General features: G+C 54.3%; 47 protein-coding genes and 1 tRNA gene (2 of these 48 cut by a window edge). 33 read left to right on the top strand and 15 right to left on the bottom strand.

The features are described from left to right. Positions 1 to 339, bottom strand: partial view of a DUF6478 family protein gene (locus ACRZ91_RS16665; RefSeq protein WP_480907207.1) — the start only. 423 nt of this gene lie to the left of the window's left edge; only the first 339 of its 762 coding nucleotides appear in the window; its start codon is at positions 337 to 339; its stop codon lies beyond the left edge, outside the window. Between the two features lie 228 nt (positions 340 to 567). On the opposite strand from ACRZ91_RS16665, the gene ACRZ91_RS16660 reads away from it, so the two are divergent. From ACRZ91_RS16660 to ACRZ91_RS16645, 4 genes are read left to right on the top strand one after another with little or no spacing between them, the layout of a single operon-like run. Next, positions 568 to 3,663 (top strand): ABC transporter transmembrane domain-containing protein, encoded by a 3,096-nt coding sequence (locus ACRZ91_RS16660; protein ID WP_480907206.1) that lies wholly within the window; start codon positions 568 to 570, stop codon positions 3,661 to 3,663. Then, entirely contained in the window at positions 3,653 to 4,552 is a 900-nt protein-coding gene (locus tag ACRZ91_RS16655) for a CPBP family intramembrane glutamic endopeptidase (protein WP_480607829.1), read from the top strand. The genes ACRZ91_RS16660 and ACRZ91_RS16655 overlap by 11 nt, the downstream gene beginning before the upstream one ends. Before the next feature lie 59 nt (positions 4,553 to 4,611). Beyond that, positions 4,612 to 5,544: an acetyl-CoA carboxylase, carboxyltransferase subunit beta gene (gene accD, locus ACRZ91_RS16650; RefSeq protein WP_170474877.1), complete on the top strand. Its 933-nt coding sequence runs from the start codon at positions 4,612 to 4,614 to the stop codon at positions 5,542 to 5,544. After that, positions 5,541 to 6,815, top strand: coding sequence for a bifunctional folylpolyglutamate synthase/dihydrofolate synthase (locus ACRZ91_RS16645; RefSeq protein WP_170545914.1), 1,275 nt, complete (start codon positions 5,541 to 5,543; stop codon positions 6,813 to 6,815). The genes accD and ACRZ91_RS16645 overlap by 4 nt, the downstream gene beginning before the upstream one ends. Before the next feature lie 65 nt (positions 6,816 to 6,880). Here ACRZ91_RS16645 and zapE read toward each other — a convergent pair whose 3' ends face one another. Next, the gene (zapE, locus tag ACRZ91_RS16640) at positions 6,881 to 7,939 is read right to left on the bottom strand and encodes a cell division protein ZapE (RefSeq protein ID WP_480907203.1); all 1,059 of its coding nucleotides are present in this window, start codon (positions 7,937 to 7,939) and stop codon (positions 6,881 to 6,883) included. Between the two features lie 147 nt (positions 7,940 to 8,086). On the opposite strand from zapE, the gene ACRZ91_RS16635 reads away from it, so the two are divergent. After that, a complete protein-coding gene (locus ACRZ91_RS16635) occupies positions 8,087 to 9,328 on the top strand; it encodes an MFS transporter (RefSeq protein ID WP_480907201.1) in 1,242 nt (413 codons plus the stop codon). Position 9,329: 1 nt separating this feature from the next. Here the strand turns inward: ACRZ91_RS16635 and ACRZ91_RS16630 are convergent, their stop codons facing one another. The 5 genes from ACRZ91_RS16630 to ACRZ91_RS16610 all read right to left on the bottom strand — a co-directional run bounded on the left by ACRZ91_RS16630 (position 9,330) and on the right by ACRZ91_RS16610 (position 13,875). Continuing rightward, a complete protein-coding gene (locus tag ACRZ91_RS16630; protein WP_480907199.1) occupies positions 9,330 to 9,950 on the bottom strand; it encodes an HAD family hydrolase in 621 nt (206 codons plus the stop codon). 142 nt (positions 9,951 to 10,092) lie between these two features. After that, positions 10,093 to 10,548: a YaiI/YqxD family protein gene (locus ACRZ91_RS16625; protein WP_480715723.1), complete on the bottom strand. Its 456-nt coding sequence runs from the start codon at positions 10,546 to 10,548 to the stop codon at positions 10,093 to 10,095. Then, the gene (gene sthA / locus ACRZ91_RS16620; protein ID WP_480907197.1) at positions 10,545 to 12,005 is read right to left on the bottom strand and encodes a Si-specific NAD(P)(+) transhydrogenase; all 1,461 of its coding nucleotides are present in this window, start codon (positions 12,003 to 12,005) and stop codon (positions 10,545 to 10,547) included. Before sthA ends, ACRZ91_RS16625 begins: the two co-directional genes overlap by 4 nt. 3 nt (positions 12,006 to 12,008) lie before the next feature. After that, positions 12,009 to 12,842, bottom strand: coding sequence for an S-formylglutathione hydrolase (gene fghA, locus ACRZ91_RS16615; RefSeq protein ID WP_170772388.1), 834 nt, complete (start codon positions 12,840 to 12,842; stop codon positions 12,009 to 12,011). A gap of 103 nt (positions 12,843 to 12,945) precedes the next feature. Further along, positions 12,946 to 13,875, bottom strand: a complete 930-nt coding sequence (locus ACRZ91_RS16610; protein WP_480907195.1) for an AEC family transporter — start codon at positions 13,873 to 13,875, stop codon at positions 12,946 to 12,948. A gap of 161 nt (positions 13,876 to 14,036) precedes the next feature. Between ACRZ91_RS16610 and ACRZ91_RS16605 the strand changes: the two genes are divergently transcribed. After that, entirely contained in the window at positions 14,037 to 14,654 is a 618-nt protein-coding gene (locus tag ACRZ91_RS16605) for a TetR/AcrR family transcriptional regulator (RefSeq protein WP_480907193.1), read from the top strand. 48 nt (positions 14,655 to 14,702) lie between these two features. Here ACRZ91_RS16605 and ACRZ91_RS16600 read toward each other — a convergent pair. After that, positions 14,703 to 14,787 (bottom strand) — tRNA-Leu (locus ACRZ91_RS16600). Between the two features lie 764 nt (positions 14,788 to 15,551). On the opposite strand from ACRZ91_RS16600, the gene ACRZ91_RS16595 reads away from it, so the two are divergent. The 12 genes from ACRZ91_RS16595 to ACRZ91_RS16540 all read left to right on the top strand — a co-directional run bounded on the left by ACRZ91_RS16595 (position 15,552) and on the right by ACRZ91_RS16540 (position 31,236). Continuing rightward, a complete protein-coding gene (locus tag ACRZ91_RS16595; protein WP_170474967.1) occupies positions 15,552 to 15,965 on the top strand; it encodes a hypothetical protein in 414 nt (137 codons plus the stop codon). A 2-nt stretch (positions 15,966 to 15,967) separates the two neighbouring features. Then, entirely contained in the window at positions 15,968 to 17,968 is a 2,001-nt protein-coding gene (locus tag ACRZ91_RS16590; RefSeq protein ID WP_010441391.1) for a dynamin family protein, read from the top strand. 8 nt (positions 17,969 to 17,976) lie between these two features. Further along, a complete protein-coding gene (locus ACRZ91_RS16585) occupies positions 17,977 to 19,620 on the top strand; it encodes a dynamin family protein (protein ID WP_480907190.1) in 1,644 nt (547 codons plus the stop codon). A 25-nt stretch (positions 19,621 to 19,645) separates the two neighbouring features. Then, positions 19,646 to 20,047 (top strand): hypothetical protein, encoded by a 402-nt coding sequence (locus tag ACRZ91_RS16580; RefSeq protein ID WP_010441394.1) that lies wholly within the window; start codon positions 19,646 to 19,648, stop codon positions 20,045 to 20,047. A gap of 24 nt (positions 20,048 to 20,071) precedes the next feature. Beyond that, the gene (locus ACRZ91_RS16575) at positions 20,072 to 20,920 is read left to right on the top strand and encodes a hypothetical protein (protein WP_480907188.1); all 849 of its coding nucleotides are present in this window, start codon (positions 20,072 to 20,074) and stop codon (positions 20,918 to 20,920) included. Between the two features lie 70 nt (positions 20,921 to 20,990). Continuing rightward, on the top strand, positions 20,991 to 23,033 hold the full coding sequence (locus ACRZ91_RS16570) for a dynamin family protein (protein ID WP_480907186.1): 2,043 nt from the start codon (positions 20,991 to 20,993) through the stop codon (positions 23,031 to 23,033). Then, positions 23,030 to 24,319 (top strand): dynamin family protein, encoded by a 1,290-nt coding sequence (locus ACRZ91_RS16565; RefSeq protein WP_480907184.1) that lies wholly within the window; start codon positions 23,030 to 23,032, stop codon positions 24,317 to 24,319. Before ACRZ91_RS16570 ends, ACRZ91_RS16565 begins: the two co-directional genes overlap by 4 nt. A 340-nt stretch (positions 24,320 to 24,659) precedes the next feature. Then, positions 24,660 to 26,855 (top strand): serine/threonine protein kinase, encoded by a 2,196-nt coding sequence (locus tag ACRZ91_RS16560; RefSeq protein ID WP_480907182.1) that lies wholly within the window; start codon positions 24,660 to 24,662, stop codon positions 26,853 to 26,855. A 199-nt stretch (positions 26,856 to 27,054) separates the two neighbouring features. Further along, positions 27,055 to 28,020: an FHA domain-containing protein gene (locus ACRZ91_RS16555; RefSeq protein ID WP_480907180.1), complete on the top strand. Its 966-nt coding sequence runs from the start codon at positions 27,055 to 27,057 to the stop codon at positions 28,018 to 28,020. Continuing rightward, a complete protein-coding gene (locus tag ACRZ91_RS16550) occupies positions 28,020 to 28,799 on the top strand; it encodes a PP2C family protein-serine/threonine phosphatase (RefSeq protein ID WP_480907178.1) in 780 nt (259 codons plus the stop codon). Before ACRZ91_RS16555 ends, ACRZ91_RS16550 begins: the two co-directional genes overlap by 1 nt. Positions 28,800 to 28,822: 23 nt before the next feature. Next, positions 28,823 to 30,085, top strand: coding sequence for a type 2 periplasmic-binding domain-containing protein (locus ACRZ91_RS16545; RefSeq protein WP_480907176.1), 1,263 nt, complete (start codon positions 28,823 to 28,825; stop codon positions 30,083 to 30,085). 44 nt (positions 30,086 to 30,129) lie between these two features. After that, positions 30,130 to 31,236, top strand: coding sequence for a peptidoglycan-binding protein LysM (locus tag ACRZ91_RS16540; RefSeq protein WP_480907174.1), 1,107 nt, complete (start codon positions 30,130 to 30,132; stop codon positions 31,234 to 31,236). A gap of 389 nt (positions 31,237 to 31,625) precedes the next feature. Here the strand turns inward: ACRZ91_RS16540 and ACRZ91_RS16535 are convergent, their stop codons facing one another. The 4 genes from ACRZ91_RS16535 to ACRZ91_RS16520 form a co-directional block, all read right to left on the bottom strand. Further along, positions 31,626 to 33,839 carry an NADP-dependent isocitrate dehydrogenase gene (locus ACRZ91_RS16535; RefSeq protein WP_480907172.1) on the bottom strand — a complete coding sequence of 738 codons (2,214 nt, stop codon included), beginning with the start codon at positions 33,837 to 33,839 and terminating at the stop codon, positions 31,626 to 31,628. Between the two features lie 211 nt (positions 33,840 to 34,050). Then, positions 34,051 to 35,016 (bottom strand): sensor histidine kinase, encoded by a 966-nt coding sequence (locus ACRZ91_RS16530; protein ID WP_480907170.1) that lies wholly within the window; start codon positions 35,014 to 35,016, stop codon positions 34,051 to 34,053. Continuing rightward, entirely contained in the window at positions 35,004 to 35,681 is a 678-nt protein-coding gene (locus ACRZ91_RS16525; RefSeq protein WP_480907168.1) for a response regulator transcription factor, read from the bottom strand. Before ACRZ91_RS16525 ends, ACRZ91_RS16530 begins: the two co-directional genes overlap by 13 nt. Next, positions 35,659 to 37,125 (bottom strand): DUF4153 domain-containing protein, encoded by a 1,467-nt coding sequence (locus ACRZ91_RS16520; RefSeq protein WP_480907166.1) that lies wholly within the window; start codon positions 37,123 to 37,125, stop codon positions 35,659 to 35,661. The genes ACRZ91_RS16525 and ACRZ91_RS16520 overlap by 23 nt, the downstream gene beginning before the upstream one ends. Before the next feature lie 169 nt (positions 37,126 to 37,294). Between ACRZ91_RS16520 and ACRZ91_RS16515 the strand changes: the two genes are divergently transcribed. The 7 genes from ACRZ91_RS16515 (at position 37,295) to ACRZ91_RS16485 (ending at position 47,715) form a co-directional block, all read left to right on the top strand. Then, positions 37,295 to 39,601, top strand: coding sequence for a Tex family protein (locus ACRZ91_RS16515; RefSeq protein WP_480907164.1), 2,307 nt, complete (start codon positions 37,295 to 37,297; stop codon positions 39,599 to 39,601). A gap of 209 nt (positions 39,602 to 39,810) precedes the next feature. Next, positions 39,811 to 41,391 carry an ABC transporter substrate-binding protein gene (locus tag ACRZ91_RS16510; protein WP_480907162.1) on the top strand — a complete coding sequence of 527 codons (1,581 nt, stop codon included), beginning with the start codon at positions 39,811 to 39,813 and terminating at the stop codon, positions 41,389 to 41,391. A 149-nt stretch (positions 41,392 to 41,540) separates the two neighbouring features. Beyond that, on the top strand, positions 41,541 to 43,106 hold the full coding sequence (locus ACRZ91_RS16505; RefSeq protein WP_480907160.1) for an ABC transporter substrate-binding protein: 1,566 nt from the start codon (positions 41,541 to 41,543) through the stop codon (positions 43,104 to 43,106). A 3-nt stretch (positions 43,107 to 43,109) separates the two neighbouring features. Beyond that, positions 43,110 to 44,054, top strand: a complete 945-nt coding sequence (locus ACRZ91_RS16500) for a glutathione S-transferase family protein (protein ID WP_480907158.1) — start codon at positions 43,110 to 43,112, stop codon at positions 44,052 to 44,054. 25 nt (positions 44,055 to 44,079) lie between these two features. Beyond that, complete coding sequence (locus ACRZ91_RS16495) at positions 44,080 to 45,057, top strand: ABC transporter permease (protein WP_010441429.1); 978 nt, start codon at positions 44,080 to 44,082, stop codon at positions 45,055 to 45,057. A 41-nt stretch (positions 45,058 to 45,098) separates the two neighbouring features. Further along, positions 45,099 to 46,004 (top strand): ABC transporter permease, encoded by a 906-nt coding sequence (locus tag ACRZ91_RS16490; RefSeq protein ID WP_375543917.1) that lies wholly within the window; start codon positions 45,099 to 45,101, stop codon positions 46,002 to 46,004. A 4-nt stretch (positions 46,005 to 46,008) separates the two neighbouring features. Then, positions 46,009 to 47,715, top strand: coding sequence for an ABC transporter ATP-binding protein (locus ACRZ91_RS16485; protein ID WP_480907156.1), 1,707 nt, complete (start codon positions 46,009 to 46,011; stop codon positions 47,713 to 47,715). A gap of 34 nt (positions 47,716 to 47,749) precedes the next feature. Here the strand turns inward: ACRZ91_RS16485 and ACRZ91_RS16480 are convergent, their stop codons facing one another. Together ACRZ91_RS16480 and ACRZ91_RS16475 are read right to left on the bottom strand one after the other, a co-directional pair. Further along, positions 47,750 to 48,487 (bottom strand): creatininase family protein, encoded by a 738-nt coding sequence (locus ACRZ91_RS16480; RefSeq protein ID WP_480907154.1) that lies wholly within the window; start codon positions 48,485 to 48,487, stop codon positions 47,750 to 47,752. Positions 48,488 to 48,532: 45 nt separating this feature from the next. Beyond that, positions 48,533 to 49,303, bottom strand: coding sequence for a transporter substrate-binding domain-containing protein (locus ACRZ91_RS16475; protein WP_170544166.1), 771 nt, complete (start codon positions 49,301 to 49,303; stop codon positions 48,533 to 48,535). Between the two features lie 119 nt (positions 49,304 to 49,422). Here ACRZ91_RS16475 and ACRZ91_RS16470 point away from each other — a divergent pair, with 119 nt between their 5' ends. From ACRZ91_RS16470 to ACRZ91_RS16450, 5 genes are all read left to right on the top strand, one after another. Continuing rightward, a complete protein-coding gene (locus ACRZ91_RS16470) occupies positions 49,423 to 50,163 on the top strand; it encodes an amino acid ABC transporter ATP-binding protein (RefSeq protein ID WP_480907153.1) in 741 nt (246 codons plus the stop codon). A 10-nt stretch (positions 50,164 to 50,173) separates the two neighbouring features. Then, positions 50,174 to 50,935 (top strand): amino acid ABC transporter permease, encoded by a 762-nt coding sequence (locus ACRZ91_RS16465; RefSeq protein ID WP_029621928.1) that lies wholly within the window; start codon positions 50,174 to 50,176, stop codon positions 50,933 to 50,935. Between the two features lie 11 nt (positions 50,936 to 50,946). Next, entirely contained in the window at positions 50,947 to 51,297 is a 351-nt protein-coding gene (locus tag ACRZ91_RS16460; protein ID WP_480653658.1) for a carboxymuconolactone decarboxylase family protein, read from the top strand. Positions 51,298 to 51,352: 55 nt separating this feature from the next. Beyond that, entirely contained in the window at positions 51,353 to 52,801 is a 1,449-nt protein-coding gene (gene phnY, locus ACRZ91_RS16455; RefSeq protein ID WP_480907151.1) for a phosphonoacetaldehyde dehydrogenase, read from the top strand. A 127-nt stretch (positions 52,802 to 52,928) separates the two neighbouring features. Then, the gene (locus tag ACRZ91_RS16450; RefSeq protein ID WP_480907149.1) at positions 52,929 to 53,942 is read left to right on the top strand and encodes an NAD-dependent epimerase/dehydratase family protein; all 1,014 of its coding nucleotides are present in this window, start codon (positions 52,929 to 52,931) and stop codon (positions 53,940 to 53,942) included. A 366-nt stretch (positions 53,943 to 54,308) separates the two neighbouring features. Here ACRZ91_RS16450 and ACRZ91_RS16445 read toward each other — a convergent pair whose 3' ends face one another. Further along, on the bottom strand, positions 54,309 to 54,728 hold the full coding sequence (locus ACRZ91_RS16445) for a DegT/DnrJ/EryC1/StrS family aminotransferase (protein WP_480907147.1): 420 nt from the start codon (positions 54,726 to 54,728) through the stop codon (positions 54,309 to 54,311). A gap of 129 nt (positions 54,729 to 54,857) precedes the next feature. Here ACRZ91_RS16445 and ACRZ91_RS16440 point away from each other — a divergent pair, with 129 nt between their 5' ends. From ACRZ91_RS16440 to ACRZ91_RS16430, 3 genes are all read left to right on the top strand, one after another. Beyond that, positions 54,858 to 54,986 (top strand): hypothetical protein, encoded by a 129-nt coding sequence (locus ACRZ91_RS16440; protein ID WP_260027356.1) that lies wholly within the window; start codon positions 54,858 to 54,860, stop codon positions 54,984 to 54,986. A gap of 324 nt (positions 54,987 to 55,310) precedes the next feature. Next, entirely contained in the window at positions 55,311 to 57,050 is a 1,740-nt protein-coding gene (locus ACRZ91_RS16435) for a type I secretion system permease/ATPase (RefSeq protein ID WP_170780423.1), read from the top strand. Then, positions 57,050 to 57,671 carry the start of an HlyD family type I secretion periplasmic adaptor subunit gene (locus tag ACRZ91_RS16430; protein ID WP_170544156.1) on the top strand. 686 nt of this gene lie beyond the right edge of the window, so 622 of the gene's 1,308 nt are visible here — the first part of the coding sequence; it begins with the start codon at positions 57,050 to 57,052; its stop codon lies off the right edge, out of view. The genes ACRZ91_RS16435 and ACRZ91_RS16430 overlap by 1 nt, the downstream gene beginning before the upstream one ends.

The following is a 57,671-nucleotide window of genomic DNA, read 5'->3' as shown; positions in this document are numbered from 1 at the left end:
GCTCAAAGAGCAGTCGTGAAACAAGGTTACTTGCCCATCTATCTTTGCCTTACGCGGTGCGGATGCCAGTCCCTTGCGCGATGCAGGTAAACGCCAAAAATCTGGGCGCCATGACCAGTCGGTTCCCAGTGGTTTCGGAAATTGATCGGAGCCAAGCCGCGGCTGTATCAATCGATTATCAGCAATTTGGATGACCCGTTCCAGCTGCCCCCTCAATTGCCGCGCCTCATCGCGTTGACGTCTAAGCTTAGGCAAAGCCAACTGGTCGGCCAACTGCTCTGTCCGCTGAAACCGCCGGATTGTCTTGCGCAGAATATAGCGATCCAGAAATTCCCTCATCGTCCTCTCATCCAAACCTGTCTCTCTTTAGTCAAAAGCCGTGCAATGGACAAACCTGTCCTGATTAATAACGAGTGATATTTTCTGAGATCTGAACAAGACACGCAGATCAACTGGAATTTACGGCGGCGGTACTTCACAATTCTTGCAATGGACTGGGCTGCAGCTTACCGTCGGCGTTCTGGCGAAATGGCCCCAGATCAATTAAAGTCACGACGAGGCAGGGGCATGGAACCCACCCTATTTTCATTCATCTGGAAGTATTCGAAGAAACAGCAACTGGTGTTGCTGTGTTTGACGGTTTTGTCATTTCCGTTTCTCTATGCCTCATTGGAGCTTCCAAAGCAGATTATCAACGATGCTATTGGTGCACCAACGGACTCTGTGACTGTGCTTGGTATCACTGTGAGCCAGGTGCAGTATCTGATGATTCTGTGTTTTGCCTTCCTGGCGACGGTGATCGCCAGCGGTGTCATGAAAATGCGCATCAACACTATGAAAGGCATTTTGGCCGAACGGATGTTGCGGCGTCTTCGCTTTACTCTGATCAGTCGCTCTATGCGTTTTCCCAAATCCTATTTTGCGACAACCAGTCAGGGTGAGCTGGTGTCGATGATTACTTCCGAGGCCGAGCCAATGGGCGGGCTGATGGGCGATGCGATTGCGCAGCCGGTGTTTCAGTTCGGTCAAATGATGACCATCGTCACCTTTTTGTTCATGCAAAGCGTCTGGTTCGGACTTGCCAGTATCGCGCTGATCCCGCTGCAGGCCTGGCTGATCCCCAAGCTGCAGCGCCAGATCAACCTGTTGAACAAAGACCGCATTCAGGAGGTTAGGCGGCTGAGCTCTGAAATCGGGGAAAGCGCTGCCGGTATTGGCGACCTGCGCACCAACGGTGGCTGGCGCTATAGATTGGCGCAGTTCAGCCATCGTTTGGGAACCTTGTTCGAGATCCGTTTCAAGATTTACAACAAAAAGTTCTTTATGAAATTCCTCAATAACCTGATCACTCAGATTACGCCCTTTTTGTTTTACTCGGTGGGCGGGTATCTGGCGATCACCGGCGAGGTGACAGTGGGCGCGCTGGTTGCCGCGCTTGGTGCCTACAAGGACCTCAGCGGCCCGTGGAAAGACCTGTTGACCTACTACAATCAGGTGCAGGATATGTCGCTGCGCTGGGAGATCGTGATCGAGCGTTTTGCGCCTTCAAACATGATACCTGAGCGGTTGTTTGATGGCGTTCCAGATACAATCCCGCATCTCACTGGGGATATCGAGTTGCGAAACGTGACGGTTCGTGACGATGACGGCAAGACGATCCTCGAAGATATCGATCTGATAATTCCGAAAGGGGCCCGGATCGCCATTCAGTCCAAACACGCCTCTGAGCGTAGTGCGCTTGCGCAGCTATTGACGCGCGAGTTGCTTCCGGTTCAGGGAGAGGTCTTGATGGCCGGTCATAACCTGAGCGATCTTCATCAAGCGGTAATTGCCGCCAGGATCGGCTATGCTTACTCGCGACCGTATTTGTTTGACGGAACGCTGGGGGACAACCTCTTGATGCCATTGCGCACGCATCCTCAGCACGAACAAGATGCGCTCAGAGTGCCCTCGCGCCGTCAAATCGAGGCGGTTCGGGCAGGGAACCCTCCGGATTCCTTGTCTGATGAATGGATCGACCCAGGTCTAGCGGGTCTCGACGACATCGAAGACATTCGCGACTGGTGGTTCCAGCTTGTCGAAGCTATGGGCATCGATGAATTTATGTTTCGCCGAACGTTGCGTTCTCAATTCGATCCGAAAGTGCATCCGGCGCTGGCAGAGGAAATCGTCAATCTGCGTGATACTGTTGCGACCCGACTGCAGGAGCGAGGGTTGGACAAATATGTTTACCGGTTCGATCCGGACCAGTTCAATCCAGCTGTTCCTTTGGGTGGTAACCTGCTTTTTGCCTCTCCAACGCAGGACATAGCGCCTGACATCCTTGCAGGTGATGACCGGTTCCTATCGCTGCTCAGGGCCAATGATCTTGATGGTGATGCGCTCGGGATTGCCGAGGCTGTACTGGAAACCTTGAACCAGACTTTCGGGCGTGACGGCGCTGATCACCCGCTGTTTCTAAGGCTCGGCATGACGAAGGACATGTATCACCGTCTGCTGGATATCGAAGAGCGCCGCAAGACCAAAGGAGATGACTCTATCGGTGATCAGGAACGCGCACTTCTGCTGACCGTGCCGTTCATGCTGACAGCCGAGCAAATCGGCCCCAGCTTCCCAGAGGAATACAAGGAAAAGATCCTTTCCATCCGTCGCACTCAGGCCGAACGGTTGCGGGCTGCCATGGGGTCAATGTTTATCCCGGTGTCGCCGGACACCTATGTTCCGCGCCTGACAGCCATGGAGAATGCTCTCTATGGTCGCGTCTCGATCATGGCCGGGGCTCAGACCGAAGAGATCGAAGATCTTGTGGCCGAAGTGCTGAACGAGGCTGGGCTACGCCGCAGGGCTGCCGCAATCATATATGACCTGCCGTCCGGACTGGGCGGGAACAACCTGCCAACTGTGTTTCAGGAACGCGCTGCGTTTTCACGAGCGGGAATAAAGCGACCGGATATATTGATCCTAGACAAAGCGCTGGCCAGCCATGATTCAGAGAGCCGTTTGAGAACCCGCCTGAAATTACGCGAATTGTTGCCCGATTCAGTTATGATTTTCATGGAGGATCACTTCGCCCATCCTGAAGCCTATGATTTGTTTGTGGAAATCAAAGATGGTCGAATTGACGGTGTGTCGCGTGTTGCCACAACGGGTGAGGAGGACACGTCGGATGATCTGAGCCGAAAGCTGAAGATCATTTCTTCTACCGAATTGTTTGCACGCTTGGACGGGCGCAACCAACGCCTTCTTGCCTTTTCGGCCCAATGGTACGAGGCGGCGGCAGGTCAAACCATATTTGCGCGTGGTCAGGCACCGGATGCAGCCTATTTGTGTATCTCTGGTAAGGCCAGCGTGAACTGGATCAATGAGCACGGTGAAAAACGCTCAATCTCGACGGTAGAGCCAGGGCGTCTGATCGGTGATTTGGCGATCATTACCAATGAGCCCCGCCAATTGGATCTGGTGGCTCTCACGGATTGTTCCTTCCTACGAATTGGTGCCGAAGAATTACGGGCAGTAATCGAAAGTGATGCAGGTGTGGCGGTTAGGCTCCTTGAAACGGTGGCCGGCTATCTGACCACCGTTTCTGAACGGCTGCGTAACGGTAGCACGCTGATTGGTGAAGAACCGCCTGTGACAGATGTTGAGCGAAACGATGAACACTAGAGAACAGCCCGGCGCTTATAAGAGCCATCAACACCTGATTGAGGACGCCAGCAGGCATCCAGAGATCTGGCGTCTTTTTGCAGGCTTAGCGCTGGTAGCAGTGGTTGTGGTGACGCTCAACGCAATTTTATTTGCTACTGTCGTCAGCCTGGGCCCGCCCGGATCAGCGGCTGCCTTTCTCACGGGGTCTTCCCCATTCGCACTGCTTATCGTGCTAGCCAGTTTTATTTTTGCCACGCTGGGGGTCGCGCTGGGTGCAAGATTGTTTCAGCATCGTTCGCTGTCTTCCATCGTCGGAAATCAGTCGATCGCCCTGCGGCAGTTCTGGCGCGTCCTTCGCGCGCTGCTCATACTTAGTTTCGTAATATTGGCGTTACCGCCCTACGATCTGGGTGAATCATTGTTAGTTAACCTTGGCTGGTCCAAATGGCTTCTATTGTTACCTTTGTCGTTGGGTGCGGTTTTCATTCAGACGAGCGCCGAAGAAATTCTGTTTCGCGGCTACCTTCAACAAAGTCTCGCTGCGCGGTTCCGGTCTCCAGTTATCTGGATGGGGCTGCCGTCGATCTTGTTCGCTGCAGGTCATTATAGTCCTGCCACCGTTGGTGATAATGCGATCCTGATTTCCATTTGGGCTCTTACCTTCGGATTGCTGACCGCTGATCTGACTGCGCGGGCAGGGACACTTGGACCTGCCATTGCGCTGCATTTTTTTAACAACTTTGCCGCACTTCTGGTCATTTCTCTGCCCGACAACCTTGGGGGCTTGGCCTTGTTTCACCTGCCTTACGAGGCATCCGATGCGGATGCGCTCAGACCCTGGTTGTTTGTAGACTTCGCGCTGATGGTCGTTGGGTGGCTCACCGCGCGATTGGTCCTCAGGCGCTGATTGCATTTCCGGGCATTGCGTCTTATTTGACGTCAACGCCGCAATATCAAGGTTCCCACATGAACTGGATCACAAACTACGTACGCCCCCGGATCAACTCGATCTTTTCGCGCCGCGAGGTGCCTGAAAATCTTTGGCACAAGTGCGGCGAATGTGGAACCATGCTGTTTCATCGCGAGCTGGCGGAGAACCAGAATGTCTGCACCCAGTGCGGCCATCATATGGCGATCACACCACGGGACCGATTCACGCATCTGTTTGACGGTGGTATTTTCTCGGAAGTCGAGGTTCCGGCCCCAAAAGATGATCCGCTGCAGTTCCGCGATCAGAAAAAATATCCCGACCGGATGAAGGCTGCCCAGAAAAAGACCGGCGAAAAAGAGGCGATGCTGGTTGCCCTTGGCGAGATCGGCCGTACACCGATTGTAGCTGCCGCGCAGGATTTCTCGTTCATGGGCGGATCAATGGGCATGTATGTCGGCAACGCCATCATCGCCGCCGCACAAGAAGCTGTGAAGCTGAAACGCCCTTTGATCCTGTTCTCGGCTGCGGGCGGTGCGCGGATGCAGGAAGGTATTCTGAGCCTTATGCAAATGCCCCGCACAACGGTGGCAGTTGAAATGCTCAAAGAGGCAAACCTGCCCTATATCGTTGTCCTGACCCACCCGACCACAGGCGGCGTCACCGCATCTTATGCCATGCTGGGTGACGTTCACATTTCGGAGCCCAATGCATTGATCTGTTTCGCCGGACCACGCGTTATCGAACAGACGATCCGCGAAAAACTGCCCGAAGGATTCCAGCGCGCCGAATATCTGTTGGATCACGGCATGCTTGATCGCGTGACGAAACGTACCGAGATGCGGGAAGAATTGATCACGATCACCCGCATGCTTATGAATCAGCCCCCAGCGATCAAAGGCGACTTACCCGCGCCTGAACCCGAAGAGGCCACTTCAGAGGCGCCTGCCGAGGAAGCGGTCAAAAAATGACCGCCCAATCCTCGGATGTCATCCTCGACCGGATGATGGCGCTGCACCCCAAGATCATTGATCTGACCTTGGACCGGGTTTGGCGTTTACTGGCTGCGCTCGACAATCCGCAAACAAAACTGCCGCCTGTCATCCATATCGCTGGAACCAACGGCAAAGGCTCGACCCAAGCCATGATCCGGGCAGGTCTTGAGGGGGCAGGGCGCGCGGTCCATGCCTATACGTCTCCACATCTGGCCCGGTTTCACGAACGAATCCGGTTGGGTGGTGAGTTGATTTCCGAAGCCGACCTCACCGCCGTTCTGGATGAGTGTTATGCCGCCAATGGTGGTGAAAAAATCACCTATTTTGAAATCACAACCAGCGCTGCACTGCTCGCGTTTTCTCGTTCAAAAGCCGATTATACATTGCTTGAGGTTGGATTGGGCGGGCGACTGGACGCCACGAATGTGATTGATCAACCTGCGTTGACGGTAATCACGCCCGTCTCAATCGACCATGAGCAGTTTCTTGGCGATACACTTGGCAAGATCGCCGCTGAAAAGGCGGGAATCATCAAACCAGGGGTTCCCTGTATTGTCGGCCCGCAACAGGATGAGGCACTGGAAGTCATCGAATACACTGCGGCTCGTCTCGGCGCTCCGCTGTTCATGCACGGGCAGCACTGGCATGTGCACACGGAGAATGGTCGCCTAATTTATCAGGATGAAACCGGTTTGCGCGATCTGCCCATGCCCAACCTGTTGGGGGGGCATCAAATTCAGAATGCCGGTGCCGCCCTGGCTGCATTGCGTCACCTACAAATGGGTGATGATGCCTACGAGGCTGCGGTCACCAAAGCCGAATGGCCTGCCCGAATGCAGCGGCTGAAAACCGGCCCTCTGGTCGAGCAAGCCCCTCAAGCCGAGCTGTGGCTTGATGGCGGTCACAATGCAGCTGCAGGGGCGGCGTTGGCTGATGTTTTATTGTCATTGCCAGAACGACCGACGCATATGATTTGCGGTATGCTAAACACCAAGGATGTCACTGGCTATCTCGCACCTTTGGCCACAAAAGCTGCCAGCCTGACCGCTGTCTCCATTCCCGGCGAACAGAATACGCTGAGCGCTGAAGACACAGCCGCTGCAGCCGCCAAAGTGAATCTTACCGCAACAACCGCTGACAGCGTTGCAGACGCGCTTGCGGCAATCACTGCCCAAACCCCTTACGCGCGGGTTTTGATTTGCGGGTCCCTTTATCTCGCAGGGAACATTCTCCGAGAAAACGCCTGATCCGGTACTCAGTCAAAAATACTCCGGGGAACCCGCGCATTTAGCTTGGGCGGGGGCGAGGTACCCTATTTCCCCCAATCCTTATCCTGCATCTCACGCAGCCGTGACGCTGTACGTTCGAACTCGAATGTACCTTCCCCTTCGACATACAGCATCTCGGGCTCAGCAGCGGCAGAACAGATTAGCCGGACTTTTCCCTCATACAGAGCGTCAATCAGGGTCACGAAGCGCTTGGCCTCGTTAAAATTGTTGCGTGACAATCGCGGGATGTCTTCCAACACCAGCAGCTTCAGCGCTTCTGCTATTGCCAAATAGTCACCGGGGCCCAGCATCCGTCCGCAAAGATCATAAAACGATGCTCGCGCCACTCCGTTTCGGAAGGCGGGGAGAACAACTTCGCGTCCCTTGACCTGCAAAGCCAAAGGCTCCGCCGGCCCACCTGACAAATCATTCCACACAGCACGAATCTTCTCTCGCGCCTCGGGTCCGATAGGTGTGAAATAGACCGGAGAACCTTCAAGCCGGTTCTGCCTGTAGTCGGTGGGTGAAACCAGCTCCCATACTTCCAGTTGTTCTTTGATGTGCTGGATGAAAGGCAGAAACAGTTGCCGGTTCAGCCCATCCTTGTACAGATCATCCGGATGGCGGTTTGATGTCGTGACAACAACAACCCCACCATTATGAAGCAAATCAAACAGCCGTCCGACGATCATTGCATCTGTGATATCGGTGATCTGCATCTCATCAAAAGCCAGAACACGCACAGACTTGACCACGGCATCGGCGACCGGCACCAGCGCATCTTCGACACCGTCTTCACGTGCCTTGTGCAAGCCTGCGTGAATTTCCTGCATGAATGCGTGGAAATGGACCCGACGAACCGGGATATCGCCCAGTGTATCAACAAACATGTCCATCAGCATTGACTTGCCGCGCCCGACGCCACCCCAAAGATACAAGCCTTTGGGCGGCGGAGGGGCCTTGCGAAAAAAACTACGCTTAACCGGTTCAGCTAGTGCCGCCCGAATGCGATCAAACCGGGGTAACACCGCTTCCTGGGCGTCATCCCGTGTCAGAGAACCATCGGCGATGCGATCTTCGTAGAGCGAAGTTAAATCCGTCATGTCTTGAGCCATACCGCCCGGTTCACGTATTGAAAAGAAACCTTTTTCCCGACACATCAATTTTGCTGAACTGGCGTCGCAAAACTCCTGAATTGACGTGTGTGGTCGCGCCGCTAACGTCTTTACGAACCACTCCCTGGAGGCCCAATGCCGCAATCTACCCGCCTGATGAATCCGATCCTGATCGTCGGTTGCATCGTCATTACCGTCGGATTTGCGGTTCGCGCTTCTTTTGGCGTGTTTCAAATCCCAATAGCAGATGAGTTCGGCTGGCTGCGTAGCGACTTTTCTATGGCCATAGCGATTCAGAACCTTGCCTGGGGAATCGGTCAGCCGATCTTTGGTGCTATCGCGGAAAAGATCGGTGATCGGCGCGCCATTGTTCTGGGTGCTTTGACCTATGCGGCGGGAATGGTGCTGACGGCTTGGTCAGTGACACCATTTGAACATCAAATCTATGCGTGGCTTGTGGGCTTCGGGATTGCCGGTACAGGATTTGGCGTTGTGCTAGCGGTTGTTGGTCGTGCCTCATCCGACTCGAACCGGTCAATGTCACTGGCGATTGTCACGGCGGCGGGCAGCTTCGGGCAGGTTATCGGTGCTCCGACGGCCGAATGGTTGCTGACTTTTCTACCCTGGCAGCAGGTATTCCTTGTCTTTGCCGCAGCAATTCTCGCTTTGATCCTAACCTTGCCGTTTATGCGGGCGCCTCTACCGATCAGCAAAACTGAGCTCGAAGAAAGCATGGGGCAAATCCTTGCCAAAGCCTTCCGCGACCCTTCTTATTCACTGATTGCAATTGGTTTTTTCAGCTGTGGCTATCAACTGGGCTTTGTCACTGCGCATTTTCCCGCCTTTGTTACCGAGATGTGTGGCCCGATCCAGCCCGGGGGCCTGTTGTATTCAATGGGCATCACCACGACATCGGCCCTGGGTGCAATAGCCATTTCGTTGATTGGGTTGGCCAATATCGGTGGAACGCTTCTGGCAGGCTGGGCGGGAAACCACTTTCCGAAGAAATATCTGCTAGCTGCCGTGTATACTGGCCGTACGATTGCGGCAGGGGCTTTCATCGTGTTCCCAATCACGCCCTTGTCGGTGATCGCGTTCTCACTGGTGATGGGATCGCTTTGGTTGGCAACAGTGCCGCTGACGTCTGGACTTGTCGCGCATCTTTATGGCCTGCGATACATGGGAACGCTCTACGGCATCGTATTCCTGAGTCATCAAATCGGTAGCTTCCTGGGCATCTGGCTGGGCGGACGCATGTACGATCAATTTGGTGATTACACCATGGTTTGGTGGATCGGAGTCGCCATCGGGGCCTTCAGCGCCATCATTCACCTGCCCATCCGGGAAAACCGCGAACCAGCTAGCGTGGCAGTCTGACCTAATTGGCCTCCTCCGTGGTCAACAGTCCCTCCGACACCAACCGATCCGCCCAACCTTTTGGGCCGATGAAGTGATGGGTCTGCCACCCTCGCGCCTTGGCTGTTTCGAGGTTTTCGATCCTGTCATCAGCAAACAAAAGAGCAGCAGGGTCGATGCCGCTATCGGCCTCTACCATCTCATAAATAGGGGTATGAGGCTTAACCGCTTTCATCCGGCCCGAGACATACTGGCGATCAAATTCGTTCAGAAACGGATAAACGGTGGTGGCATAGTCGAAGTTCTGAACCCCAAAATTGGTCAGCGCAAAAACAGGTATTTTCTTGGTTCGCAGCGCTCGCAACAGTCGTGCTGAATGCGGGATTTCAGGCGCGGCCAGTTCGATCCAGTTGTCGTGCCACATCCGAATTTCGTCTCGCCAATCCGGGTACTTGTCCGCCCAGCTGTAAATCGTATCGGTGAAGTGATGGCCCTGATCCACCAGATCATTCATTCCATGCAGATCGACCTCGGCAAACATGGCACGCCGACGTTCCTCACCAATCACGCGATCATAGTAGCGCTCGGGTTGCCATTCGATCAGTACGTTTCCGATGTCAAATATGACGGCTTCGATGGTCATACGGTAATCCCATACCTAATCAATTGCCGCCGACTGAACCAAGCACCGGACGAAGATGCAAGCACCATCCACAGCGCGGTAAGCGCTGCCCGGCCCAACGGGACGTTGCGCATCTTTGATGCGCCACGGACCGGCGGGAGCGCTACCCGCGCAATGCGGCGCGAATCTCTCGCTCAAGCACGTCAAGAAAACGAGATCGATCTGCTTTGCCGAACGATTTGCCGCCGCCACCAGTTCCCAGAGGATTTGCAGCACGAAGATCCGCCATCAGATCGCGCATCGCCAGTTGCTGGCCGATATTGGCTGCCGTAAAGGCCTCACCGTTCGGGCGCAACGCACGAGCATCGGCTTCGATGCACTTCGCGGCAAGCGGGATGTCTGACGTCACCACGATATCGCCTGCACCGCAGCGCTCTGCGATCCATTTATCCGCCTCATCCGCACCGGCCGCGACAATCACCACCTGTACCAGCGGGTTGGCCGAGGGGCGCAGCCCGCCATTGGAGACCAGGACCATTGGCACTTTGTGTCGGGTTGCGACGCGTTCGGCCTCGGCCTTCACAGGGCAAGCGTCGCCATCGATGTAAAGCGTCGTCACGCGTCCTTGGCCTTTGTCGACACTTTCGCCTTCGAGGTGGATTTGCGTACCTTGAACTCCTCGGGAATAGGCATCCGGTTAAAAGCGTCCAATCCCGCAATTTTGTAAGCTTCGGCCAAAGTCGGATAGTTGAACGTATTTTGCACGAAGTAATCCACCGTGCCTTTCAGGTTCAGCACCGCCTGCGCAATATGGATTAGCTCTGTCGCCCCTTCACCTACAATCTGCACTCCCAATACGCGGCGGGTCTTGAGCGAGAACAGCATCTTCAGCACCCCATGTTCCAACCCCATGATATGCCCGCGCGAGGTTTCGCGGAACCGAGCCACGCCGACCTCGTAGGGGATGCCACGTACCTGCAGTTCTTCTTCAGACATGCCGCAAGTAGAGATTTCGGGAACCGAGTAGATCCCATATGGATACCAAGGGCTTTCCGGCAAGGTCGGTGTCTCAAGCGCATGACAGGCGGCGACTCGCCCTTGCTGCAAAGACGTTGAGGCCAGCGAGGGATGCCCGATGACATCTCCGGTGGCATAGATATGAGGCACCGAGGTTTGATAACTCTTTCGGTCCACGCTGATCCGATTGCGATGATCGGTTTCAATCCCAACAGCGTCTAGGTTCAGGGCCGAGGTTGCACCCATGCGCCCCGCGGCAAACAACAACATCTCAGCCCGGACATGGCGCCCGTTGTCCAGTGTAATCTCGACATGACTGCCCGCATCTTCGATCTTTTCGACGGCCGATCCCAACCGCAGATCAACACCATTTTCACGAACTTGGTGTGTGAAGTCGTGGATGAGCGTCTTGTCGATGAAATCTAGAAATGTCTCGCGTGGTTCAATCAGCGTAACGCGAACATCCAGCGCCGAGAACATGGTCGCGTATTCAACACCGATCACACCGGCACCGATCACACAAAGCGAACGCGGTATTTCTTCCATCTCTAGGAAGTCATCTCCGTCGACGACGGTTTTGCCGTTGAAGGGAACGTAATCGGGGCGATATGTTTTGGTGCCGGTCGCGATCAGGAATTTTGCAGCTGTCAAACGCGTTGTTTCGCCTGCGTCGGTTGCGACCTCAACCTCATGCGGTCCGATGAACTTGGCTAGCCCGCTCAGCGTTTCCACATGGTTTCGGTTGAATTGGTGTTCCAGCACGTCGACCTCATGGTCGAGCGTCATGTGTAGCCGTGCCTTCAGATCTTCCGCACTGATCTGATCCTTAACCCGGTAGGAGCGCCCATAAAAACTGCGTTCACGCCAGCCTGACAGGTTCAGCACCGTTTCCCGTAAAGTTTTGGACGGGATTGTCCCAGTATGCACTGAAACGCCTCCCAAACGGTCTTTACGGTCAATCACCAGCACCCTGCGCTGCAGTTTTCCGGCCTGAATAGCCGCCGCGCGCCCCGAAGGACCTGAGCCAATGATGATCAAGTCGTAATCATATTTGCTCATGCCTTATTCCCCATACAATGCTTCGGCGTGGAAGGTGATGTGGTCCTCCATAAAGGTAGACACGAAATAGTAGGAATGATCATATCCCGGCTGCAGACGATAGGTGGCTTGTTGGCGACGTTCGGCGATTGCCTGCGCCAATGCTTCTGGGCGCAACAGGTCCATGAATTGGTCATTTGCACCAGTATCGATCAGGATGGGACCGTTGAAGCCGGTGCTTTTCATCATCGCTGACGCGTCATGCTTAGCCCATGCCGCTTCATCATCGCCTAGATAGGCGCTGAGTTGCTTGCGACCCCAATCCGCCCCTATCGGGTTTGAAATCGGCGAGAAGGCTGAAACCGACCGATACCGCCCAGGCAGATTCATCGCCAGCGTCAATGCACCATGTCCGCCCATCGAATGCCCAGTGATTGCCTGGCGGTCGGCATCAATTGCAAAGCTCTCTACCAACAGCGCAGGTAGTTCCTCGGCGACATAGTCCCACATGTTGAAGTGAGGGGCCCAAGGTTTTTGAGTGGCGTTGACGTAGAATCCCGCGCCCTGACCAAGGTCATAGTCTTCATGATCCGCGACCCCATCTCCGCGAGGTGACGTATCGGGGAACACTAGAGCAATACCTTGTTCTGCAGCCCAGCCTTGCGCTCCGGCTTTGGTCATTGCGTTTTCATGTGTGCAGGTCAGGCCTGATAGATACCACAAAATCGGAACCGGGCCGTCCTTTGCCTCGGCCGGAAGGAAAAGACCAAATGTCATATCACATTTGCAAGCCGAGGAGGCATGGCGATAGACGCCTTGCACACCGCCAAAACAGGCATTTTCCGAAAGGGTTTCCATCGCTCTGATCCTTACGTTGTGTCGGCGTCATGGCTATCGCTCTGTCGCGTCCGCGTAAAGTGCGAGTGCTACCGGCGGGTGGATTATTAGAAAAGTTTGAAGATCAGAGGGTGCTGACCCAACCAATTACCAGCGGGACAGTCAGGATGCTGGCCAAGGTTGACAATAAGATTGCCGCAGATGCGCGCTGTGGGGCCACTCTGTAATGCGCGGCCAGCATGTAGACATTGCCCGCAACGGGTAAAGACGCCGCCGCGATGGCGACCATGGCTGGAAAGGATGCAACCGGAATCAGCCAGATCACCATAAGTGCGACAAAAAAGGGATGCAGAACCAGTTTGCAAAAACTCAGCCAACCCGCAATCTGTATGCGTTCCGCCGATTTGTCGGCAAGTGACGCGCCAATGGCAAACAACGCACCCGGTGTCGCCGCACCCCCCAGGATTGTTAGAAAGTCGTTCAAAGGGGCCGGGACGGACACATTGAATGCCGACCAGATCAACCCGGCAGAGATTGACAAGATCATTGGGTTTCTCAGCAAGCCAACCCCAATCAAGCGCACCGTCGCAAGACCGAGCCGGCCATCTCGACCACCGTTGATCAAAATTACGATCAAAGAGGAAAACACAACAAGATCAACGGTTAGAACCAGCATCACGGGTCCTATGGCCGCTTCAGAAAACAAGAGCGCCAGCATTGGCAAGCCCAGGAACCCCACATTGCCGATCGCGGCGCATTGGGCTTCAACAGCAGCCGTCGGAATATCCAATCCGCGCAGATAGGCGACAACAGTTGCCAGTGTGTAGACGCCCGCTGTTCCAATCAAATATCCGATTACAAGGCGACCATTGAAGATCTCGGCAAAGGGCAGGGTGGCTGCAAATCGAAACAGCATTGCAGACAAGGCGAAGAAAAATACGAACTTGGTCAGATAGGCAGTTGCCTCGGGCGGGAAAAAACAGCTGCGACCGGCCCAAAATCCCAGGCCGATGATTGCGAAGAAGGGCAGTGTGCGCAGAAAGATCTCAACCATGGCTGTGTGTTAGCATGAAAGGCCGGGGTCGCAAGGGCGACGCTCGGCATAAGCTACTCTTGCCGGTTAAACGTTGTGACAATACCGCGATCCGGTTGAAATGCGTTGAAACTGAACCGAACGGTTTATAGTGTTGTAGAATATCGCATTCAGGAGACATCATGACTCAAGCCGCCGCCATCCTGCGTACAGGCCGAAAATTTGATCAGGTTTTGCGCGGGGCGCGCGAGGTGTTCATGGCGGATGGGTTCGAAGGCGCGAGCGTTGATGACATTGCGCGATCAGCGGGCGTGTCGAAGGCCACTCTCTATAGCTACTTCCCCGACAAGCGTCTGTTGTTCACCGAAGTCGCCCAGACTGAGTGCCGGTTAATGTCCGAGCGTATCCTGTCAATGATTGACGAGACCAAACCTGCGCGCGAGGTGCTAACAATTGCAGCATCTCAGCTTACTGCATTTCTGGTCTCAGACTTTGCGCAGCAAGTCTTTCGAATTTGCGTCGCCGAGCGAGACAGGTTCCCGGAACTCGGTAAGGCCTTTTTTGAAGCGGGCCCTCAGAATGGTCGGCGGCAGATGGCAGAGTATCTGACCAAAGCGGTCGCAAAAGGAGAGTTGGCTATCGAAGACGTCAATATTGCGGCCGAGCAGTTTTCGGAGCTGTGTAAGGTAAGGCTATGGGGACGGGCCGCTTTTGGTATTCAAAACAGTTTCAGCCAAAGCGAGATTGACGAGGTTGCTATGCAGGCGGTCGATATGTTTATGGCACGCTACGGCGTCTGAGTTTGACGACCCAACGTCAGAGCAACGAATCGATTCTGTGAAGTTTTGTGGTGCGGGTGGAGGGACTTGAACCCCCACGCCTTGCGGCGCCAGAACCTAAATCTGGTGCGTCTACCAATTTCGCCACACCCGCAACCCGATGCCAAAGCATCGCGACGAGGCGCTCAATAGCAAAGCTTTTGAGGGAGCGCGAGAGGTAAAGTGCGACAATACACAAGATTATTATCGCCATACGAGAAACAATAAGACGTCGAATTGCACTTCATCCAAACTCCTGAGAATCGAGTGCAAGTCCGAAGTGGCAATCCGTAGAAAAGGAAATGTCTTTGAAGGGCGGGTTTATTTAGACCAAAGTGCAGAGATTTTCTGTTCGTCGAGATGTCAGAATAGGCTCAATCTTGACATTATTATTGTTTCCAAAAGGTGAACTTGTGGACCTTTTTTGATCGTAAGTGTGTTGCACCTATAAGTTGAGTTCACCACGAGGTTTGTGGGCGAAGGGTCGCCAGAGTGAAATATTGGGTGTTGTGTGAGTAGCCTGAAGGAAATTTAAGCAAAGTTACACCTAGTGAGGGGGATCGATTAATTTTTAAAAAAACAAATGATTATAAGATATTTTGAAGCTCAATTCTGATCCAGCGCACCAGATTAGAGTTGTCAGTATTGGAATCGGTTACGGGTCCAGTTGGTGCGTGCTTTTCAGGCATTCTCTTATAGGTTGAGGTATTTATGAGGTCCGCCACCTTATTTGTGCCACATTTCAAACGCCAAAATATCCTATTCGCGTCAAAATAACACCGCGGAAATCGTAATTGATTGAACGCAGGAGTTAATGAGTCTTTTTGCCTTCTGGCACCGTGCGAGTTTCTGCTCAACTCCAGAACAAGGGTCTCTGTCGTGACCAACCTGATCAAATCCGCTGCTTCCGAGCAGGACGTTGTAAGTCTTGCCCGAGAAAGTTTTATCGGCGAGCTAAAAACACTGAACCGCCAGCATCCTGGCACGGGTTTCGGCGTTGCGCTCAAAACCCATTCGGGCAATCGCTATTTGCTGGCGAATGCCCGAATGCCTTTGCCGGCAAACAAATCAGAAGATTTTCCAACGGGGCGCCGTGTCGCCTGCCTGGAAAATGGGGAAGGCTTCAGTTCTATCGAAGTGCTTGCTGATTCCTTCGCATATGAATCAATTTCACCGCAAACCGAGGCTGTGATCCTCGGTAACGCATTGGACCTTATCGCGCGCATCGACACGCTTGCGAGCCTGCCGGACGGGGCAGGGGACCAATTTGCCGCAACAGGTACCGGAGGCTAACCATGGCGCGTAACGACCACCTTCTGTCTGTAGGAAACGAGGCTCTGTCCGAAATGACAGAGACAATGACTTCGTTGACGACGCAGATCGACCAACTGACAGAGGTGGCGGATGCGCGTTCTTCCGCGCGGCTCGCTGCGCTCAAGACTAAAATGGAGAATTTCTCGGCCAGCGTCACAATGGTGGGGCAGGTAAAGGCCGGGAAATCGTCCATCGTCAACATTCTGGCGGGGCGACCAAATCTGCTACCCTCGGATGTGAACCCATGGACGTCTGTGGTGACCACGCTGAATATCAATACCCGGACTGAAGGGGGCACCAAGTCCAAGTTTACTTTTTTCGAGCAGGAAGAATGGGACAACCTGATGGTTGGCGGCGGTCGCCTGGGCGAACTCGCAAACCGTGCTGGTGCTGATGATGAGATGGATGACATCCGCCGTCAGATCGGGGAGATGAAGTCTAAGTCCGAGCAAAGGTTGGGCAAACACTTCGACCTGATCCTTGGTCAAAGTCACCAGTATGACTATTTCGATGACGAACTTGTCCAACGGTATGTCTGTCTTGGGGATGAGGATGACCCAGATATCGACCCAAAGACGGGTCGTTTTGCGGATGTAACGAAATCGGCAGAGCTGTTTATGGATATCCCGCAATATCCGATTTCGCTTAAGCTTTGCGATACGCCGGGCGTGAACGATACATTCATGGTGCGCGAACAGATCACTTTGCGCAGCCTGCGAGGGTCGGAGGTTTGCATAGTTGTATTGGCTGCAAGCCAGGCACTGACCACGATGGATATGGCGCTGATGCGTATTATCGCTCAGTTCGAAAACCGGCAGATCATTCTGTTTGTGAACCGGATTGATGAATTGTCTGACCCGGTCAATCAGGTCCCCGAGATTCGCGATCGCATCCAGGACACCCTGAAGCAGAACAACATTGACGCCAACACAAGCGTTGTCTTTGGCAGCGCCCTGTGGGCTGAGGCCGCTCTCACTGGAAACCCGGACATTCTGACAGAAGAATCGCGCGAGGCATTGAACACTTTCTACCTTGCTGCCGGATTCGGCGATCAGGCGGCGTCACTCGACAAGATCTGGGCGCTTTCCGGCCTGCCCGATTTGTTGCTCGCGATGAATGAGCGTATTGCCGAAGGCGCCGGAACGCGGCTTTTGGATCGCGTCCGGCATCGGGCGCGCAATATCGCCAGTCAGATTCGGGCGACAGCTGTTGCTAAGACCTTATCAAACTCGGATGGAATTGTTCGGGATTTAGATGGTGCGTCGCCAGAAGACGCGATTGCGAGGGTTACAGCCGAATACGAAAAGAAAGCTTCCGAGCTGACAACCAAACTGCGCGACAAGGTACTGGAGCGACTTGCCTCGGCAGAAGCGAATTTCGTCAAGCGCGCGACCGATTCTCTGATCTCACATCTTGAGCAAAATGGAGAGCAGGGTACATGGCAATATGACCCGGCCGGGCTACGAACTTTGCAGAAAGCCGCATATTTCAGCTTTGCCCGTTCGATGCGCAAGGAAGCCGGTGCGCTGTATTCGGCTGCTGCGGCGGATGTTGAGGCTCTGTACCAGAAACTATTGGGCAACCATTTGGGTGAATTCAATATCGAAGCTCCGATCGTGCCACGCGTGCCTCCGCCACTCGGGATTGGGCGCACTATCGCGCTGGACCTGCAAAGCACCTGGTGGCGCCGATGGTGGCAACGCCGAAAGGGCTTTGAGGCCTATGCCGCAGACTACACGCGCTTGATCGCATCTGAGGCGAATTCGATCACCAAAGATATCGAGGAGAACCAGATTGCCGCCGTGCTGGAGAATGTACGTGCCACGCTGACCGACTTTATGGTCGAGCAGAAAGACACGTTGCTCAGCATCTCGCATTCACCTGACAGGGCTGCGGCACAGATCGCCGAGCAGAAGCCACAGAAATCGCGTGACGATATTCTGGGCGATATCCTGAAAGACCTTAGTAACGAAGCAGCATAAGAAGAGTTATGGTAAAAAATTCACAAACCCGCTTCGTCTCTCCCAAGACATGGAACCGCATCGAGCAGTGGTCCCGCCGCAAACCCGTGTTTGCGCTTATGGGGGAATTCAGTGCAGGCAAATCGACGTTGATGAATTTCCTGCTGCGCAAACAGGCACTGCCAACGCAGGTCACAGCTACGCAGCTGCCGCCGATCTGGTTCAGCTGGGGCAATCGACCCGCTTATATCAAACGCCATGATGGCAGTACGCAGAATATCGAGTTGGATCAGCTTGAACAGGTTGGTGTCAACGACGCCCAGTTCATTCGCATCTTCCTTGAGGCCGATATTCTTGAGGCGGTCGACTTGATCGACACACCCGGCATTTCGGACCCGAAGATTTCGACGGATGTCTGGCAGCGTGCAGTTGGCCAAGCCAATGGTGTGTTGTGGTGCACCCACTCGACCCAAGCCTGGCGAGAGACTGAACGTGCCACCTGGGTTTCGCTGCCTGAAAGGCTGCAGCACAAATCGCTGCTGCTGGTGACTCGTGCGGATGCTTTGAATCAGAAAGACAGGCAAAAGGTCTTGCGCCGCGTAAATCGCGAAGCGGGTCATTTGTTCAATCGCACGATCCTGTTCTCGGCCCGTGATGCCATCATGGCCCGTGACAAAACCGGTGATGCCGAACTTTGGTCACGCAGCGGTGGTGGTAAGATGGTCGACAGTTTCCTGGAGATCACCGAGCAGATTATGGACAAGCGAGCGGATATGCTAGCCCGCTATCAAATTGATAAAACCCTGTCCGAAGCACCAAAAGTGAGCCATTTGCATCCGGAAAGCCGAATGGAAGATGTGCCGTTGGCGCATCAGGATCCGCTGGCTGACACTCCGGCTGAAGCGAGCAGTGATGTTGTCACAAGCTTTCCAATCCGTCCTGCCCGCGTCGAGCGCCGCTCAAAAGAGGCTGAGCGCCCGCGAATTGACGTGGACGAGGCAGAACGGATGCGCGCCGAAATGACCTCTGAAGCAGAACCAGCTGATGAAGATCTGCGTTCCGTATTCTCAGAACAATCCGATGACCCGCTGGATCTGAACCTTTTGGCGAACCCGACCCATGACGTCGATGAGTTTGCTTTCATGGATGAAGAAGAGGACCAAGAGGATGCGGAGTTAATTATTCTCGGTCCCGAAGATGAACAAGATGCAACGGTAGAAGCCTCGACATCCGAGGAGACTTTGGTCGATGAGGAGAGCTCGGGTTCGGACATCGAAGTGTCTATCTCGTCGATTACGTCTTTGCTTTCTGAGCAATCTGAGGAATCTACAGAAGAATACGAGCCGGAACCGGAATCAAACTCACTCACGCCAGCCGAAGTGGTTGAATTGAGTGGCGAAGCGAAGTCGAATGAAGAAGCGTCTGAAGAACAAGCAGCCGATCCAAGCGTTCTGCCCTCGGAATCGCCACTCAGCGCGTCTGCGATGTGGAGCGAGATCGTAGCGCGGGAAAGTCTGCCTGATGATGCCCAAGGCTTGAAAAGCGCTTTTGCTGCGTTTTTGTCCGAGTATGATCAGATTGCGCTGGAGCACACCGCTCGCAATAGCGAAGCCAGCATGCGACCGGTGGCGGAAGCGCGCAAAAACGGTGGAGCAGAATGGCACGCGATCTGAAACATTCTTTGAGGTGGATATCTGAATGTCGATAGAATCCGCCTTAGCCTCGGCCATCGAGACCATACCCGACTGCGTTGCAGCCGGGTATGTTGATATGGAAACAGGGATGCTGTTGGGCATTGATGCTGCAGACCGAGAGAGTTCAGATGCTTTAGAAAATCTGGCGCTTTCAGTTGCTAACCTGTTTCAAAGCCGTGGCACAAAAGGCTTTGAGGAATTGTTGCGCACGGCACAGATAGATGAAACGGAACACCCCGGATTTGGGGAAATCGCGGTGTTCGCCAATGATCGTATACATATCTTTCTGAGAACGCCGAAATACCCGGATCACGTTGTCTGCTATATCTGTCGCGACAGTGCGAATACCGGGCTTGCGCTTACAAAATCACATCTCAGCCTCAGCTCGGTGGCTGCTGCGGTATAGACGGAACCAGAGGGGGTTCGCGGTATGATGGATGGCGAAATACTCGAATTGCTCGAAGAAATCGGGCAATCTTCGGTCGCGCGCTTATCTCCGGCAGTCTATCTGTCGGGCGAAACTGCGCAGGCAAGACGAGGTGAGGTACTGAACGCTATTCGCGGCACGATCCTGCCAAGGAGGCTAGAGTTCAAGGCGGCCGACGGGGGAATGCTGGCGGTTGAAGTGAACAGCTCTCGGATCACCGATGTCTTTCGCTGTGTTTCGGGGCCTTTGCCCGATTTTGAAACCGATGCCCGTGAAAACTTGACGGGCCGACTGGCCCAACTGGTTTCTGACATCGCGATCGCCCCCGGCCCTTTAGAGTTGATTTCGCTCAGACCGGATTCGGCGCTTGAAGCGGATGATGTGGGCATAACATTTTCTGAGGTAGAGGCGGCTTGCGGAAATATTGTTCTACCGGATGAGCGGCGTATGACGATTGTTCCGGATGCCACCCCTGAGCCTGAAGCAGAAACGGATCAACAGAGCCCATCGGGGATCACTGATGCATTCTATGAAGGTTCTGAACGCTTTGCTTTGGGACGCTTTTTGATTAGCGGTGAGGTCAAATTTGATGGGCTTTGTTCCGAAGGGCAGCCTGCGCATCCAGGCGAAAACCTTTTGGCGCGTTTCACCAAAGATCTCCTCGGCTGGCAAGCAGATGTATCTAACATACTGTCAGAGCCGCAATTAATCGTAATGCGACCATCCGGGGGTCAAGGTGTTGGCCTTGCGATCCTGCGCGATGATGAGGACGTTGCAGCCGCGTTTCATGACACCCGTAAGCTGGGCGCTGCTGTCAACCTGTGGAAATCTTTGAAAAACGCCGTCGAATGACCGCGTTCCTGCCAAATAGTGTCCATTTTGCAAAGCTAGATGATAAATACGAGTTACCAGGGTAAATCTTATGAGTGAGTTAAACCGCCGCGAGCTTATTCGCATCGCAGAAGACATGAATGGGATGAGCAATGACGAGACACGTCATTTCATCTCACGCATTGTTGACGATCTGTCGAACCTCAAGCCTTCGATCGCTTTCGTAGGCCAGATCAAGGCTGGCAAGTCTCGCTTGATCAATGGTTTCACCGGGCAGGCGGAATATCTACCCTCAGACGTGAACCCTTGGACAACTGTGATCACCGACATGCATTTCGGCCATCCATCCGGCAGGAAATCGGGTGCCGAGTTTCACTTCTTCGACAATCGCCAATGGCAAGCTCTGATCGCTGAAGGCGAAGAGCTGCGCAATATGTTCCCGGACGAGGAAGACAGCTATAAACGCGAGATGATCGAAGAGCAGGTTGAGGCGATGAAGACCCGCGCCAAGCTGCGTCTTGGTGACAGCTACAAACACTTGTTGGGCCAGCATCACGATCTAGATGAACTAAAATCAGACGATCTGGCACGATATGTTTGTGCCGGAGATGACCCAACGGATGAAGGGGAACATGACCCCGGTTCGGACCGAGGTCTTTATAGCGATATCACCCGCAAGGCCGAGGTCTACTTTGACATCGGTCATTTTCCGTATCCGGTAACCGTTACGGATACACCGGGTGTCAATGACCCGCTGCTGATCCGCGAGGAAATTTCGCGCCAATACCTCAAGGAATCAGATTTCTTTGTGGTGGTGCTTTCGGCGCATCAGGCTTTGTCGCGCGCGGATCTGAAATTGTTCCGTTTGATGCAAGCGCTAGAGCTTGGTCAGATTGTGGTTTTCATCAACCGTGTTGATGAATTGGGCGGCGGTGCTGAGGATGCCACGAAGGTGCGCGCTGATGTGTTGGACGGGCTTGAGAATGCTTTAGGTAATTCGGATATCGATGTCCTGATGGGCAGCGCCCAATGGGCGCATTACGCTTTGACCGGTGATGAAACCGGCATTGACCACGATCAGATACTCGCTTGGCTTCGGGCTCATCCTGAGCAGATGAAGCAATACCTGGATGGCGTCGAAGAGATCAAGCAAGGCCCCGGCCCTATCAGCCGCGAAGGCGTATTACGTTTTGCCGCAATGATCGCGTCGGGCCTGCCCGATCTGCGCCGCCATGTGACCAAAGCTCTGACGGAAGGCCCACGTCAGGAACAACTCAATATGGCTTGGCAGCACCTCAACAGCTTTGCCCAGGGTGAGCTTGAGCGCAGCAACGCGAGGCTCCGTGCGATTGAGGAGCAGGACGGGCCTGACACGGCAAATGTTGAAGAAAATAACAAGACACTTACAGATCTGCGCGCGTTGATTGCAGAGAAATCCCGGGCGATCACCAACGACATGGATGACGTGCTGGCCAATCTGCGTGGCGTAATGGACGATACGGTTGCCGAGGCCGTTTCGATTGTCGTACGTGGTCCCGATGGCCAATCCCCTCTGTTGACCAAAGACGGTGATACCGAGTTGAATTTCACACCGCTGCGTGAGCGGATGCGAGAGCTTGTTCAAGGCGCGACTCAGGTGGTGCGTCAACGCATGCTTAGTGAGCTCTATGCGATCGACATGCAAAGCAATGCTGCCCTGCGTGCCCTGCCTGGTTGGCAGGAGCCGGTGGACAATCGCATGAATACCAGCGCAGTGCGTTGGTTCAGACCAGACACCAGTGCATTGACGCGGGGAATTACGGTCGAACTGCGTGTGACATGGCTATCGCGACTGATTTCGCGCCGCAGCGTTCTGAACCGGGCGGAAAGAATGATCGTACAGGAATTCGAGATGATTGGTGACGATCTGGTGGATACCGCCAGAATCGATCTGATCGAACGCATGCAAACGGTGCTGGATCACTATTTGGCACTGCTTGCCGGACATCTGGAACATCGCGCCGGAACCGACGATACAAATGCTCGTGCCGACGCTCAACGTGCGGTTGACCAGGCCCGCCGCATCAGCGATGAACTGGGTGCGGTACATGGAACCGCACCCGTGGACACTCGACAGGCAGAGGCCGCAGAATGATTGAATTCCCCGGAACCGAGAAGGAAGTGCGCCAGTTGGAGCGTTTCCTGACCGCTACTGAGAACGCCCCTTCGTCGGTTGAGCTGGACGATATGCGTTCCCGCGCCTTGGCTCATGCCGAGCGGCTTTCGAACGCGGTGTCCATCGGTTTTGCCGGGGAATTTGGCGCCGGGAAGTCAAGCCTTGCGAATATGCTTGCAGGTGCTGACATTCTGCCCACCGGGCCGCAGCATCTGAAACTGCCGCTGGTTATCGTCGCTTACGCTGATACACCTGAAACCACCGTTGGTTGGTGGGACAAAGAACCCAAGGTCTACTCAGGGATAGCGCTGGAAAAAGCCGCAGCTGACGAACCTGATTTCATCTCGGTCGGGTTGAATACCCCTGCCCTACAAGAGATCTCGCTATTCGACCTGCCCGGTGCCGGTGCTTTGGATGATACATACAAGCAGACACTGGGATTGCTGGAGTATGTGGACTGCGCCATTTGGTGTACCAACGGAACCAACGCCTGGCGCGAAACTGAACGGCACTTGTGGGCGCAGGTGCCACAGAAGCTGCGCGATAACAGCTTGTTGGCCGTAACCCACGCCGACTTGCCTCCGGTTCGGGATTCACTGGATCGGGTTGTTGCCCGACTGAATAAAGAAAAAGGTGATCTGTTCCGTGCGGTTGTACCCATTGGCACGCCGGTTGCCGTGCGTGCAATGGAGCAGGAACCCGAGCCTGACTTTGATCTTTGGGAGACCTGTGGCGGCCAAAATTTGGCCGAACAGGTACTAAGTGTTGCGTCTGACCATCGACGCCATGATCTTGAAGCGGCTCAGAAGGACTTGGTCGAAGAATTTCTGCCTTATATGGAAGAACTCACGGGGGTTGAAGAAGAACGTGACGCTAAGGCTGATGGCTTTGCGGTCCAATCAAGCTTAGAAACCGCCCTTCCCCCTCTGGATAATCCAATTCTTGAAGATTGGCTTGCAGCCATAGCCAGTATCTACAACGACCTGCGTGAAAGCTCAGATATCGAGCCTGCGGCCTTTCTGCAAAGTTGTCAGGAAATTGTTGAGGATTTTGCCGAGAGGTTGGAATCCGGATCCGAAATCGACCCCGAGGCTGATTGGATTCCGGCTGAGTTCGAAAAGGCAACCGACCTGCTGTTGCTACTACAATTCGAGAGTGGCGATGCACCTCTCAAAGACGCGATCAGTATCCTTGCGCAGCTTAGCGACAACCTTGCATGGGCCGGCAGCTCTGTCGCGTCTGCCCCTCCGAAAACCGGAACGTAAGTTTTTCCCGCAATAATTGAGCCGCAACGCAGCGATTCGAAAGGATCGGAATCACCGCGCTATTGTTTCGATTTCGTGGACCAAGCGCGGTTTTTGAAGATATAGAATCCGATTAGCTCACCTTAAGAATACACTATATTGTATGCAAAGAGTTAGGCGTTACTATATGTGCGATTTCTGAATTTTTGATCCTTAGTGAAGCCATCAGGTGGCCCAAATAAAGTCAAATTTGAAACGTCTAACCGTCTAAAGTGTCCTGCGGTTGTGTTTGGTTGTGAGTTCGCGGGCTAAAGCCCTGGTTATCTAAGCCGCAAAAAACGAGTAGAATGGGCGGGAAGAAATGAGCCACAACCAGGCTGTCGGCACAACGCACGACGAACCTCAGATCGAAGGATTGCAGCCAGGCGCGAAGCTGCTGCGCGGTCAGTATGAAATTCTCCGTTTTCTAAGCAACGGTGGATTTGGTATAACCTATCTCGCACGCGATAGTCTGGATCGCGATGTAGTCATCAAGGAATGCTATCCTGGCGCACTTTGTCAGCGGAATGGTGATCTGGTCGAAGCCGCCAATCCCGACCACAAGGATGACCTCCGCGCCATTATTGATCTGTTTATTCAGGAAGCGCGCAACCACGCGCGGCTAGTCCACCCAAACATTGTCGACGTGCATCAGGTGTTTGAAGACAACAACACCGCCTATATCGCTATGGACCTGATCCGTGGCTGCGATCTGTTGGACTATGTCGAAAATCCTGACAACAAAAGCGGGCCTGATTTCATCGTTCAGGTCACCGAAAAGATGCTTTCTGCGGTGTCGTTCATTCACCAAAGCGGCATGTTGCATCGCGACATATCGCCGGACAATATCCTGATTGACGAAAATGGCGAGCCGGTTCTGATCGACTTTGGCGCAGCACGCGAACAGGCGGCAAACAAATCGGCGGCCCTGTTGACGTTGCGCGTGATCAAGGATGGGTATTCACCACACGAATTTTACGTGCGTGGGGCGGAACAAGGGCCTAGCAGTGATCTTTATGTGCTTGCTGCAACCCTTTATCACGCGATTGGTGGCGAGCGGCCGATTGATGGTCAGACACGTCTGAACGCATTCAACAACGGACAAGACGACCCATACATCCCGCTAGCCGGACGTTTCAAAGGCTATCCCGATGGATTCCTCGAGGCGATTGATAAGGCGATGGAGGTTCACACCCCTGACCGCTTGCAAACCGCATTGGACTGGTTGCGCATGTTCCGTGGTCCCGGGGTGATGTTCGACAGTTTCGCCTACCGCCCGGTCTCGGTCATTGTAGGCATGGATCGTAAAGACGAGCAGGCCGAAAAAGAACGGATCAAAGCGGAAAGCGAGAATGCCGAAGCTGTTGTGACTGCCTTGCTTGCAGGGAATTCTGATCTGGCGCTTGGCAATGAGGAAAAACCCGAAGACGATCTCGCAAAATTTGCACCCAAAGACGAAGCCGTCGCAGCAGTAGATACCGTTATCAAAAGCGGTTCAGGTGGCAGTGGTAAGGTAATAGCAGGTGCCGTTGTCGTCGCGGCGGCGTTGGCAGCCGGTGGGTACTTCATGTTGTCAAGTGATCAGCCGACACATGAGGCAACTCAGGTAACACCCGACTCCATCGAGGCAACGCCGGAGCCGATCGAGCAGGCCGCAGTTTCCCAGACCGAACCGCAACAGGTTGAAACTATCTCGGTCACAGAGCCTGAGGTCGTAGCGGCAGACCCAGAAGATGCACAGGCAGAACCGGTTGTCGAAACAGAAACCAAACAGGAAGATCCTGTCGAGCAAACACAAGTGGCATCAGAGGCGCCCGCTGCAGTTGACGCGAAACCCGCTCCCTCAGATGAAGCCGAAGAGGCTGCGGTACAGACAGCACTGAACGATGAGAACACTTCAGAACCGGTGACTTTGGCGGAAAATCAAGTGGCCTTTGGACATTGGGATATTGAAGTACCCTTTGATATCTCCAAACGTCGCAGTGCGACAGGCAGTGTCATTGCGATCAATGATGTCGACGCGAACCTGAACACGGCTGTCATCGGCGACTGGGTGAAGCGTGGGACCACGATCTTTAGACTCAACAGCGAGCCGATCCGCCCGGACGCAACTCTGGTTTCACAGGTTCTGGATAATTTCTCGGTCGATCCGGACGGGTATATCCGTGTTGCGGCGCGCTATCGTGAACTGGGTCAGACGCGTGCACAAAACGGGCTTTTGGCATTGCCTGCTCACCGAATGTTTGGATTGCAGAACGGATACACTTTCAAAGCCCATCATGCGGGTGAAGCGGGGTGGCAAACCGTTGTCGCCTCTGTCCCGGAGAACGGCGTGGGGGGCTTACAAAAAGGTGATGTTGTTCTGCGTGAAGCGCAAACAGGTACTACACTCGACCAGCCAGAAAGCCTTGATGACGTTCTCGCTGTTCTTGCTTCCGACAATCAGCCCCAGGCGCGCTTGATCATACTGCGCAATGGCGGAGAAGGCACTGCGGTTATGCAGCTAACGCAGGAGTAATTGAACCGGTTTATGTGAAAATCGCCAGTGTGTGTACTGGGGGCGGCATCTCCATCGTCGCCCCGTCGGGAACCGGACCGTCGCGAAGTAAGAGTTTCCCTGTTTCTTATTCAATAGTGCCTCTGCCCTTTTAGGCAGCGGTTAGTAGCCATCCTGCGGGCTGATCCCCGCAACAGAAAACAAAGAAGGTGTCGTCACCATGTTTAAATACAAAAGCCCTCTTAGCCGGCTTCTCGAGGGTGCCGGCAAACCGAAAGAAGATGAAGCGGTGGAAGCAGACGTGGTACAGGATGAAAAGCCTGAGCCAATTGCCGACTTCAACGCGCTGCGCGCTGCACTGGCTGGTGGCAACGTGAGTTCAGACAACTATGAAGAATCTGACGAATTGATCCCGGAAGAGCCTATGCCGGAGTTCGAAGAAGATCAGATCGTTGAAGAAATTGTGGAAGAAGAAGCGTCTGACTTGCAGGAAGCTGAAGACGAAGACGAGCAAATCGTCACGCTTCATCTCAGCACTGAGGATGAAGCCGAGGACGATAAGACACTCGCCGCCGTCGCGGAAATTGCGACTGCGGAGCCTGAGGAAGCCTTTGAAGCCCAAGCTGAGATAGAAGCAATTGCGGAGCCTGAGCCCGCACCCGAACCGGAGGCTGTCTCGGTTGTAGAAGCGACTGAACCTGAAGCGCCAGCCGCGCCTTCAGAAGACCGGCGTTCGCGTGTGAAGACCACTTTCCTGGGCTTTGAACGGGCAGACACGCATGTTCAGGACTTGATGGAAACATCCGAACCTGTCGCAAAAGCCGAGGCCGTGCAACAAACTTTCCCTGTCGGATGGTTGGTTGTAACCGCCGGTCCGGGCCGAGGTGCCGCAATCACATTAACCGAAGGGTTGATGCAGATTGGCCGGAACGATGATCAAGCTATTCAGCTGGACTTTGGCGATACCGGAATCTCGCGCAGCAACCATGCTGTTATCGCCTATGATCCTGAGGATCGGAAATGTTATCTGGGTCATGGCGGCAAGGCCAATCTGGTCCGTCTGAATGGCAAACCCGTGCTGAGCACCATTGCCCTGTCAAACGGAGACTCTATCCGCATCAGCGAGACATCGATCCGTTTCATGGCCTTCTGCGATGATGGCTTTGACTGGCGGGATGCCGATTAATGCTGGCGACCCCTGCATATGATATTGCCTTGATCCTGGACCAGGGTCAGCGCGACTCGCAGGAAGACGCGATTGCCGCACGGGTCTCTGATACGGCGGATGCAGGATATGTCGTCGTTGCCGATGGTATGGGTGGCCATGATGCGGGTGAAGTTGCCTCGCAGCTGATCATTTCTGCCTGGCGCGACGCGATGGATGCCCAGTTGGATGAGCCTGACCTTGTTCAGAGCGCACTGCTCGACGCTCTGCCGATGGCCGCAATGCAGGCTAACGCCGCAATCGCCAGCCATGGCGAAGAGAACAAGGTCAACTTGGGTTCTACCCTTCTGGGCATGCTGATGTTGGAGCAGCGGATCTTTTGGATTTCGATCGGCGATAGCCCCTTGTATCTGTTTCGCGATGATACCCTGTCACAGATCAACGAGGATCACTCGATGGCCCCGATGATCGATGCGCAGATCGCGCAGGGTCTGCTCAGCGCAAAAGAGGCGCAGATGCATCCGGATCGCAACCAGCTGACCTCGGTCATCATGGGCGCTGCAATCCCGAAGGTTGATTGCCCGGAACAGCCTTTAGATCTGGTGCTGGCAGATATTCTGATCCTTGGCAGTGATGGACTGCAATATCTCGATAACACCGAGATCGAGACTTTGCTGCGTACTCATAATCAATCTCCGGCCCGCGATATCGCCGACGCGCTTCTTCAGGCGCTAAAGGCAAAAGCAGACCCGGATCAGGACAACATTTCAATCGCCGTGGTTAAACCGGCACAGACATGAACTAGGCAGAGAAACAGGAAAAAATGAGAAACCATCTTATCATATCCGGCCTCGCTCTAGCAGCCGCAGCAGGGACGGCTTCAGCGCAAGAGGCGTGTTCAACCTACGAGATCCAACGCGGCGATAGCCTACGGGAGTTGGCGATCGCGGTGTATGCGACCGAAGACTATCGGCCAATATACGATGCAAACCGCGATGTAATTGGCTCGAACCCAAATATCATTCGTGTTGGAGATATTTTGACATTTCCCTGTCTGGAGGATTTGGGGCGCGAAGCTCTGGTTCCTGATACCGAGGCTGGTCGTATAGCGGCGGACTTGGCGGCGGAATTAGTTAAAGCAGCGGAAGAGCGCGCCGAAAAAGCCATTGCCGCAGCAGAGGCACGCGTGGCTGCTGCTGAGGCAGAAGCGCAAAAAGCAAGCGAAGATGCGGTAGTTGCTGCAAAAGCGGCGGCGTTGGAAGAAATCGAAGCCGCTCGTGCCGAAGGTGCAGCGTTGATCCGAGACGCAAAGGGTGGCGAGCGCCCGGAAGTTCGTGACCGTCAGATCTTGATGATCACAGGTGGCAACTATGCTCCGTTCACGGACGAGGCTTTACCAAATCGTGGGCTTTATACAAACCTCGTGGAAACAGCGATGCTGCGAGCCGCGCCCGAACAGCCGTATAAAATTCAGTTTGTGAATGACTGGTCTTCGCATCTCGATCTTCTGATGCCAACCCTTGCCTTTGATGCCACATTCCCTTGGTCGCGTCCAAATTGCGAAGCAGCGGATGGTCTGTCTGAAAAGGACCGTACTCGGTGCGAAACCTATAACTTCTCGAACCCGTTCTACGAAGTTGTAGATACCTTCTTTGCGAAGGGCGGGTCGGGTTACGAACAGACTCTGACCTATTCGGATTTCGCGGGCGCCACGATCTGTCGACCAGAAGGCTGGTCGCTGTCACATATGGATGCGGTCGGTCTCTATGAGCCGGCAGTCACCCTGATGCGGCCGGTATCGCCGGATGATTGTTTCCATGCGGTCATGGATGGCACCGCCGATATTGTCGCAATTGAAGCCCACTTGGCGGTCGAGGCAATCGGACGGCTCGGCTATGAGCATCAGATCATCGAAAACCCCAACCTGGCGGCAATCAAGTCGCTTAACGTCATGACCCACAAAGATAATCCAGATGGGGAAGCCGTCCTTGAGACGCTCAACCAGGGTCTGGCGATCATGCAACAATCTGGCGAGTGGCGCGACATCGTATCAACCGCACTGCGCTATCAAATGGAAAATGGCTAAGGCCCCCGAAGGCCTGACAAAACAAAAGTCTGGAGGAAGTGGACATGTTTAACAAGAAACTGAAGAAAGCAGTACTGTCGGCAACAGCCCTCACCGCCCTGAGCTCAGGCGCAGCTGCCGCACAAGAGGCCTGCTCTAACTATACCGTTCAGGATGGTGACACACTGGCAACCATTGCCATCGCAGCCTATGGCACCTCGAACTATCAACCGATATTCAACGCGAACCGCAACGCGATCACCAATCCAGGTTCGCTTGAAAATGGCTTGGTTCTGGCATTGCCCTGTGAGGATGGCAGCCTGCCAAACGGCCAGAGCGCGCAAGAACTGATTGCTGCTGAAGAAAAGCGTGCAGCGAGTGTCAAACGCTCGAACGTCTACGCACCGCCGATCAAGATGGTCGCGGGTAACGGTTGGGAGCCGTTCACGACTGAAGCCCTGAATGGTGGCGGCATCATGACCCGACTGGCTACAACAAGCCTCCAGCGTGCAGGCAACAGCCGCGACTTTTCAGTCAGCTTTGTAGATGACTGGAGTTCGCATCTGGATACACTGTTGCCATTGGGTGCGTTTGATATTTCGATCGCGTGGACTGTACCGGATTGTACCAACCGCTCTTATGAGTGGTCTGCAGAGACCGAAGCTCGCTGCACCCAATTTGTCGCTTCTGTTCCGGTATATGACATCGTCGGCGGCTTCTTCACTTTGCCTGAAAGCGAGTACGCAAAGGCAACGGATTTCTCAGACCTTGAGGGATCAACCATTTGCCGTATGGCAGGCTGGAGCATGGTTGTACTGGAAGAACAAGGTCTGAACCGCGAGAATACAACTGTTGTTCAGCCCAATTCGGCCCGAGATTGCCTTGATGCGGTATTGACCGGAACCGCAGATGTGGCCGCGTTCGAGGTCGACCTGTTTGCATCGACAATGAAAGACATGGGTTTGACTTCGGCTGACATCGTTGAAAACCCGTATGTATCCACTCTGTCGTCGATGAGTTTCCTCGCACATCGCACCAACCCGTTCGCACGCGAATACATTGCGATGATGAACAAGGGTCTGATTGAGATGCGTGAATCCGGCGAATGGTATGCGATTATCTCGGACACGCTGCGCGAACAGAACGAAAAGCTTAACGCGGCATCCAACTAATCCCTCGGTCGATACGACCATTTTTGGGCCGGTCTTATGACCGGCCTTTTTTTATCAGGTCATTACTGACGAAAGAGAGTAGTAGAGCACAAGAACCACAAGGCGAAGAATCACGGGTCGAAAACAGTGTATTGGGCTTAAAGCGCAGACATAAGGTTAACAAAAAACACTTTTTGCTAATAAAAAGCAGCTTCCTACGGGAATCCCCCAATATTCAGCGCGAGTAATAAGCGTAGGATTAACTCAACTGCACCGGTGAGGCGAAAGCCCCACCACTCACTCAGAAAAGGGCTGGCTATGGGGGTCGGCCCTTTTCTTATTCTGGAAACAAAAAAACCGGCCCGCAATGGGGCCGGTAGATTTTTTGGGCATCGGTGCCTGAACCGCGCTCAGTCAATAAGCGCGTTCAACGTCGCACTTGGCCGCATTACGGCTGCCGCTTTGGCGGGATCGGTGTGATAATAACCACCCAAATCCGCAGGCGCGCCTTGGGCTGCTGCCAGCTCTGCCAGAATCTGTTCTTCCTTGTCTGCCAGCTCTTTTGCAAGCGGTCCAAACTCGGCGGCAAGATCAGCATCATCGGATTGCGCAGCCAGAGCATCAGCCCAGTAGCGGGCGAACCAATAGTGGCTATCGCGGTTGTCCGGCTGACCAACCTTACGACTGGGCGACTTGTTGTTGTCCAGAATGCCCTGTGTCGCCGCTTCGGCAGCCGCACCCAGCACGCCTGCTTTGGCGTTGCCCTTACTGTCTGCCAGGAAGTTCAGAGACTCTCCGAGTGCACAGAACTCACCCATGGAGTCCCAGCGCAGGTGGTTTTCTTCGACCAACTGCTGCACGTGCTTCGGAGCCGAACCGCCCGCGCCGGTCTCAAACAGACCACCGCCATTCATCAATTTAACAATCGACAGCATCTTGGCTGACGTACCGAGCTCCAGAATTGGGAACAGATCGGTCAGGTAGTCCCGCAACACATTACCGGTGATGGCGATGCTGTCCTTGCCTGCCGCGATGGTCTCCAACGACTGGCGGGTTGCCTCGCGCGGGGCCATGATTAGGAATTTGTCGGCCACACCCGCAGCCTCAAGCGCGGGTTTTACATATTTGATCAGCTCGGCGTCATGGGCACGGTTGGCATCTAGCCAGAAGATGGCCTCGGAACCAGTCAGGCGCTGACGGTCCATCGCCAGTTGGATCCAGTTCTCGATCGGAGCTTTCTTGACGGTACAGGCGCGCCAGATGTCACCCTTTTCAACTGCATGCTCATGCAGCGTTTCGCCATTGGCCAGCACGATACGGATGGTTCCATCTGCAGGCGCTTCGAACGTCGTCGGGTGCGATCCGTATTCCTCGGCTTTCTGCGCCATCAATCCAACGTTGGCGACGGCGCCAGCGGTGGCTGGGTTCAGCGCACCATTGGATTTGAAAAAGTTGATGGCCTCATCATACACCGGTGCATAGCAACGGTCAGGGATCACGCAGTTGGTATCGCCCTTGGCACCCGTTTCATCCCAACCTTTGCCGCCTGCGCGGATCACGGCGGGCATCGACGCGTCAATGATCACATCTGACGGCACATGCAGGTTGGTGATGCCGCGATCAGAGTCCACCATGTACATTGAGGGGCGATCTCCTTTGATAGCGTCGATTGCAGCGACGATTTCCGCGTTGCCCTGAACCCGTTCAAGCAGATCACCGAGCCCTGAGTTCGGATTTACGCCCAACGTATCCAGTTCTGCGCCGAATTTCTCGAAAACCGGGGCCAGCCACGACCTGACTGCATAGCCGAAGATAATCGGATCGCTGACCTTCATCATTGTCGCCTTCATGTGCAGCGAGAACATGGTGCCGTCTTTCTTGGTGTCTTCGATGGCATCTGCAAGGAAGGAGGACAGAGCCTTGACCGACATAAATGTTGCATCCGCCACGGTACCTTCAGCCAGCGGCCAACCGTCTTTCAGAACTGTTACCCCGCCGTCTTTACCGACGAATTCAATCTTTGCATCGCCAGCCTGCGCCGCCGTGATAGTTGCCGATTTCTCATTGGCGTAAAAGTCGTCGCCTGACATCGACGAAACTTTGGTCTTGCTGTCAGCGCTCCATTCCCCCATCGAATGCGGGTTTTTCTGAGCATAATTCTTTACGGCACGTGCAGCACGGCGGTCGCTGTTGCCTTCCCGTAGCACAGGGTTCACAGCTGATCCTTTGATGGCGTCATACCGCGCGCGGATTGCCTTTTCTTCATCTGTCGAAGGCTCTTCAGGATAGTTTGGAATGTTGTAGCCCTGCGACTGCAGCTCTTCGATGGCAGCCACCAATTGCGGTACAGAGGCCGAGATGTTCGGCAGTTTGATCACATTTGCATCTGGAGTTTTCACCAACTCACCCAATGCAGCTAGGTCATCGGTGATGCGTTGTTTGTCTGTCAGGTTCTCGGGGAAGGTCGCAATAATACGCCCGGCAAGCGAAATGTCTTTGGTACCGACGCTGACACCAGCGGCTGATGCAAACTTGCGGATGATGGGCAGGAACGAGGCGCTCGCCAGTTCAGGCGCTTCGTCTACAATGGTATACAATACGTCGAAGTTCGATTTTTCTGCCATATTCCCTTACCTTTTTTAAGCCTTTCAGGGGCGTGCGATCCAAGAGTATGTGCCGCTGTAGTTTTGGCACCGAGCCGTAAGGGGACACGTCGGCCCCACGGGTGACTCTGATTTGACAGGGCCTCCAATAAATGAGGATTGGCTTAGGATCAATCGAATACAGAGGCGCAAATTGACACGGGCCTTAATACCTTTTGCTGATGCCTAGTTTTCACCCATCTGGAAAACGGATTTCAAACTGCGTACCTCTATCGGAAGGGATCAGCGCAATATGCCCGCCATGCGCGCTCATCAGATTAGCGACGATAGTCAATCCCATACCGGTCCCTCCCCGTTCGCGGGCCGTGGTGAAGAACGGATTGAAGATATGATCCCGGTTCCAATCGGATATGCCAGGTCCATCATCCTGAATTATCAACCGTTCGGCTTCCGCCGTCAGGGCCACCCGCCCTGCCCCGTGTCGGCGGGCATTGTCTAACAGTTGGTTCAACACAATCCACAGACCAGAAGAGGCAAGAGGAAAGGTCCGCTCGCACCCTTCAACGCTGATATCCAGTTCGGGAAATGACGTACGCATTTTGTGAGCAAGTCCAGCGATCGTGGATGTTCCATGGTGTTCAGGCACCCTTGCCTGGGCAACACGATTCAAGGCGGCAAGCTGCATTTGCATTTGATCGCTTGCGGCCAGTATCTGGTGTAACAATGTGCGATCCTGATCCGTAAGTGCATCGGCCTCCGTCAATAGCTCTCCTGCAGCGCGGATTGCTGTGACCGGGGTTTTCAGCTCATGCGTGACGTGATCTGCAAACACACGGATCGAAGCTTCGCGCCGTTGTAAAGTATCTGCCATACTCAGCACTGAACCGGCGAGGCGAGACAGCTCCTGCGTTCCAAAGTGATCAGGTGGCTCGGCGGGCTGACCCTGTTCCACCGCGCTTGAATAAGAAGCGAGCGCCGAAATCGGTCGGAGTAATAGCCGGACCATAAGATACCCAAGCACTCCGGTCGCGCAGCCGATCAGGACCGCCAGAAGACCTGCAGCATTGCGAAACCCGATTTCAGGTCCAAGGTAGCGCAAAGCGATCAGACCCAGCAGAGACAAAACGAGCGTACCTGCCAGACCTCCGCCAAGAACAAATCCCAATGAAGGACGCCACTTGCGCCTTAACCCGGCCATGTGCCCATCCGTAACCCGATTCCGTGCACGGTCTCGATGGCCCCGATCCAGCCTTGATCCCCAAGCTTGCGGCGAAGATTCCTTAGATGACTGTCCAGTGTGCGGTCGGCTACGGCGCTACCTGCGCCATAGATCGCATCGATCAATTGAGGGCGCGAGACTATAGCCTCGGGTGTTTGCATCAATCTGTGCAGGATTGACAACTCGGTTGCGGTCAACGCGAGTATAGACCCATCAACCCAAACCGAATGGCCGGAAACATCCAACTCTACAGGGCCATGCCGAAGAAACGTGGTCGAGCCTTCTGCGGTACTGCGTTTGAGGATGGCTTTGATCCGCGCAACTAGTTCGCGCGGGCTGAAAGGTTTGGTGACGTAATCGTCGGCCCCCAGTTCAAGACCCAAAATTCGGTCTATCTCATCATCGCGTGCGGTCAGGAACAGGATCGGTACGTCAGAACGCGCCCGCAGGCGACGACAGACCTCAAGTCCGTCAAGCTCGGGCAAGCCGACGTCCAACACAATCAGATCAGGCGCTTCCCGTATCGCATGGGTCAGCGCCATCTGACCGTCGCGTGCTGTGACCGTCTGATAGCCTGCACGCTCGAGCGTGATCGAAACCAACTCGCGCAAGCGCGGATCATCATCCACGACGAGGATTTTCATCAACCTTCTCCGGCAATGGTTCGGCGTTCAGATTACGGATCACCCGATCTGCGCGAAAGCCCCAATTCCTCCAATTGTCGATGACCGGAGGGGTTGCGCAATCCCGCAGTCGGCTGTCTTTCATCAATTCGGCCGCAGCCATATGATTGAGCTGGCATGCGTAGTAGAAATCAAACCGAACCGGATGCTCAATATTCCAGCGGGCAATCAATGCGGCGAAATTTACAAAACAGCACGCATAGAGCACGATAATCCCCAAAGCTGTTGATCGGACCATTAGCCACCGGTTCGATTTGCCTTTCAGTATTTGCCATCCGGTCAGGCTCAATCCCACTACAACAAGCACCATCCAGATCGCAGCGTGAACCCGTAGGTAGGTCAACCCGTAGGATTCCACATATAGCGACAAGCGCATCATGGAAGAGATCACCAGCAGCACGTTCTGCGCAAGCCATAACATCATCCATCTTGTCAGCCCTGACCGCTCGTTCAAAAAAGGCCGTGCAACCAACGCAAATGCACCTGCAAGCAAGGCCGTTGCCAGCAACGGATAGGCGCCGCGATGCGCATATTCCGCATAGCTCATCCCTTTGGGAAGTTCCGCGCTACCCCACAGATACACGACATCCATACCGGTTTGGATCGCCAGAAGCATGTTGAATGTGATCAGTGCGTTGGCAACAGACTGTGCGTTCACGCCAAACGCTGGAAAGCCACGCCTCTGCTTGGGTCCTAACCGCGGGGATAGCAATTCTGGTTGTCGGACAACCGCGAGGATCGGCCAGATGAGTATTGCGACTCCGAACCAAAACAACAGCCGATCGAAGCGCAGATCAAAATGCCATATCCGATCACTCCAATCCGATAAAACAGGGTTGGCTGATATAATCAGAGAGGCCAGAACCAATGCCCCACCAACGGGAAAGCTCCACTCACGCAAAATGCGATGCGCTATCCTTTGGTCCTTAGATATAGAAAGACCGTGTTGAGCCGCCTCAATCCCTTGTCTGATCGATAGCAAGGGATATTGGGACAGAAACCGGCGCACCGAGGTCCCCTGACATTGCCCTGACACGGCCCAACATAACGCCATGGTCGATCCGCCCAGCAAGAAGGCCAAGGACAAGGCCTGAACATATTCCACGACCGGCAATATGCTGAGTACCAAAAGCACCGCCGGTCCCGTCATACCAGCACGGCGGCCCAGCAATACCCAAACAACTCCGGCAACCGCGAGCGCATAGGCCGCTAAAGAAATGCCGGGCGCATGTTCGAAAAACAATACATCTGCTAGTGCAACCAGAGTGACCAATCCGACGGTGGCATCGCGATTACTTAGTCCCGATGTGCCATCTTCTTTGCTCGGATTCTTGTCAGCGGCGTCAAGCCACCAACTATCCTGTAAAACCGACGCAGGAACACCGCGCACGATGAACTGTCCCATATTACTGCTCCTTGTTTTTGCTGGCCCTATTTGGCCCGCTTGGGTGCAGATCACCGCGCAGCGGTCGTGCAGAATTTGTGCAGAGACGTTTTATCTCAGATCAAGGACTCTTTCCCTTGCACCTTTAGCTGGCTAAGACGGTTTTCCAACCGTAAGTCAGGAGGCCCCTTTGGACCGTATCGCTCGCACTATCGCCACTGAAATCAACGCACGTCCGGAACAAGTTGGGGCCGCCGTTCGATTGTTGGACGAAGGTGCGACCGTGCCATTTGTCGCCCGCTATCGGAAGGAAGTGACGGGTGGCTTGGACGATACACAACTGCGCACGCTATCCGACCGCCTAACCTATCTGCGCGAGCTTGAGGCCCGACGCGAGACAATTCTGGCCTCGATCAAAGATCAGGGGAAACTGACGGATAATTTGGTTAAATCGATTGTCCAAGCCGAGACCAAGGCGCAACTCGAAGACATTTATCTTCCCTACAAGCCCAAGCGTCGGACCAAGGCGATGATTGCCCGTGAGAATGGCTTGGAACCACTGGCCGATGCCATTCTGACTGACCGTTTAGCGGAGCCAGAGGGCTTGGCCGAGAAGTATCTGAATGCGGTCATTCCCACGGCCAGAGACGCCCTGAATGGCGCACGTGACATCATCACGGAACGACTGACCGAGAACGCTGTACTGTTGGGAGAACTGCGCAACTTCATGCAACGCGAAGCGCTGCTGAGTGCGAAAGTTGTCGAGGGAAAAGAACAGGAGGGCGCCAAGTTCAGTGATTACTTCGATCACTCGGAGCTTTGGTCCAAGACCCCATCGCATCGGGCGCTCGCAATGTTGCGTGCCTCAAAGGAAGGTATCGTAACACTCGATATCGCGCCGGAACCCGAGGCAGGGGCTGCACGGGCCGAGGCCATGGTGGCGGCACATCTGAACACACGAAGTGACGCGCCAGGGGACAAGTGGCTGCGTAAGGTTGCGGGTTGGACATGGCGGGTCAAGCTGTCGCTGTCGATGATGGTCGAGTTGATGGCTGACCTGCGCAGCCGCGCGCAGGACGAGGCAATCCAGGTGTTTTCGCGCAACCTCAAAGACCTGTTGTTTGCAGCTCCGGCAGGTGCACGCCCGACGCTGGGGTTGGATCCCGGCATACGCACTGGCGTCAAGGCAGCCGTAGTGGATGCAACCGGCAAGGTGGTTGCAACGGATACACTCTATCCTTTTCAGCCCAAGAACGACCTGCGAGGTGCGCAGGCTGCGATCCTGAACCTCATCGCCACCCATAAGATCGAGCTTATTGCCATTGGCAACGGCACAGCCAGCCGCGAGACCGAACGTTTGGTGGCAGACACGCTGTCGCTGCTGCCCAACACGATTAAAGCGCCCACCAAGGTCGTTGTGTCCGAAGCCGGAGCTTCAGTCTACTCCGCTTCCGAACTTGCTGCGCGTGAATTTCCTGATCTTGACGTTTCGCTGCGTGGGGCGGTTTCGATCGCACGCCGCCTGCAAGACCCGTTGGCCGAACTGGTCAAGATTGAGCCAAAAAGCATTGGCGTTGGTCAGTACCAGCATGATGTCGATCAGCACCGTTTGTCACAATCGCTGGAATCGGTGATCGAAGATGTGGTGAACGCTGTGGGTGTAAACCTGAACACTGCATCGGCACCCCTTCTATCACATGTATCAGGTCTTGGTCCGGGTTTGGCTGATGCGATCGTAACCCACAGGGACATCCACGGTGCCTTCGCGTCTCGTCAGGATTTGCTGAAGGTGGCCCGCCTTGGCCCACGCGCCTTTGAACAATGCGCAGGTTTCTTGCGTATCCGGGATGGATCAGAACCTCTGGATGCGTCTTCGGTTCACCCCGAAGCCTATGATGTCGCGCGCCGGGTGGTCGTGGCTTGCGGTCGGGATATTCGCCAGATCATGGGGCATGACGGTGCCTTGAAAGGCCTGCGCGCCGAACAGTTTGTGAACGACAATTTCGGTTTACCCACGGTGCGAGACATATTCACCGAACTTGAAAAGCCAGGCCGAGACCCCCGGCCAAGTTTCAAAACCGCATCCTTTACCGATGGTGTTGAAGAGATCACAGACCTGAAACCTGGCATGGTTTTAGAAGGTACCGTTACCAATGTGGCCGCCTTCGGCGCATTTGTTGACATCGGTGTGCATCAGGACGGGTTGGTTCATGTCAGCCAACTGGCCGATCGGTTCGTAAAAGATCCGCATGAAGTGGTTAAGACAGGGCAGGTTGTCAAAGTCAGGGTGGTTGAGGTCGACGTACCTCGTAAACGCATTGGGTTGTCCATGCGCAAGGATGGTGCAGCTTCTGCCCGTGAGGACAATGCGCTTCGTAGCAGGGGCAAACCCGCGCGACCAGTCAAACCGGGGGAACAGCGGCGCGGACATGGGGGCCAGAGCACCCAGAACGGTGCTTTTGGTGACGCCCTCAGAGACGCCTTCAACAAACGTTAGGTTGCGGCCCCTGCACAAGCCAACTAGGCGGCGTGTTCCTCACGGCATACCAGTCACCTGATCCCCGGCAGAGCCGAGGACAAAACGGGGGGCTAACATTCGGGTGTTGCAACTCGGGCGATGATCTGGATGATGCTGATCCATGATGGCCGACAAATTCGGCCAACCGCATGAAAATGCGGTCACAACAAAAAATGGGGAGACGACTTATGTCATTCAAAACTCTGATGCTTGCCGCCAGCGCAACAGCGATGATCGCGGCGGGTGCTTCGGCGGAAACGCTGCGTTGGGCGCGTGCCGGTGATGCACTGACGCTGGACCCGCACGCGCAGAACGAGGGTCCAACTTCGGCCATGGCGCACCAGATCATGGAAACTCTGGTGATGCGTGATCATTCCGGTGCACTAGTACCCTCTCTGGCAACTGAATGGGCGCCGTCCGAAGACAACCCGAACGTCTGGGTATTTAAACTGCGCGAAGGCGTCACGTTTCACGATGGGGCCGAGTTTGACAGCGATGACGTTGTATTCTCGCTAAACCGCGCCATGACGCCGGATTCCGATTACAAGGAACTGCTTGCTTCGGTGAAAGAGGTGCGTGCACCCGACAAGTTCACGGTTGAAATCGAAACTGATGGCCCAAACCCGATCATGCCCAACAACCTGACCAACATGTTCATGATGGACAAGGATTGGGCTGAGGCAAACAATGCCGTCAAGGTGCAGGACTATGAAGGCGGTGAGGATACCTTTGCAGCTAAGAACGCCAATGGCACCGGACCTTACAAGCTGGTCAGCCGCGAACCGGACGTGAAAACCGTTCTGACTGCCAACGAGAATTACTGGGGCAAGGATGAATTCCCGCTTCAAGTGACCGAGATCGTCTACACCCCAATCCAGAACGCCGCGACACGCGTCGCCGCCTTGTTGTCGGGTGAAGTGGATTTCATTCAGGACGTGCCGGTGCAGGATCTTGAGCGTGTCGCCGGAACCGATGGGCTAGATGTACGGACAGCACCACAGAACCGGGTGATCTTCTTTGGTATGAACATGGGTGACACCGATCTGACCTCGGACAATGTGGATGGTAAAAATCCGCTGGCTGATGTCCGAGTTCGTCGGGCGATGTCGAAAGCGATCAATCGTGATGCGATCAAACAGGTAGTGATGCGTGGCCAGTCTGCTCCTGCGGGCATGATCTCACCCCCGTTTGTGAATGGTTGGGACGCAGATATGGACGCGTCTTCGTCAACCGATATCGAAGGGGCCAAGGCGTTGATGGCCGAAGCGGGCTATCCTGATGGATTCTCGCTGACCCTGAACTGCCCGAATGATCGCTACATCAATGATGAGGCAATCTGTCAGGCGGCGGTTGGCATGCTGGCCCAGATCGGGGTCACCGTGAACCTAGACGCCAAACCGAAGGCGCAGCATTTCCCGCTGATCAACAATCTGGAGACAGACTTCTACATGCTGGGTTGGGGTGTTCCGACATATGACTCGGAATACATCTTCAACTTCTTGGTGCACTCGAAGGGTGAGAAGTATGGCTCTTGGAACGGCACGCGTTACTCCAACCCGGATTTGGATGCCAAGATCGTAGCCCTAGCCTCGGAAACCGATCTGCCCGCGCGCGATCAGCAGATCGGAGACATCTGGCAGGTTGTTCAGGACGAGCAGCTGTATATCCCGATCCACCACCAGGTATTGAACTGGGGTATGAAATCGGGTGTCGGCACCATCGTTGAACCGGAAGATTCACCGAAGATCAAATACTTCGAGATGAACTAAACCATCCATTTGGATGTTGTTCAGGGCGCGTTTTCGCGCCCTGTTCTTGTTTGTGCCGCAGGTAACGGGACCGTGATCTCAAACCGAGAGTGTCTTTACGTGGTGGCCAAAAAGCTGGATTGTTTCAGCGATAACAGGGAGTTTTCGCCATGATCTTCAGAAAAAGTGCCATCGGCCTGGCCATGTTGCTTGCCAGCACCGCACAGGCCGCCGATTTCAAATGGGCCTCGACCACCGATCCGCAGACGATGGACCCCCATGCGGTTAACTCAGCCCCTGTACTTGGGTTCCTGAACAACGTCTACGAAGGTCTGGTCCGCCGCGGCAAGGACATGAGCGTCGAGCCCGCACTGGCCGTCAGCTGGGAGCCGATTGGAGATGGTGAAGGTTGGCGGTTTAGGCTGCGTGAAGGCGTAACATTCCACGATGGCAGCAGCTTTGACGCACAGGATGTCCTGTTCAGCTATCAACGCGCATCAGGCGAAGCGGCAGATACCCGCAGTTGGTTCGCCCCTGTCAGTGATGTCGTCGTGGTCGATGACTACACCGTCGATATCATGACGACTGCACCGAACCCTCTGTTCCCGTCTTCGATTGCCAACTGGTTGATCATGGATCAGAGCTGGACCGAAGCCAACGACGCGGTGGTGCCTGATAAAGAGACCGGCAACTACGCAACCATCAATGCCAATGGCACAGGGGCATTTAAAGTCACCGAGCGTGAGCCAGGCCTCAAAACTGTGCTGGAACCATTTGAGGGCTGGTGGGGAGATGTCGAACACAACATCACCCGTGCTGAATTTAATCCGATCCAGAACCCGGCGACTGCCGTTGCAGCTTTGCTTTCGGGTGACGTGGACATGATCAACCCTGTACCAATTCAGGACGTCGCTCGGCTGCAGCAGAACGCAGAGGTTGATGTCATTCAGGGCATCGAAGCACGTGTGATCATGCTGGGCTTCGACCACGAAGCCGAAGCCCTGAAATACACCGACGATGCAGGCAAGCCAAATCCGTTCCGTGATGCACGTGTGCGTCAGGCAGTTGCACAAGCCGTCAATGTGGATGCCATTCTGGCCACGATCATGCGAGGCAATGCCGAACCCGCCTCACAACTCGTCAGCCCCGCGATGAGTGGATTTTCCGACGCCAATGCGGAACGTCCAGCGTTTGATGTAGAAGCTGCCAAGGCCCTGCTCGTTGAAGCAGGCTATGCAGATGGATTCTCGTTTGGCCTAAAATGTCCGAACGACCGCTATCTGAATGATGAGGCCGTTTGTCAGGCAGTTGTTGGCATGCTTGCGCAAATTGGCATAACGGCCGAGTTGGATGCAATGCCAGTGCGGAACTACTGGCCGGAGCTGCGTGAAGACAATTATGACATGTATCTTCTGGGCTGGAGCCCAGGTACGTTTGACGCTGAACATCCGGTCCGCTTCCTCGTCGCCACTCCAAACGAAGAGAAAAAGCTGGGCAGCTGGAACTTCGGTGGATTCTCGAATGCGCGGGTCGATGAGCTGTTACCGATGATCCAATCCGAGCTGGATCAGACCAAGCGGCAAGCCATGCTGGATGAGGTGACGCAGATTTATCAGAACGAACAGGTCTACGTACCGATGTATGTTCAACCGTTGGTCTGGGGCACGCGCAGCAATGTCGAGCTGACACAGCGCCCGGACAACTTTTTCCTGCTGCGCTGGGTGACGGTGAACTGAACAATGGGTTTGATGATTGCCGGTGTCTATCATGCAGAAGACCCGGCGCCCGATAGCACGCTTGACGGCGCGTTTCGCCGTCAGGCCTCGACCATCCGTAACGCTTTACCCGATACGGAACTGGAACCACAGCGGTTTCACCTTTACGCGGCGTGGAATTGCCCTTGGGCGCATCGCGTTTTGTTGGTCCTTGCCCGCAAAGGTCTGCAGGATCTCGTCACGGTTGCCTATGCTGAACCGCGTCGCACAGCAGATGGTTGGGTTTATGCGGAAGGCGCCGACGCGGTTTATGGCGTGACCGCTTTGCATTACGCCTATGCCCGCGTGACCCCCGCTTATACCGGGCGGATCACGGTACCGCTGCTTTGGGATAGGCTTCACGACAAGGCCGTCTCAAACGAATCCGCTGATCTGGTGCGGATGCTGGGCACCCTGCCGGGCCATGGCCCAAATCTGGCACCACCAGAAAAGCTTGATCAAATCGAAGCGTGGAATGACAAAATCTATGCACGCCTCAACAACGGGGTCTACCGCGCAGGTTTTGCACGCACGCAGGAGGCTTATGAGGCGGGATTCCAAGATGTCTTCGCCACGATGGATGAGATCGAAGCACATTTGGCCGCCAACCGCTATCTATGCGGCGATGCCCTGACCGAGGCCGATCTGCGCCTGTTCCCGACACTGGCTCGTTTTGATGTCGCGTACCATTACGCCTTCAAATGCAATCTGCGCCGCCTGATCGACTATCCAAATCTCTGGGGCTATGCGCGAGAGCTCTATGCGCTGCCGGGTGTCGCTGAGACGGTGAAGTTCGACATTTACAAACTGGGCTATTTCTCACCTTCCGAGCTGCGCAATCCGTTGGGCATCGTACCGTTGGGTCCGGAGATCGATTGGTCCACTCCGCATGGCCGAGATAGCTTGACCACCCGGTCGGTTAAAGCATAGACAGACCCACCAATGGGGAAAACCAATGTTCGCATTTATCGTCCGAAGGATGTTCCAGTCCATCATCGTACTTCTGGTCGTGGGGCTGGTAGCATTCTCGATGTTCCGCTTTGTTGGCGACCCGATCGACAACATGCTGGGACAGGAGCGTACGCAGGCTGACATCGACCGCCTGCGCACCGAACTTGGGCTGGATCAGCCTTTTGTGGTGCAATACGCCAAGTTCCTGCAAGGTGCTGTTCAGGGTAATTTCGGAGTATCCTATCGGCAGGGCCGACCTGTCTCGACTATCCTGCTTGAGCGGGCTCCGGCTACGCTGGAATTGGCCTTTGTGTCTGGGTTTCTGGCAATCACAATGGGCATAGCGCTGGGTGTTTTTACTGCGATCCGACGACAAGGGATTGCTGCGAATGTGATTATGACGGTTTCCCTGATCGGGGTATCGTTACCTACATTCCTCATAGGTATCCTGCTGATCTATATTTTCTCGGTCGAGCTTGACCTACTGCCCAGCTTCGGGAGGGGCGAGACCGTTATGATTGGGCATTGGTCAACCGGGTTTCTGACGGCCTCGGGCCTCAAGGCGCTGATTTTGCCTGCAATTACCTTGGGCCTTTATCAGATGACGCTGATCATGCGGCTGGTCCGATCCGAAATGCTTGAGGTGCTGCGCGCCGACTATGTCCGTTTCGCACGCGCCCGTGGGCTTTCAGATCGCGTCATCAACTTCCGCCACGCGCTGAAGAATACGCTGGTGCCGGTGATTACCATCACGGGTTTGCAGCTGGGTTCGATCATCGCATTCGCGATCATCACTGAGACAGTGTTTCAGTGGCCCGGCGTGGGCCTGCTGTTCATCAACGCAATCCAGTTCGTCGATATCCCCGTGATGGCGGCATATCTGATGCTGATTTCAGTGATGTTCGTGACGATCAACCTGATTGTCGATCTCCTTTATTATGCCATTGACCCGCGTCTGCGTGTCGACGCGAGGGCAACATGAGCGATACCATGGAAACTCCGAAAGCCACACCTAAGACGCGCATGGCCAAGTTTTGGGACAGTGATTTTGCATGGTCCTTCCGGCATTCCCCGGTTGCTGTGATCGCTTCACTGGTTGTGGTCATTTTGGTGTTGGCTGCGATCTTCGCGCCCTTGATCGCGCCTTATAACCCGTTCGACCCTGCAACGCTGAACCTGATGAACGGCTTCACGCCGCCGGGCACACCGAATGCCTTCACGCAAGAAACCTTCCTGTTGGGTACCGACGATCAGGGGCGCGATGTGTTCTCCACCATCCTTTATGGTTTGCGTATTTCGCTGTTCGTCGGAGCGTCGGCGGTGCTTCTTGCACTTGTTATCGGTGTGATCCTGGGGCTGGTCGCGGCTTATTTCGGCGGCTGGATCGAAACACTGATCATGCGGATCGCTGATGTGCAATTGACCTTCCCTGCCATTCTTGTGGCAATGCTGATCTTCGGTATCGCCAAAGGGATAACCCCGCCGGAATACCGTGATGAGATGGCAATCTATGTTCTGATCATTGCGATTGCGCTATCGGACTGGGTGCAGTTTGCGCGGGTCGTGCGTGGTGCGGCGTTGGTTGAGAAGAACAAGGAATATGTGCAAGCCGCGCGCCTGATCGGCCGGGGATCGTTCCCAATCATGTTCCGCCATATCCTGCCTAATGTCCTGAGCCCCGTTCTGGTCATCGCTACAATTTCGCTGGCGCTGGCCATTATCGCCGAGGCGACGCTGAGCTTCTTAGGCGTTGGCGCACCCCCGACCCAGCCATCGTTGGGCACACTAATCCGTATCGGCCAAGGCTTCTTGTTCTCGGGCGAGTGGTGGATCTTGTTCTTCCCGGCCTGTACGCTGCTGGCCCTTGCCTTGTCGGTCAACCTGCTGGGCGACTGGCTGCGTGACGCGCTGAACCCCAAACTGCGGTGATTTCATGAGCCTTTTGACCATCCAAGACCTCACCGTTGAGTTTCCGACCCGCCGCCAGCTTTTCACAGCGGTGGATCACGCCAGCCTGTCCGTTGAGCCCGGTGAAATTCACGGGCTTGTGGGGGAATCCGGTGCCGGTAAATCCACAATCGGCGCCGCTGTCATGGGCCTGCTGGAACGTCCTGGACGTATCGCCAGTGGCCAGATCAAGCTGGGCGGCGAGCAGATCAGTGGCATTGATGCCGAGGCGATGCGCGGGCTGCGCGGCAAGAAGATCTCGATGATCTTTCAGGATCCGCTGACCTCATTGAACCCTCTGTTCACAGTGCGCGAGCAACTTGTTGAAACGATCCAGACCCATCTGGGCGATACTGAAGCCGAGGCAAACAAACGCGCCCGAGACCTAATTGACCGCGTGGGCATTCCGGACCCGGACACGCGGCTTGATCAATACCCGCATCAGTTTTCAGGCGGGATGCGCCAGCGTGTAGTCATAGCGTTGGCCTTGTGCACAGAACCGGATGTGATCATTGCGGACGAACCCACTACGGCGTTGGACGTTTCAGTTCAGGCGCAAATTCTGGACCTGATCAAGGAACTGGCGCAGGAGCGTCAAGTAGGTGTCATCCTGATTACCCATGATATGGGCGTGATCGCAGACACCACGGATCGGGTGACTGTGATGTATGCGGGAAAGGTGGTTGAAAGCGGTACCACTGCGCAGGTGATGGGCCAGCCAAAACACGAATACACCAAGTCCTTGATCGCTGCTGTACCGCGCCCGACACTGAAATTGCATCGCTTCCCCCAGATCAGCTACGGTGGGCGTGAAACACGCTTTGCTATAGAAGATATGGCACGCCATTGGCCAAAGGTGGACAACGACACCACCAAGCCAATCTTTGAAATCCGCAACCTGACCAAAAAATTCCTGCAGAAACGTGGCCTGTTGCCTTGGGATCGGACATATTTTACAGCCGTTGATAGTGTCAGCTTCGATATTCACGCGGGCGAGGTCTTCGGGGTCGTGGGTGAATCAGGCTCGGGTAAATCGACCGTTGCGCGAATGATCGCCGGGCTCTACCCAGTTGACGGAGGCACGATCGATTTTCAGGGCCAGCGGGTAAGTGATCTAAGCAATCGTGCGGTGCAAGACGAGTACCGAAAGAACATCCAGATGATCTTTCAGGACCCCTACTCTTCCCTCAATCCTCGGATGCGGGTGGAGGAAATTGTTGCCGAGCCAATTCGTCATCATCGACTGATGGATGGCGTACACATCAAGCGCCGGGTGGATGAATTGTTGGATCAGGTGGGTCTGGGTTCCGGAGCCGGTCAAAAATACCCGCACGAGTTTTCGGGTGGTCAGCGGCAGCGTATATCGATCGCCCGCGCTTTGGCGACACAACCCCGGTTCCTGATCTGCGATGAGCCAACAAGTGCACTGGACGTATCGATTCAGGCTCAGATTCTGAACATCCTGAAGGATTTGCAAGAGCATCTGGGCCTGACAATGTTGTTTATCAGCCACGACTTGCCCGTCGTCCGCCAGATGTGCGACCGGGTTGCGGTCATGAAGCAGGGCCAAATCGTCGAGGTCCAGGAGACCAGCGAGTTGTTTGCCAATCCGAAAACCGAATACGCAAGCGAATTACTGCGGCTTATGCCAAAGCTTGATGACCTGTCGACCGATGGTCTTGAGGCGGAGTAGACAACACTTACCATTTCAGTTCAGCATATTTTGACTATCGATCTTGCTCAAATGAACGGAATTCGTTCGCAATTGCGATCGCAGCCATGGTCAGCAGGCGTTCACCATCCTTAGGGTTGGCGAGGGCAGAGTGTGAGCCGACTCGCCCATCAGGGAATTCTGCACGATGTTCATCGGGTGGACCATGTCGGTCGCCTGCGTGATCCCGCACATATTCTGCAGTGAGTTTCCTTGGTGGTTCGGCAGCTTGGTTTGCTGGCAATACGCCGAGTAGAGATTGCGTTATTGCGATTTCGGATGGAGTTGCATGCATGCCTTCCCATTCGCCGTATAGCTGTCTGCGTAGCGTGTTTACAGTATCGGGCTCCCACCAGCTGCGGATCATCATCTGGTTGTCAGGAAGAGTGGACTTGATGGTGCGAAGGGGTTCCAGATTGGCACCATGCCCATTCACTACGAACACGCCACGGAACCCTTGTGCCAGCAATCCCGCAATGACTTCATTTGCCAGCATCTGAAATACTTCGGCCGAAACCGAAACCGTACCGGGAAAGCCTGTATTGAACAGCGCGGGGGTGTAGGCGAGCGGGGGTGCAACGATCCCCCCGCATCGACTGGCAGCCGCAAGCGCGACTGCCTCAGCGCAAATTGTGTCCGTACCTATGCGACCCATCGGACCATGCTGTTCGGTCGAACCCACCGGAAGCAACACCGCAGCGCCTTGATTTATACGAGCGTCGACCTCGTACCAGGTCATGTGATCAAGCTTCATGACTTCCTGTCCAAGTCTTGATCATTGCTGCGGTGTTAGCCGTGATCAGAGACCCCACCGCTTCTGGTTTTCATCGAAGAAGCCCTGAGCTTTTTTCACTTCGATCCAGCTGTTTACATAATTGATCCAGACCTGATCATCTTGTGGCAACAGCATCGCGATCGGGGATGGCGACCGGGGGCCAGCATTCTTCACACGAACAACCGGAAACTTGGCCTCTAGCGTCGAGCCTTCGATATTTGACGTGATGAACACATCCGCCCGACCGGCAAGCACCTCCTGAAAACCGCGCGCCGGAGCTTCGACCACCTTGATATCAGCATCGGGGAACCATTCGCGCACACGTTTTTCAAAGGTAGTACCCAGGGTTGTTGCGACTTTTACACCGGGTTTGTTGATCGAGTCATACCCGTCAAATTTATCGGCCTTGTCTTTGGTCGTGTACGGGAACAGTTCAACAGAGATGTAGCTGTCAGAGAAACCGGCAACCTTCAAGCGCGGCGGAGAAATCGAAGCCGAGCCGGTGATATGATATTTCCCGGCGACCACCCCATTGACCAGGGTTTTCCAGTCTGTCGGAACATATTCAACTTCGACGCCAAGATCTGCAGCCAATGCGTTCATGATATCTATATCATAACCCTTGTAGCTGTTAGTCGCAGGATCGCGCAGCGACATTGGATTCCAATCTCCAGTTGTCCCGACTTTCATCACACCAGAATCCAGGATTTCATTCAGTGCAGACTGGGCCTGAGCGGCGCTACCAATCGCTAGGCCAAACGCAGCGGCAATGGCTACTTTGAAAAGATGTTTCATGTATTTCTCCTGTTGGTGGCAGTCGGCTAGTTTAGCTGGATTGTTTCTTGATCTAAGCGCAAAGACCACGCTAACCTCAAGAAAATAATTGACTGAGAATAACAAAGGCAGGCCAGCCAATGCCAGACGCCGCGATCGAGTTAGTCGACGTAAACAAGTGGTATGGCACATTTCATGTGCTCAAGGATATCAATCTTACGATAAATAGCGGTGAAAAAGTTGTAATCTGTGGGCCTTCCGGTTCTGGAAAATCGACGGTTGTAAGATGCATCAACCAGCTTGAAAAACACCAAAAAGGTACGATCCGCATAGACGGGGTAGAGCTGTCAGATGACGCCCAATCCGTCGCCACAATTCGATCAGAAGTCGGGATGGTGTTCCAGCAGTTTAATCTTTTCCCGCATTTGACCGTGCTGGAAAATCTGACTTTGGGTCCGATCAAAGCAAGAGGCTTGAGCAAAAAAGAGTCCGAAGAAAAAGCCCGCCATTACCTTGAACGGGTCCATATCCCGGACCAGGCCGACAAACGTCCTATTCAGCTTTCAGGTGGACAACAGCAACGTGTGGCCATCGCTCGTTCGCTTTGCATGGAGCCGAGGGTTTTGTTGTTTGACGAACCCACCTCGGCCCTGGACCCCGAAATGATTTCCGAAGTCCTCGACGTGATGGTTGAACTGGCGCAGGAAGGAATGACCATGGTGGTTGTCACCCACGAGATGGGTTTTGCACGCAAAGTTGCAGACAACATGGTGTTTATGGATGCGGGTGAGATTGTCGAACAAGGAAAACCCGAGCATTTCTTCACTAATCCGCGGTCTGAGCGGTGTCAGAAATTCTTAAGCCAGATTCTGCAACATTGAGTTGGATGTCATGAAGAAACCGCTCCTGTTCCTCCCCCTGTTCGTACTTTTAGCTGGGTGTTCGTCGTCGCAGACATGGGGCTGGTATGTGATTGACCCCACCACCGCATCAGGCTGGACCAATGTCAAGTTTCTGGTGTCTGGGATGGGTGCGACGATCCAGATATCGCTGATCGCGGCAATCATGTCGATTGTGATTGGTCTGCTGGTAGCGCTGCCAGGTCTGTCTGAAAAACGTGGTTGGCGACTGGTGAACCGGATCTACGTGGAGTTTGTCCGCTCGATCCCTCTGCTTCCGATGTTGTTTTGGGTCTTTTATGGTTTGCCAATCGTCTTTCAGTCGATGGGAATGAATATACCCATCGATCCATTCTGGGGGGCGATCATCACATTGGCAATCTCGGACAGTGCCTTTACCGCTGAGATTTACCGCGCCGGGATTCAATCAATTGCCAAAGGCCAAAGCGAAGCTGCGCAGACAATCGGGCTGAACTACTTTCAGACTATGCGCTATGTGATCCTGCCGCAGGCAATCCGACGCATTTTGCCGCCATTGGCCAATCAGTTCATTTACATCGTGAAAATGAGCGCTTTTGCGAGCGTCATTGGTATGCAGGAACTGACACGCCGCGCGAACGAGCTAGTGGTGACCGAATATCGTCCGCTCGAAATCTATACTTTGCTGATCTTTGAATATCTGGTGCTGGTCTTGATAATCAGTGCTGGCGTCCGTTGGTTAGAGCGTCGTATGGGCGCGGATGAACGCGGATAAGGAGAAAACAGTTGGACTGGAAAGACTTCATGGCCGAAACCGAGGCCAATATCGGTGTGTTCTCAAAGGAAGTGCCGGAAACCGCGCGTGGGTTTGGCATTATGGGTAAAGCTGCCAAAACGGACGGTGTACTGAGTGAGAAAACCAAGGAGTTCATGGCCCTTGGCATTGCGATCGCCACGCGATGCGATAGCTGCATCGGTTTCCATGTCCGTTCTTTGGTTCGTTTGGGTGCGACCCGCGGCGAACTGTGCGAGGCTCTGGCTATGGCGACCTACATGGGGGGCGGACCGTCATATGCCTACAGCGCCAAGGCACTGAAAGCGTTTGATGTGTTTTCAGAGCAATCGGGCGAGACATGATCTGATTTGGATGACATATTCCCGCTCATTCGCTTAATGTAGGAAAGTTCGGGACATGTCAGCAAACGAAATCAGAACCGAGGGGATGAGGATCGGTGGCGAGGTCGTCTTTGCAAATGAGACAATTCCGGTCCACTACCCTTATACCAATGAAGTTGTCGGCAATGTTCCTGCTGGCCAAGCCGAACATGCGCGTCGCGCTTTTGAGGTTGCCGCTCGATACAAACCCAACCTGACACGCCATGAGCGTAACCAGATCCTACAACGGACATCAGAGTTAATCGGGTTGCGCCGTGGCTATCTGGTTAAATGGCTCGTGCTAGAGCTGGGCATCTGCCGTCAGCACGCAATTTATGAGACAAAACGCGCGCAGGATGTGTTTCAATTCGCAGCCGGCGAAGCGCTGAGGGATGATGGTGAGATATTTTCGTGCGATTTGACTCATAATGGCAGGGCCCGCAAGATTTTCACTATGCGCGAACCGGTGAACGCAATCAGCGCGATCACCCCCTTTAACCACCCTTTGAACATGGTCAGCCACAAGGTTGCTCCGTCAATTGCAACAAACAATTGCATGGTTTGCAAACCAACCGAGCTGACTCCGCTGACTTGTCTGACACTGGCGGACATCCTGTACGAAGCCGGTCTGCCCCCTGAGATGTTTCAGGTGATCACCGGGTGGCCGCAAGATATCGGCGATGAGATGATCACCAATGAAAACATTGACATCATTACATTCACCGGTGGTGTGCCAGTGGGCAAGATGATAGCGGAAAAGGCCGCATTCAAGCGTCAGGCGCTTGAGCTTGGCGGCAATGATCCACTTATAGTTCTGAACGATCTGTGTGACGCCGATCTTGAAAAGGCTGCTGGAATTGCGGTGGCAGGTGCTACCGGAAACTCTGGCCAGCGTTGCACCGCAATCAAACGTATTCTGGTGCAGGACAGCGTGGCCGACAAGTTTGTGGCATCGGTTCTGGAGAAGGCGAAGAAGATCAAATTTGGAGATCCGCAAGACCCCGAGACTGAGCTGGGTTGTGTTGTCCACGACAAAGCCGCTGAACTATTTGATAAACGCGTTCATCTTGCTGAGAAAGCAGGAGCCGAAATACTATACCACCCTGGCCGTCAGGGCGCATTGCTACCGCCCATCGTGGTCGACAAAGTGCCCTATGACTGCGAACTGGTCATGGAGGAATCCTTTGGCCCCATCATCCCGATCATTCGCGTGCCGGAAGATGACGAAGCGGTGATGCGCATCTCGAATTCTACGGAGTTTGGTCTTAGTTCGGGCGTCTGCACCAACGACCTTAATCGTGCCATTGCCTATATCAATGGTCTGAATGTTGGCACCTGCAACATCTGGGAACAACCCGGGTATCGCATCGAGATGTCCCCGTTCGGAGGCATCAAAGACTCAGGAAATGGTGTCAAAGAAGGGGTCATTGAGGCCATGAAGTTCTTTACGAATGTCAAAACCTATTCGCTCCCCTGGCCCGGATGAGCAGGTTGATTTGGATAGAAAAGTGAAAACCGGCCAATAGGGAAATGACGGCTTGAGCCGTAGGACTGTAGGCGTCATATGTGCCGGTGGACGCAAGCGCCAAGCCCAGACACAAGGAAGCAACCTCATGCAAAAGGTTCTGATCACAGGCACCGCCGGATTTATCGGATTTCATCTTGCCAAACTTTTGCTTGAGAATGGTTATCGCGTTCACGGCTATGACGGGATGACGGATTACTACGATGTCCGCCTCAAGCAGAGCCGGCACGCGCTGTTGTTGGAAAACCCGAACTTTTCGTGTGACGAAGGGATGCTGGAAGACACTGAGAGCTTCGATCGAATGGCTGACGCATTCGAACCGAACGTGATCATCCACCTCGCGGCGCAGGCCGGCGTCCGGTATAGCTTGGAAAACCCGCGCGCCTATGTCGAAAGCAATGTTGTCGGAACATTCAACGTGATGGAAGCGGCACGGCGGCATAAAGTACAGCACTTGCTGATGGCCTCCACCTCGTCAATCTATGGGGCTAATCCTGATATGCCTTTTGACGAATGCGAGAAGGCAGATCATCAACTTACGATGTACGCTGCGACCAAGAAAGCGAACGAAGCGATGGGGCATTCCTATGCGCACCTTTGGGATCTGCCGACAACCATGTTTCGCTTTTTCACGGTCTACGGCCCCTGGGGGCGTCCGGATCTTGCCTTTTTTAAATTTACAGATGCGATCCTAGAAGATCGGCCCATCGACATCTACAATCATGGCGACATGTATCGGGACTTCACATATGTTGATGATCTGGTGCGAGCCATTTCGCTTTTAATCGATGTCGCTCCGGTTCGGCCCGAATCTCCTGACGATATCGCTGAAGGCGATAGCTTAAGCCCTGTCGCGCCATACCGCATTGTTAACATTGGTAACTCTGACAAAGTACGCCTGTTGGATTTCGTTGACGCGATCGAAGAAAGCCTAGGCAAGCCCGCGATCCGAAACTACATGGAGATGCAGATGGGAGACGTGCCCGCGACTTGGGCCAATGCCGATTTGCTGCACCGATTGACTGGCTATCGCCCAAAGACAGAAATCAAGGACGGCATTCAGGCTTTTGTAAACTGGTATCGCGACTATTACAGCAAATAGAGCCTGCGATTTGGTCAATCTTAAACCAACCGCTACTCTGAGAAACTAGGCGGGTCCCCTTAGGGTCACTACAGTTATCAAATTGCTTGTTTCGATGCGTCGAAGATCTGTGCTTGCGTATGTTCCTGTAGGTATGGGAGCATTGTCAGGCTGATCACACTTGCTGCTGCCTAATCGCCAACTGGCAGATCTGCATTAGGATCTGACGCGGTGGGTTGTTTATTCCTACTCTCAGGCGGTAATAGCACCGATCCTGCCCATGTCGAGCAATCTGACGGAGGACACGCTCAGTTCATCATCCGACGTGAAGATAGCGGCCCCATCACCGTAACAACCAGTCGGCTTCGATGGAATGAAGCTGGTGCACTAGATTTTTGACGAGTTCCCTGAACGCTTGCCGTGCAGAGATCCGCCAAAGCTCTGCACCCTATCTTCGATCACAGGCAGACCATGTGCCGAAGCAACTTCAATTATGTGGTCGAAATCAGCAGGCTGCCCATGAAGCAACACAGGGGTAATGGCCGGGGTCCGGGACATTATCGGCCGCGTCCAACTTATTGGGGACAAGACTATAGGTGGTGGGATCAATGTCGACAAAACGGGTGTCGTTTCTAATAGTCTGGCAGAATCCGCCGTCGCGATGTAGGAAAAACCAGGTGTGATGAATTCATCAACTGGCCCAACCACAAGCGCTATGATAGCAACCTGCAAGGCATCCGTCCCGTTGGCACATGTGATGCAGTATTTGGCGCCGGTGAATGAATTCTCAAATTGAGTGCGTCGCACGTTATCTGCAAGCAAATACCCATTGTCTTTTCTGACAGAGCGACTGGTAGAGACCCCATCTTGGGTTTGAGTGACCCGCGAGATATTGGTGCAAAACTCTGCAAATCCAAAAAAACGAGAAATTTCTTGATGAAAAGAACATCTCTGGATGCCTTGGGATCTGCTCTCTGGAAAGCGCGCGAGTATGGCGTCGACACCCGGTTCATTGAGTTGGCTGGCGAGGTCAACACCGCGATGCATGTGAATGTATTTGGCTAACTTGCAAATGTACTCAATGAACGCAGTAAAGCGGTTCGCGCCTGAATGGCTGCCTTGTTTTGGAAGCTAGAGTAAACTCCGACTGAAAATGACTGGTGGAGTTTACCAAGGCCGGCGCAGATCACGCTAAGGCAGTCGGCGTGTTCCTGCCATTTTCGAACGAGCAACAGCATAAACACCGCCGAAAGCTACTAAGCAGCGGATAACGCGCGTTGTCCCTGCATAAGCGCGCAGATATAGTTGCCACAATTGTCAGGTCGATTTCGGGTTCTGGAAGTTCGGCTTTTGACGAGTTCTCGATGTGAGCAATCAAGGGCCTTTCGTGTGAGTTTGAAAAATCGCAACACCCCACCCCAGCGCCACGAGCTTCGAAAAGTCCGCAACCAAGGCAACAGCTTCCTTGCGCTTGCGTTCCTGTTCAGTGTGTTTGTCAACTTGCTGATGTTGACCGGCCCTCTGTTTATGCTGCAGGTATATGACCGAGTCCTTGGGTCACGCTCGACCGAAACACTGTCAGCTCTGTTTCTGCTTGTCGCATTGCTTTATGCGCTGATGGCGATGCTGGACTATGCACGTGGCCGGATCGTTGCCAGATTTGGCGCCCGTTTCCAGTCATCCCTCGATGAGCGCGTGTTTGAAGGAACGATGCGGCGTGCCTTGTTTCCGCAAATTCGGTCAGCGCCTGCTACCGCGTTGCGCGATTTGGAGTCGATTCGCTCGTTATGCGCCTCCCCTGTTTTGCTTGCAGTGATGGACATTCCGTGGACCCCAGTGTTTCTTGCTGCGATTTTTCTATTTCACCCATTGCTGGGCTGGCTGGCGGTGGCTGGTGGTACACTTTTGGTAGTGATTGCTCTGCTCAACCAAGGTTTAACGCACCGTAAAGTCGCGGAAGCGCAGGTGGCGACTGCCAAAGCCAACGCATTTTCTGAACATGCCCGGCAAGCTGCCGAAGTGGTGAGATCGCAAGGAATGCAGGAGGATGTATCTAAGCGTTGGCTGAACCAGCGGACCGAAGCGCTCTCGCAGTCGATTTCCGCCAGTGACTGGACAGGCAGTTTCACCTCACTCACCAAATCACTTCGGCTGTTTCTTCAATCTGCGATGTTGGCACTAGGTGCATGGCTTGTTCTTCGCAACGAAATGACACCCGGTGCGATGATCGCAGGCACTATCCTATTGGGTCGTGCTTTGGCACCGATTGAGATGGCGGTGGGCCAATGGTCAATGATTGAACGTGCGCGTACAGCCTGGATCAACCTGAACCAGTTTCTCGACTCCACACCGCCAGAGGCATCGCGCACGAAGCTGCCTACCCCCAAGGCACATCTTGTGGCAAAAGGTTTGACCGTAATTCCGCCTGGCGCCAAAACCCCAACATTGCGCAATGCCGCGCTTGAGCTGGAGCCCGGTAGAGCGCTTGGCGTCATCGGTAAAAGCGGATCTGGCAAAACAACGCTTGCCAAGGCGCTGCTTGGTTTATGGCCCCCTGCAGCAGGTGAAATCCGTCTGGGGGGTGCGACGCTGGACCAATACGATCCCGACGATCTGGGGCAGCACATTGGTTATCTGCCGCAACAAGTTACCTTGTTCAATGGTACTGTGGCCGAGAATATTGCCCGTATGTCTCAGTCGCCTGATCCCGAAGCGGTAGTTGCAGCGGCGAAAACGGCGAATGCACATGATTTGATTCTCGGCCTTGAGAAGGGCTATGACACGTTCCTCGAGGGGAATGATAGTCAGCTCTCGGGTGGCCAGAAACAACGCATTGCACTTGCGCGGGCACTCTATGGCAATCCTGTTGTGTTGATCTTGGATGAACCCAACTCGGCTTTGGATGCCGATGGAACTCTGGCTCTGAACACTGCGGTACGCGAGCTTAAGAAAGCAGGCAAATCCACCATCATCATGACCCACCGCCCGCAAGCTATCTCAGAGTGCGATGATCTTGTTGTCGTTGAAAAGGGTCAGATCGTAAAATCCGGCGGGCGCGATGAGGTGTTGAATACAATGGTGCAAAACGCCAACGTCATAAAACGGCATCTGAATAAGGTGGGTGAATGATGTCAGACAAGAGTTCACGTCCAGCCTGGAGCATCACGGCACCAGCCGTTGTCGGCTTGTTGGCCCTGGCAATTTTGGTGTTAGGGTTAGGAATCTGGAGCGTACGCACCGAACTGGCCGGGGCGATCATTTCCCAGGGTGTGATTGAAGTCCAAAGCAACCGTCAGGTGATCGAACATCCGGATGGCGGGGTAGTCGGTGAAATCTTCGTGCGTGACGGTGATAGTGTCACTGAAGGCGAATTGATGCTGAGGCTCGACGATACTTTTCTGGCGTCGGAGACAACCATCGTTGAATCACAGCTGTTCGAGTTGCTTGCCCGAAAAGCTCGGCTTGAGGCAGAGAGGGATGGCGCGAATGTCGATGCACTTGCCCAAAGCCTGCAGGAGCTCAAATCCAATGAAACAATCGGTGACGATTTGCTGGCGGGCCAGCAACGTTTGTTCAATGCAAGACTTGACACGCTGACCCAACAGATTGACCAGTTAGGCAAACAAAAGGTTCAGATCGGAAACGAGATTGAGGGCACGCAAGCGCAGCTTGCATCGCTGAACACGCAAGTTGGACTCATCAGAACCGAACTTGAAGATCAGCAGGGTTTGCTGCAACGCGGTCTGACGC

It is taken from the genome of Ruegeria sp. O11, assembly GCF_056535285.1.
Note: the sequence above shows the minus strand (reverse complement) of the source record. Positions and strands in the feature narration are given on the sequence as shown.

What these genes read in the sequence shown, in the direction of transcription:
- ACRZ91_RS16565 (WP_480907184.1), top strand. Translation starts at nt 23,030, where the DNA reads ATGATTGAATTCCCCGGAACCGAGAAGGAAGTGCGCCAGTTGGAGCGT.
- ACRZ91_RS16590 (WP_010441391.1), top strand. Translation starts at nt 15,968, where the DNA reads ATGGCGCGTAACGACCACCTTCTGTCTGTAGGAAACGAGGCTCTGTCC.
- ACRZ91_RS16495 (WP_010441429.1), top strand. Translation starts at nt 44,080, where the DNA reads ATGTTCGCATTTATCGTCCGAAGGATGTTCCAGTCCATCATCGTACTT.
- ACRZ91_RS16585 (WP_480907190.1), top strand. Translation starts at nt 17,977, where the DNA reads ATGGTAAAAAATTCACAAACCCGCTTCGTCTCTCCCAAGACATGGAAC.
- ACRZ91_RS16610 (WP_480907195.1), bottom strand. Translation starts at nt 13,875, where the DNA reads ATGGTTGAGATCTTTCTGCGCACACTGCCCTTCTTCGCAATCATCGGC.
- ACRZ91_RS16570 (WP_480907186.1), top strand. Translation starts at nt 20,991, where the DNA reads ATGAGTGAGTTAAACCGCCGCGAGCTTATTCGCATCGCAGAAGACATG.
- fghA (WP_170772388.1), bottom strand. Translation starts at nt 12,842, where the DNA reads ATGGAAACCCTTTCGGAAAATGCCTGTTTTGGCGGTGTGCAAGGCGTC.
- ACRZ91_RS16575 (WP_480907188.1), top strand. Translation starts at nt 20,072, where the DNA reads ATGATGGATGGCGAAATACTCGAATTGCTCGAAGAAATCGGGCAATCT.
- ACRZ91_RS16485 (WP_480907156.1), top strand. Translation starts at nt 46,009, where the DNA reads ATGAGCCTTTTGACCATCCAAGACCTCACCGTTGAGTTTCCGACCCGC.
- ACRZ91_RS16505 (WP_480907160.1), top strand. Translation starts at nt 41,541, where the DNA reads ATGATCTTCAGAAAAAGTGCCATCGGCCTGGCCATGTTGCTTGCCAGC.
- ACRZ91_RS16475 (WP_170544166.1), bottom strand. Translation starts at nt 49,303, where the DNA reads ATGAAACATCTTTTCAAAGTAGCCATTGCCGCTGCGTTTGGCCTAGCG.
- ACRZ91_RS16525 (WP_480907168.1), bottom strand. Translation starts at nt 35,681, where the DNA reads ATGAAAATCCTCGTCGTGGATGATGATCCGCGCTTGCGCGAGTTGGTT.
- ACRZ91_RS16550 (WP_480907178.1), top strand. Translation starts at nt 28,020, where the DNA reads ATGCTGGCGACCCCTGCATATGATATTGCCTTGATCCTGGACCAGGGT.
- ACRZ91_RS16510 (WP_480907162.1), top strand. Translation starts at nt 39,811, where the DNA reads ATGTCATTCAAAACTCTGATGCTTGCCGCCAGCGCAACAGCGATGATC.
- ACRZ91_RS16655 (WP_480607829.1), top strand. Translation starts at nt 3,653, where the DNA reads ATGAACACTAGAGAACAGCCCGGCGCTTATAAGAGCCATCAACACCTG.
- ACRZ91_RS16660 (WP_480907206.1), top strand. Translation starts at nt 568, where the DNA reads ATGGAACCCACCCTATTTTCATTCATCTGGAAGTATTCGAAGAAACAG.
- ACRZ91_RS16520 (WP_480907166.1), bottom strand. Translation starts at nt 37,125, where the DNA reads ATGGGACAGTTCATCGTGCGCGGTGTTCCTGCGTCGGTTTTACAGGAT.
- ACRZ91_RS16555 (WP_480907180.1), top strand. Translation starts at nt 27,055, where the DNA reads ATGTTTAAATACAAAAGCCCTCTTAGCCGGCTTCTCGAGGGTGCCGGC.
- ACRZ91_RS16465 (WP_029621928.1), top strand. Translation starts at nt 50,174, where the DNA reads ATGAAGAAACCGCTCCTGTTCCTCCCCCTGTTCGTACTTTTAGCTGGG.
- zapE (WP_480907203.1), bottom strand. Translation starts at nt 7,939, where the DNA reads ATGACGGATTTAACTTCGCTCTACGAAGATCGCATCGCCGATGGTTCT.
- sthA (WP_480907197.1), bottom strand. Translation starts at nt 12,005, where the DNA reads ATGAGCAAATATGATTACGACTTGATCATCATTGGCTCAGGTCCTTCG.
- ACRZ91_RS16645 (WP_170545914.1), top strand. Translation starts at nt 5,541, where the DNA reads ATGACCGCCCAATCCTCGGATGTCATCCTCGACCGGATGATGGCGCTG.
- accD (WP_170474877.1), top strand. Translation starts at nt 4,612, where the DNA reads ATGAACTGGATCACAAACTACGTACGCCCCCGGATCAACTCGATCTTT.
- ACRZ91_RS16440 (WP_260027356.1), top strand. Translation starts at nt 54,858, where the DNA reads ATGAAAAGAACATCTCTGGATGCCTTGGGATCTGCTCTCTGGAAAGCG.
- ACRZ91_RS16470 (WP_480907153.1), top strand. Translation starts at nt 49,423, where the DNA reads ATGCCAGACGCCGCGATCGAGTTAGTCGACGTAAACAAGTGGTATGGC.
- ACRZ91_RS16560 (WP_480907182.1), top strand. Translation starts at nt 24,660, where the DNA reads ATGAGCCACAACCAGGCTGTCGGCACAACGCACGACGAACCTCAGATC.
- ACRZ91_RS16490 (WP_375543917.1), top strand. Translation starts at nt 45,099, where the DNA reads ATGGCCAAGTTTTGGGACAGTGATTTTGCATGGTCCTTCCGGCATTCC.
- ACRZ91_RS16545 (WP_480907176.1), top strand. Translation starts at nt 28,823, where the DNA reads ATGAGAAACCATCTTATCATATCCGGCCTCGCTCTAGCAGCCGCAGCA.
- ACRZ91_RS16530 (WP_480907170.1), bottom strand. Translation starts at nt 35,016, where the DNA reads ATGGCCGGGTTAAGGCGCAAGTGGCGTCCTTCATTGGGATTTGTTCTT.
- phnY (WP_480907151.1), top strand. Translation starts at nt 51,353, where the DNA reads ATGTCAGCAAACGAAATCAGAACCGAGGGGATGAGGATCGGTGGCGAG.
- ACRZ91_RS16635 (WP_480907201.1), top strand. Translation starts at nt 8,087, where the DNA reads ATGCCGCAATCTACCCGCCTGATGAATCCGATCCTGATCGTCGGTTGC.
- ACRZ91_RS16605 (WP_480907193.1), top strand. Translation starts at nt 14,037, where the DNA reads ATGACTCAAGCCGCCGCCATCCTGCGTACAGGCCGAAAATTTGATCAG.
- ACRZ91_RS16450 (WP_480907149.1), top strand. Translation starts at nt 52,929, where the DNA reads ATGCAAAAGGTTCTGATCACAGGCACCGCCGGATTTATCGGATTTCAT.
- ACRZ91_RS16540 (WP_480907174.1), top strand. Translation starts at nt 30,130, where the DNA reads ATGTTTAACAAGAAACTGAAGAAAGCAGTACTGTCGGCAACAGCCCTC.
- ACRZ91_RS16535 (WP_480907172.1), bottom strand. Translation starts at nt 33,839, where the DNA reads ATGGCAGAAAAATCGAACTTCGACGTATTGTATACCATTGTAGACGAA.
- ACRZ91_RS16630 (WP_480907199.1), bottom strand. Translation starts at nt 9,950, where the DNA reads ATGACCATCGAAGCCGTCATATTTGACATCGGAAACGTACTGATCGAA.
- ACRZ91_RS16500 (WP_480907158.1), top strand. Translation starts at nt 43,110, where the DNA reads ATGGGTTTGATGATTGCCGGTGTCTATCATGCAGAAGACCCGGCGCCC.
- ACRZ91_RS16480 (WP_480907154.1), bottom strand. Translation starts at nt 48,487, where the DNA reads ATGAAGCTTGATCACATGACCTGGTACGAGGTCGACGCTCGTATAAAT.
- ACRZ91_RS16580 (WP_010441394.1), top strand. Translation starts at nt 19,646, where the DNA reads ATGTCGATAGAATCCGCCTTAGCCTCGGCCATCGAGACCATACCCGAC.